40 protein-coding genes and 1 tRNA gene are annotated in these 55,364 nt (G+C 66.1%); 17 read left to right on the forward strand and 24 right to left on the reverse strand.

Annotated elements, in window-relative coordinates; genetic code table 11:
* Window positions 1–228: 228 nt before the first annotated feature.
* A complete protein-coding gene (locus A7V84_RS12310; RefSeq protein ID WP_025513384.1) occupies window positions 229–1,746 on the reverse strand; it encodes an acetyl-CoA hydrolase/transferase family protein in 1,518 nt (505 codons plus the stop codon).
* Between the two features lie 225 nt (window positions 1,747–1,971).
* Here A7V84_RS12310 and A7V84_RS12315 point away from each other — a divergent pair, with 225 nt between their 5' ends.
* Both A7V84_RS12315 and A7V84_RS12320 read left to right on the forward strand, forming a co-directional pair.
* Window positions 1,972–2,883: a LysR family transcriptional regulator gene (locus tag A7V84_RS12315; protein WP_025513386.1), complete on the forward strand. Its 912-nt coding sequence runs from the start codon at window positions 1,972–1,974 to the stop codon at window positions 2,881–2,883.
* A gap of 62 nt (window positions 2,884–2,945) precedes the next feature.
* The gene (locus A7V84_RS12320; protein WP_063491342.1) at window positions 2,946–5,297 is read left to right on the forward strand and encodes a DUF3772 domain-containing protein; all 2,352 of its coding nucleotides are present in this window, start codon (window positions 2,946–2,948) and stop codon (window positions 5,295–5,297) included.
* Here A7V84_RS12320 and A7V84_RS12325 read toward each other — a convergent pair.
* Together A7V84_RS12325 and A7V84_RS12330 are read right to left on the reverse strand one after the other, a co-directional pair.
* Window positions 5,294–6,064, reverse strand: coding sequence for a sulfite exporter TauE/SafE family protein (locus A7V84_RS12325; RefSeq protein WP_063491343.1), 771 nt, complete (start codon window positions 6,062–6,064; stop codon window positions 5,294–5,296). The genes A7V84_RS12320 and A7V84_RS12325 overlap by 4 nt on opposite strands.
* Window positions 6,065–6,282: 218 nt before the next feature.
* Window positions 6,283–6,873 carry a 3'-5' exonuclease gene (locus tag A7V84_RS12330; RefSeq protein WP_231940105.1) on the reverse strand — a complete coding sequence of 197 codons (591 nt, stop codon included), beginning with the start codon at window positions 6,871–6,873 and terminating at the stop codon, window positions 6,283–6,285.
* A 174-nt stretch (window positions 6,874–7,047) separates the two neighbouring features.
* Between A7V84_RS12330 and acnB the strand changes: the two genes are divergently transcribed.
* A complete protein-coding gene (acnB, locus tag A7V84_RS12335; protein WP_025513396.1) occupies window positions 7,048–9,639 on the forward strand; it encodes a bifunctional aconitate hydratase 2/2-methylisocitrate dehydratase in 2,592 nt (863 codons plus the stop codon).
* 143 nt (window positions 9,640–9,782) lie between these two features.
* On the opposite strand, the gene A7V84_RS12340 is transcribed toward acnB, so the two are convergent.
* Window positions 9,783–11,981, reverse strand: coding sequence for a TonB-dependent receptor (locus A7V84_RS12340; RefSeq protein ID WP_025513398.1), 2,199 nt, complete (start codon window positions 11,979–11,981; stop codon window positions 9,783–9,785).
* A 239-nt stretch (window positions 11,982–12,220) separates the two neighbouring features.
* Here A7V84_RS12340 and A7V84_RS12345 point away from each other — a divergent pair, with 239 nt between their 5' ends.
* Window positions 12,221–12,832 (forward strand): transglycosylase SLT domain-containing protein, encoded by a 612-nt coding sequence (locus tag A7V84_RS12345; RefSeq protein ID WP_038854572.1) that lies wholly within the window; start codon window positions 12,221–12,223, stop codon window positions 12,830–12,832.
* A gap of 219 nt (window positions 12,833–13,051) precedes the next feature.
* On the forward strand, window positions 13,052–15,757 hold the full coding sequence (gene acnA / locus A7V84_RS12350) for an aconitate hydratase AcnA (RefSeq protein ID WP_025513402.1): 2,706 nt from the start codon (window positions 13,052–13,054) through the stop codon (window positions 15,755–15,757).
* 93 nt (window positions 15,758–15,850) lie between these two features.
* On the opposite strand, the gene A7V84_RS12355 is transcribed toward acnA, so the two are convergent.
* Entirely contained in the window at window positions 15,851–16,630 is a 780-nt protein-coding gene (locus A7V84_RS12355; RefSeq protein WP_025513404.1) for a DODA-type extradiol aromatic ring-opening family dioxygenase, read from the reverse strand.
* Window positions 16,631–16,798: 168 nt separating this feature from the next.
* Here A7V84_RS12355 and A7V84_RS12360 point away from each other — a divergent pair, with 168 nt between their 5' ends.
* The 3 genes from A7V84_RS12360 to efp all read left to right on the forward strand — a co-directional run bounded on the left by A7V84_RS12360 (window position 16,799) and on the right by efp (window position 19,811).
* Complete coding sequence (locus A7V84_RS12360) at window positions 16,799–18,004, forward strand: DUF2863 family protein (protein ID WP_063491344.1); 1,206 nt, start codon at window positions 16,799–16,801, stop codon at window positions 18,002–18,004.
* Window positions 18,005–18,011: 7 nt separating this feature from the next.
* Window positions 18,012–19,100, forward strand: coding sequence for an elongation factor P maturation arginine rhamnosyltransferase EarP (gene earP, locus A7V84_RS12365; RefSeq protein ID WP_063491345.1), 1,089 nt, complete (start codon window positions 18,012–18,014; stop codon window positions 19,098–19,100).
* 153 nt (window positions 19,101–19,253) lie between these two features.
* On the forward strand, window positions 19,254–19,811 hold the full coding sequence (gene efp / locus A7V84_RS12370) for an elongation factor P (protein WP_025513409.1): 558 nt from the start codon (window positions 19,254–19,256) through the stop codon (window positions 19,809–19,811).
* 85 nt (window positions 19,812–19,896) lie between these two features.
* Here the strand turns inward: efp and A7V84_RS12375 are convergent, their stop codons facing one another.
* From A7V84_RS12375 to A7V84_RS12420, 10 genes are all read right to left on the reverse strand, one after another.
* The gene (locus tag A7V84_RS12375; RefSeq protein WP_025513412.1) at window positions 19,897–20,901 is read right to left on the reverse strand and encodes a porin; all 1,005 of its coding nucleotides are present in this window, start codon (window positions 20,899–20,901) and stop codon (window positions 19,897–19,899) included.
* Window positions 20,902–21,047: 146 nt separating this feature from the next.
* Window positions 21,048–21,524, reverse strand: a complete 477-nt coding sequence (locus A7V84_RS12380) for a DUF1178 family protein (protein ID WP_025513414.1) — start codon at window positions 21,522–21,524, stop codon at window positions 21,048–21,050.
* A 119-nt stretch (window positions 21,525–21,643) separates the two neighbouring features.
* Complete coding sequence (locus A7V84_RS12385) at window positions 21,644–22,873, reverse strand: P-loop NTPase family protein (RefSeq protein WP_051348195.1); 1,230 nt, start codon at window positions 22,871–22,873, stop codon at window positions 21,644–21,646.
* Window positions 22,874–23,269: 396 nt separating this feature from the next.
* A complete protein-coding gene (locus tag A7V84_RS12390; protein WP_025513418.1) occupies window positions 23,270–24,955 on the reverse strand; it encodes an ABC transporter ATP-binding protein in 1,686 nt (561 codons plus the stop codon).
* On the reverse strand, window positions 24,952–26,406 hold the full coding sequence (locus A7V84_RS12395; protein ID WP_170283349.1) for an ABC transporter permease: 1,455 nt from the start codon (window positions 26,404–26,406) through the stop codon (window positions 24,952–24,954). The genes A7V84_RS12390 and A7V84_RS12395 overlap by 4 nt, the downstream gene beginning before the upstream one ends.
* Window positions 26,407–26,411: 5 nt before the next feature.
* Window positions 26,412–27,389: an ABC transporter permease gene (locus A7V84_RS12400; RefSeq protein WP_025513423.1), complete on the reverse strand. Its 978-nt coding sequence runs from the start codon at window positions 27,387–27,389 to the stop codon at window positions 26,412–26,414.
* Window positions 27,386–29,617: an ABC transporter substrate-binding protein gene (locus tag A7V84_RS12405; RefSeq protein ID WP_063491346.1), complete on the reverse strand. Its 2,232-nt coding sequence runs from the start codon at window positions 29,615–29,617 to the stop codon at window positions 27,386–27,388. The genes A7V84_RS12400 and A7V84_RS12405 overlap by 4 nt, the downstream gene beginning before the upstream one ends.
* Before the next feature lie 89 nt (window positions 29,618–29,706).
* Window positions 29,707–30,345 (reverse strand): thermonuclease family protein, encoded by a 639-nt coding sequence (locus tag A7V84_RS12410; RefSeq protein ID WP_231940108.1) that lies wholly within the window; start codon window positions 30,343–30,345, stop codon window positions 29,707–29,709.
* A gap of 32 nt (window positions 30,346–30,377) precedes the next feature.
* Window positions 30,378–31,382, reverse strand: coding sequence for a magnesium and cobalt transport protein CorA (locus A7V84_RS12415; protein ID WP_025513429.1), 1,005 nt, complete (start codon window positions 31,380–31,382; stop codon window positions 30,378–30,380).
* Between the two features lie 58 nt (window positions 31,383–31,440).
* On the reverse strand, window positions 31,441–33,510 hold the full coding sequence (locus A7V84_RS12420) for an ATP-dependent helicase (RefSeq protein ID WP_101605007.1): 2,070 nt from the start codon (window positions 33,508–33,510) through the stop codon (window positions 31,441–31,443).
* Window positions 33,511–33,562: 52 nt separating this feature from the next.
* On the opposite strand from A7V84_RS12420, the gene A7V84_RS12425 reads away from it, so the two are divergent.
* A complete protein-coding gene (locus A7V84_RS12425; protein ID WP_063492515.1) occupies window positions 33,563–34,453 on the forward strand; it encodes a DUF72 domain-containing protein in 891 nt (296 codons plus the stop codon).
* A gap of 47 nt (window positions 34,454–34,500) precedes the next feature.
* On the opposite strand, the gene pdxR is transcribed toward A7V84_RS12425, so the two are convergent.
* On the reverse strand, window positions 34,501–35,997 hold the full coding sequence (gene pdxR / locus A7V84_RS12430) for a MocR-like pyridoxine biosynthesis transcription factor PdxR (RefSeq protein ID WP_412778653.1): 1,497 nt from the start codon (window positions 35,995–35,997) through the stop codon (window positions 34,501–34,503).
* A 145-nt stretch (window positions 35,998–36,142) separates the two neighbouring features.
* Here pdxR and A7V84_RS12435 point away from each other — a divergent pair, with 145 nt between their 5' ends.
* Window positions 36,143–37,408, forward strand: a complete 1,266-nt coding sequence (locus A7V84_RS12435; RefSeq protein WP_025513437.1) for a 4-aminobutyrate--2-oxoglutarate transaminase — start codon at window positions 36,143–36,145, stop codon at window positions 37,406–37,408.
* A gap of 74 nt (window positions 37,409–37,482) precedes the next feature.
* Window positions 37,483–38,946 (forward strand): NAD-dependent succinate-semialdehyde dehydrogenase, encoded by a 1,464-nt coding sequence (locus tag A7V84_RS12440; RefSeq protein ID WP_063491347.1) that lies wholly within the window; start codon window positions 37,483–37,485, stop codon window positions 38,944–38,946.
* A 65-nt stretch (window positions 38,947–39,011) separates the two neighbouring features.
* On the opposite strand, the gene A7V84_RS12445 is transcribed toward A7V84_RS12440, so the two are convergent.
* Together A7V84_RS12445 and A7V84_RS12450 are read right to left on the reverse strand one after the other, a co-directional pair.
* Complete coding sequence (locus A7V84_RS12445) at window positions 39,012–39,761, reverse strand: enoyl-CoA hydratase/isomerase family protein (RefSeq protein ID WP_025513441.1); 750 nt, start codon at window positions 39,759–39,761, stop codon at window positions 39,012–39,014.
* A complete protein-coding gene (locus tag A7V84_RS12450; RefSeq protein WP_063491348.1) occupies window positions 39,758–40,906 on the reverse strand; it encodes a CaiB/BaiF CoA transferase family protein in 1,149 nt (382 codons plus the stop codon). Before A7V84_RS12450 ends, A7V84_RS12445 begins: the two co-directional genes overlap by 4 nt.
* A gap of 494 nt (window positions 40,907–41,400) precedes the next feature.
* Between A7V84_RS12450 and A7V84_RS12455 the strand changes: the two genes are divergently transcribed.
* Window positions 41,401–42,261, forward strand: a complete 861-nt coding sequence (locus tag A7V84_RS12455; protein ID WP_033534582.1) for an inositol monophosphatase family protein — start codon at window positions 41,401–41,403, stop codon at window positions 42,259–42,261.
* Here A7V84_RS12455 and A7V84_RS12460 read toward each other — a convergent pair whose 3' ends face one another.
* From A7V84_RS12460 to epsC, 3 genes are read right to left on the reverse strand one after another with little or no spacing between them, the layout of a single operon-like run.
* A complete protein-coding gene (locus tag A7V84_RS12460) occupies window positions 42,262–43,095 on the reverse strand; it encodes an NAD-dependent protein deacetylase (RefSeq protein WP_063491349.1) in 834 nt (277 codons plus the stop codon).
* Window positions 43,096–43,105: 10 nt separating this feature from the next.
* Complete coding sequence (locus tag A7V84_RS12465) at window positions 43,106–44,329, reverse strand: MFS transporter (protein ID WP_025513448.1); 1,224 nt, start codon at window positions 44,327–44,329, stop codon at window positions 43,106–43,108.
* Between the two features lie 44 nt (window positions 44,330–44,373).
* Window positions 44,374–45,315, reverse strand: coding sequence for a serine O-acetyltransferase EpsC (epsC, locus tag A7V84_RS12470; RefSeq protein ID WP_025513450.1), 942 nt, complete (start codon window positions 45,313–45,315; stop codon window positions 44,374–44,376).
* Window positions 45,316–45,597: 282 nt separating this feature from the next.
* Between epsC and A7V84_RS12475 the strand changes: the two genes are divergently transcribed.
* The 5 genes from A7V84_RS12475 to A7V84_RS12495 all read left to right on the forward strand — a co-directional run bounded on the left by A7V84_RS12475 (window position 45,598) and on the right by A7V84_RS12495 (window position 53,085).
* On the forward strand, window positions 45,598–46,908 hold the full coding sequence (locus A7V84_RS12475) for an acetyl-CoA C-acetyltransferase (protein WP_025513452.1): 1,311 nt from the start codon (window positions 45,598–45,600) through the stop codon (window positions 46,906–46,908).
* The gene (locus A7V84_RS12480) at window positions 46,905–48,809 is read left to right on the forward strand and encodes a 3-hydroxyacyl-CoA dehydrogenase NAD-binding domain-containing protein (protein WP_063491350.1); all 1,905 of its coding nucleotides are present in this window, start codon (window positions 46,905–46,907) and stop codon (window positions 48,807–48,809) included. Before A7V84_RS12475 ends, A7V84_RS12480 begins: the two co-directional genes overlap by 4 nt.
* A 106-nt stretch (window positions 48,810–48,915) precedes the next feature.
* Entirely contained in the window at window positions 48,916–51,300 is a 2,385-nt protein-coding gene (locus A7V84_RS12485) for a 3-hydroxyacyl-CoA dehydrogenase/enoyl-CoA hydratase family protein (protein WP_063492517.1), read from the forward strand.
* A gap of 9 nt (window positions 51,301–51,309) precedes the next feature.
* Window positions 51,310–52,503 carry an acetyl-CoA C-acyltransferase gene (locus tag A7V84_RS12490; protein WP_033534580.1) on the forward strand — a complete coding sequence of 398 codons (1,194 nt, stop codon included), beginning with the start codon at window positions 51,310–51,312 and terminating at the stop codon, window positions 52,501–52,503.
* A 150-nt stretch (window positions 52,504–52,653) separates the two neighbouring features.
* Entirely contained in the window at window positions 52,654–53,085 is a 432-nt protein-coding gene (locus tag A7V84_RS12495; protein WP_025513461.1) for a carboxymuconolactone decarboxylase family protein, read from the forward strand.
* A 65-nt stretch (window positions 53,086–53,150) separates the two neighbouring features.
* Here the strand turns inward: A7V84_RS12495 and A7V84_RS12500 are convergent.
* The 3 genes from A7V84_RS12500 to A7V84_RS12510 form a co-directional block, all read right to left on the reverse strand.
* Window positions 53,151–53,227 (reverse strand) — tRNA-Arg (locus A7V84_RS12500).
* Between the two features lie 45 nt (window positions 53,228–53,272).
* Window positions 53,273–54,391, reverse strand: coding sequence for an alkene reductase (locus A7V84_RS12505; protein WP_033534579.1), 1,119 nt, complete (start codon window positions 54,389–54,391; stop codon window positions 53,273–53,275).
* 51 nt (window positions 54,392–54,442) lie between these two features.
* Window positions 54,443–55,063 (reverse strand): glutathione S-transferase family protein, encoded by a 621-nt coding sequence (locus A7V84_RS12510; RefSeq protein WP_025513464.1) that lies wholly within the window; start codon window positions 55,061–55,063, stop codon window positions 54,443–54,445.
* Between the last annotated feature and the right edge of the window lie 301 nt (window positions 55,064–55,364).

Raw genomic sequence — 55,364 nt, forward strand, 5'->3', positions numbered from 1 at the left:
GAAGGGGGCGAACTATAGCACGCTTTTCGGACTTGTCAAAACAATACCCGGAATTGCCCTGACAGGGTTTGCCCGGCATCGGCGCAACATCGCCCCACCTCTATATAGAGGCCATTGTGCGCGGGAAGTTCCCTCCCCTTTCCCCGCACCAACCGGGGCACAAGAAAAAAAAGGGCCGCGAGGCCCTGAAAGGGGCTGCCCCATGCAGCCCGAGAGACACCGGAATGATCAGGCGACGCGACGCGTGGACGCGCCGGGAGTGCGCATGGAGCCGCTGGCTTCATAACGCTGATGCCAGGCCAGGGCCTCCTCCAGCACATGCGGGGTTTGCCCGCCACGGCGGCAAGCGCGCTCGAAGTAATCGAGCAAGGCTTCTCTATAAGAGGGGTGCACGCAATTGGCGATGATGCGGCGGGCGCGTTCGCGCGGAGCCAACCCGCGCAAGTCGGCCAGCCCGCACTCCGTCACCAGGATATCGACATCGTGTTCGGTATGGTCCACGTGGGCCACCATCGGCACCACGCTGGAAATATCGCCTCCCTTGGCCATGGACTTGCTGACAAAGATGGAGAGATGGGCGTTGCGGGCGAAATCCCCCGAGCCTCCGATACCGTTCATCATCTGCGTGCCGCCCACGTGAGTGGAATTGACGTTGCCGTAGATATCGAATTCCAGCGCTGTATTGATGGCGATGATCCCCAGGCGACGCACGAGCTCAGGCGCGTTGCTGATTTCCTGCGGACGCAGCACCAGGCGATCCCGATAATGGGCCATGTTGTCGAGCAGGCGCTCATAGACAGGCTGAGACACCGTAATCGATGAGGCAGACGCGAACGCCAGCTTGCCGCTGTCGAGCAAAGCGATGGCGCTGTCCTGCAACACTTCGGAGTACATCACCAGGTTTTCGAAGTCGGCCTCGCCGAAGCCATGAAGCACGGCATTGGCGATGGTGCCGATGCCGGCCTGCAGGGGCAGCAGCGAGCGTGTCAGGCGGCCGGCCTGAACCTCGCCCTCCAGGAATCGCACGATATGCCCGGCAATCTGATCGGTTTCGGCATCCGGAGGCAAAGCGTTGGAAGGGCTGTCCGGCTCACGGGTATAAACGATGGCAGCAATCTTGGCAGGATCCACCGCAATGGTGGTCGAGCCTATGCGTTGATCTGCCTTGAGCAAGGGAATGGGCTGGCGCAGGCCGCGCACATCCGGCAGGTAGATATCGTGCAGGCCTTCGATGCTGGCCGGCACGCTTTCATTGATTTCGACGATGACCACGCTGGCCTGCTCGACGAAGGAGGCCGAGTTGCCCACCGACATGGTCGGCACCAGCGAGCCATCCTCGGCGATGGCGGCCGCCTCGATGATGGCCACATCGACGGGCTTGAGGTGGCCGCTGCGCAGTTGCTCGACGGTTTCCGACAGGTGCTGATCGATGAAACACACCTCGCCCTGATTGATCTTGCGACGCAGCGTGGTGTCCACCTGAAACGGCAGCCGGCGCGCCAGCACATCGGCCTGCGTCAACAGCTTGTCGGTATCGTGCCCCAGCGAGGCACCTGTGATCAGGGTGATCTTCAGGGGATCCTGGCGGGCTCGCTCGGCGAGCGCGGCCGGCACGGCCTTGCAATCCCCGGCTCGGGTAAAACCGCTCATGCCGACGGTCATGCCGTTCTTGATCAACTGGGCGGCAGTGCGCGCGCTGGTCACTCGCGAGCGCAGGCCCGCATGACGGATTCGTTCGAGGTCCATGGTGTCTCCAGACTTCCGAAGCCGGCGCGGCCGGGTCCACGGCATGGTGCAGATAACGTCTGTCTCCTGATGCCTGGACACCGTCTGCGCGGCGTTTTTGCAGTCGTCGCCAGCGGCTCGTGGCTCGCGGGTAACGGTATGCAGCGGAGTATAGGAAGCCGTGACGAAAACTCGTAATGACTTAAAATCATCGAAATCAGTCGTTTTTTTCATTATTTGAAGATCATGGATATCCGCGCCCTGCGTTACTTCGTGGAAACGGTACGCTGCGCCAGCTTCACGCAGGCGGCCAAGAATCTCTTCGTGACCCAATCGACCGTCAGCAAGATGATTCGCCAGCTCGAGGAGGAGGTCGGCACGCCCCTGCTGATCCGCGACGGGCACACGGCGCGCCCCACCGACACCGGCCGCATTGTCCATGAGCGTGGCGTGCAGATCCTGGGCGCCATGCGCCAGCTGAACGCCGAGCTGCGCGAGGCCACGGCGCTGACCAAGGGCGAGCTGGAAGTGGGCATTCCCCCCATGATCAACGTCTTGTTCATCCCGGTGGTGCAGTGCTTTCGCGAACGCCACCCGCAGATCCGCTTGAGCCTGCGCGAAGGCACCGGCCAGGAAGTCGAGCGGCTGGTCGGCGCCGGTGAACTGGAGATCGGCGCGACCGTGCTGCCAGTGGCCTCGCCCGGCCCCTTGCAGGCACAGCGCTTCGGCAGCCATCCGCTCTGGGTAGTGGGGCCGGCGGACGTGGCCTGGGCCGGCAAGAAGACTCTCTCGCTATCCGCCCTGCGCGATGTCCCTTTGCTGATCCCGACCGAGGACTTCGCACTGACGCGCCGGCTGCGCCAGGCCTGCGAAGGCGCCGGCTTCGAGCCCAACATCGCCGCCCAGAGCGCCCATTGGGACTTTCTGGCGGGCATGGCGGCAGCCGGCCTGGGCACAGCCATCCTGCCCGAGCCGCTGGTGCAGCGCCTGAAAACCCGCGGCCTGGCGCTCGCGCGACTGGCGCGCAGCGGTGTGCAATGGGAGCCCGGGCATATCTGGGTGCGCGACCGCTACCTCTCCTTCGCCGCGCGCGCCTGGCTGGCCGTCTGCGGCGAAGTGCTGCAGGGAGAAGCCGCCGCAGACAAACCCGCGGCCTGAGCCTCCCTACCCGCTTTGCACCCGCCCTTGGTATGCTGGTCTTACCTTTTAAGGCACAGATCATGACACCCCTTACCCAAGGCTGGCGTGTTTTCCTCCCGCTGCTGATGCTGTGGCTGGCCCTGCTGCCCGCGCCGGCCAGCGCGCAACCACCGGCCGACGAGGCCGAAGCGATTCTGAGTGAGGCACGCCGCCAGCTCGATGGCCTGCGCAAGAGCCTGCCCGAGCTGGAAAACGACGACATCCTGGTGAAACGTCGCAGCGAGGCGCTGGAAATCCAGGCCCAGGCCAATGCCGCCGCCACTACCCTCACGCCGGAACTAGCCGGCGTCAGTGCGCGGCTGGCCGAACTAGGCCAGGCGCCGGAAGGCCAGAGCGAGGCGGGCGACGTGGCCCGCCAACGCGCCCAGCTCGAGCGCGACAGCCGCAACCTGGACAGCCAGCTGAAGCTGGCCCGCCTGCTGGCCGTGGAGGCCCAGCAGACCGCCGAGCAGATCTCAGCCATGCGCCGGGAGCAGTTCCAGGCCAGCCTGGGCGAGCGTCGTGGTTCGGTACTGTCGGCCGCGTTCTGGCGAGAGCTGAAAACCGAGGCGCCGCAGGATCAGCAACGCCTGAACGACATGCTGGACAAGGTCGCCGAGCTGATCAACGTCACGCCGGGCCGCGTCTGGGCCATGCTGGTCGCCCTGGTCGCCCTGGTGCTGGCGCTGCGTTACTGGGTCAGCCGCAAGATCCTGCAGCTGACCGCGACACGGGTGCCTCCCGGACGCCTGCGGCGCTCGTTGCTGGCAGTGACCTTGGTCGCGTTGTCGAGTCTCACCCCTCCCCTGATCGCCGCCCTGTTTGCCAGCGGCCTGACCTGGGAGGGCGAAGCAGCGGCGGATACCCGCGCCTTGCTGACCGATTTGATCGAGATCGCCGCCGTTGGCGGCTTTGTCGCCGGCCTGGGCCATGCGCTGCTGTCGCAGCGCCGACCCTCCTGGCGCCTGCTGCCGTTGCCCGATGACTTCGTGGCGGGTCTGCGCTGGCTGCCCCTGACCCTGGGCGTGCTGGTGGTCGCGACCTGGGCAGCCGAACGCCTGCCCGGCCTGATCAATGCCAGCCTGATCGGCACCATTGCCCTGAGCAATCTGGTCGCTGCCCTGATGGCCATCGTGATGATGATCGCGCTGGGCCGCGCCGAACGCCTGCGTCGCCGCGCCAACGAAGCGCCGGCCCGCCCCCTGTGGCTGGTCGCCCTGGAGACTCTGGCCTGGCTCAGCCTGGTCGCCAGCCTGCTGGCGCTGCTGTCGGGCTATTCGGCGCTTGGCAGTTTCCTGGTGCGCCAGACGCTCTGGTCTGTGGTGGTGCTGGCCAGCGCCTATCTCGTGGCGGTGCTGGTCGATGACGGCTTCAGCACCCTGTTGCGCGTGGCGCCAGGCGCCGAAAGCCAGGCGCTGCACGCGCGGCTGCGCAGCCAGACCGCGGTACTGCTGTCGGGGCTGGGGCGCATGATGATCATCCTGATTGCCGTGGTGCTGCTGGCCGAGCCCTTCGGCGAAGCGCCCGTCGACCTGATGCAGCGCCTGAGCCGTCTGTATGAGGGATTGCAGATCGGCGAGATCAATATCCGCCCCGGCGCAGTGGCCCAGGCGCTGCTGGTGCTGGCCGTCGCCCTGCTGGTTGTACGGCTGGTCAAGCACTGGCTGGCGCAGCGTTATCTGCCGACCACCGAACTGGATCCGGGCATGCAGACATCGGCCGCCACCCTGTTCGGGTATGCCGGCGCGGTGCTGGCCGTTTCGCTGGCGTTGTCGGCGCTGGGCATCGGTCTGGAGCGGGTCGCCTGGATCGCCAGTGCGCTGTCAGTGGGGATCGGTTTCGGCTTGCAGGCCGTGGTGCAGAACTTCGTGTCCGGGCTCATCCTGCTGGCCGAGCGCCCTGTGAAGGTGGGAGACTGGGTCTCGCTGGGAGGGATCGAGGGCGACATTCAGCGCATCAATGTCCGCGCCACCGAAATCCAGATGAGCGACCGGTCTACCGTGATCGTGCCGAATTCCGAGTTCATCACCAAGACGGTGCGCAATGTCACCCATGCCAATCCTATGGGCGTGGTGCAGATCAAGCTTCCCATGCCACTGTCGAGCAACGCCGAGCAGGTGCGCCAGATCATGCTGCAGGCTTTTGTCGACCAGGCCGACATCCTGGACACTCCCGAGCCGCAGGTCTATCTGGACGGCATCGAGAACAGCCAGCTGGTCTTCAATGCCCGGGGTTATGTCAGCTCGCCGCGCAACGCCTACGGCGTGCGCAGCGCGCTGCTGTTCACCATCCTGAAGGCCCTATCCGATGCGGACGTCGCCATGGCGGCATCGAACACCCTGGTGCTGCGCAACCTGCCGGAACCGGCCTCGACGCCCGCCGCATCATCTTAAAAAATGGCGCGCCAAAGGGTAAGCGAGGCCGGCAAGAACATGCCCAGGCCGGCGATGATCAACAGCACGAATACCATGCGCTTGACGGTATCGACCGAGTCCGCCGTGGCATAGCGCCGTACCAGCCAGGTCAACCCTACCACCACCGGAAACGCTTCCAGGCTCATCCACAGGGTGTTGGCATGCAGGGTCCCCTGCGCCACGACCATGCTGGTGCGCAGCACGCCATTGGCCGCAAACAGCACCAGAAGCGAATTGCGGATCATCGCCAGCGGCAGGGGTTGCCGGTAGAAGTGATAGACCACGGGCGGCCCGGCGCTGGAAAACAAGCCGCCCAGCAAACCCGACACTACCCCGAAAAAGACAAAGGACAGCCGGGAAGAGAGTTGTTTCAGCGCACGCGCCTGTAGCACCAGCATGAAAGCGCAGGCCAGAATAGTCAGGCCCAGCAGCCATTGCAGCACGACCGCCATGCTTCCCTGGATATAGTCCAGGGCGATCACGCCCAGGCCCACTCCGATCAGGCTGCTGACCAGCGTCGGCCAGAGCAGCTTCCAGTTGACCTGCGGCCGGCTGCGGCCCAGCACCACCAGGGCATTGATGAGCGTCAGGATGCTGACGGTGTTGGCCATGTCCGGCAACGGCGCCAGGGCGAAGATCCCGCTCAGCCCGAGCAGCACCAGGCCGAAGGCAAAGCCCGTCATCGTCTGGGCATAGGTCGCCAGCGCCACGGCCAGCAGGAACAGCAGATGATCCAGCGCGCTCATGCCCGGAACGACCGGACAAAGCACGGCAGACAGGCAGCGAAGCTCGGTGACAGGGGGAGAAAGTCGGCGGGCAGGCGCACAAAGGCACTACTGACCGACGGCGCAATACAAGAGGGCATGGGCGGCGCGGCGGACGAGTCAAGGCAAAGAAAGGCAGTGTACAGAAGACCCTGCCCCCTCGCAGGCGACCTGTTCAGCTCGGCGTCAGGCGCCGGATTTCAGCGCCCTTTGCCGGTCAGCCGGGCGCGTGCGGCCAGGGCGACGGCCACGGTGGTATGCACATCGGCCAGCGCCCGGTGCGTCGGCGTCGACGCCCCCAGGTGGGCGGCCAGCACACCCAGTTTGTGCGAGGCCAGCTCGGGCCAGGCTCGCCTGGCCAGTTGCAGCGTGCAGTGGATATCCGGGTCGAACACCCGCGCATGGCGTTGCGCCGTGGCGCGCAGGAAACGCGAATCGAACGAGGCGTTGTGGAAAAACATCGGGGCGCCCCGGGCAAAATCCAGGAAGGCATCGAGCGTCTCGGCGATGGGCCGGCCGTCGCGCTCGACCTCATCCTGCGAGATGCCGGTCAGGCGAGCGATGAAGGAAGGCACCCGGCCCTCGATGCGTACCACCTGGCTGTACTCGCCCTCGATGCCCCCTTCCGGATGCACCCGGACGGCAGCAAATTCGAGGATTTCGCAGGAAGCCGGCGACAACCCCGTGGTTTCCAGGTCGGCCACCACGAAAGGGACATTGAGCGCGGCCAGCGCGCGTGCGGTGGTGTCGGCGGCAGGCGTCACGCGGCGCCGGGAAGGGAAGTAAGCCAAGCCAGGCTCCGTAGAAAGACTGAACGAATCCACAAGGCGGCATTGTAGGAGGTCGCCGCAAGCATGTAGCCACACCCCTCAAGTCTTATATAAGATATAAGACATTTGCTACGCACTGGTGGTTGGTTCTACAATGCGGCCACCTCCTACCAACCGACACTACGCAGGCTACTCATGCTGGAATCCTACCGCCAACAGGTGGCTGAGCGCGCCGCACTGGGGATCCCCCCGCTGCCGCTCTCTGCCCAACAAACCGCCGACCTGATCGAACTGCTGAAGAACCCGCCCGCCGGCGAAGAGCAGTTCCTGCTGGATCTGCTGACGCACCGTGTGCCGGCCGGCGTGGACGACGCCGCCAAGGTCAAGGCCTCCTACCTGGCCGCCGTGGCCCTGGGCAAAGAGTCGTGTGCCTTGATCAGCCGCGCCAAGGCGACCGAGTTGCTGGGCACCATGCTCGGCGGCTACAACATCAGCCCGCTGATCGAACTGCTTGATGACGCCGAGATTGGCACGGTCGCCGCCGACGCCCTCAAGAAGACCCTGCTGATGTTCGACGCCTTCCATGACGTCAAGGACAAGGCCGACAAGGGCAACGCCAATGCCAAGTCCGTGCTGCAAAGCTGGGCCGACGCCGAATGGTTCACCAGCCGCCCTGAAGTGCCCGAAAGCATGACCGTGACGGTCTTCAAGGTGCCTGGCGAAACCAACACCGATGACCTGTCGCCGGCGCCGGATGCCACCACGCGTCCGGACATCCCGATGCACGCCCTGGCGATGCTCAAGAACAAGCGCGAAGGCGCGGCGTTCGAACCCGAAGAAGACGGCAAGCGCGGCCCGGTGAAATTCATCGAGTCGCTCAAGGAAAAAGGCCATCTGGTCGCCTACGTGGGCGACGTGGTCGGCACCGGCTCCTCGCGCAAGTCGGCCACCAACTCGGTGCTGTGGTTCACCGGCGAAGACATTCCCTTCGTCCCGAACAAGCGCTTTGGCGGCGTCTGCCTGGGCGGCAAGATTGCGCCGATCTTCTACAACACCATGGAAGATGCGGGCGCCCTGCCGATCGAGCTGGACGTCTCCAAGATGGAAATGGGCGACGTGGTCGAACTGCGTCCCTACGAGGGCAAGGCCCTCAAGAACGGCGAAGTGATCGCCGAGTTCGAAGTCAAGTCGGAAGTGCTGTTTGACGAAGTGCGTGCCGGCGGCCGCATTCCGCTGATCATCGGCCGCGGCCTGACCGCCAAGGCGCGTGAAGCGCTGGGCCTGCCGCCCTCGACGCTGTTCCGCCTGCCGAAGAACCCGGCCGACAGCGGCCGTGGCTTCAGCCTGGCCCAGAAGATGGTCGGCCGCGCCTGCGGCCTGCCGGAAGGCCAGGGCATCCGTCCGGGCACCTACTGCGAACCGAAGATGACCTCGGTCGGCAGCCAGGACACCACCGGCCCGATGACCCGCGACGAACTCAAGGACCTGGCCTGCCTGGGCTTCTCGGCCGACCTGGTGATGCAGTCGTTCTGCCACACCGCCGCCTATCCGAAGCCCGTGGACGTCAAGACGCACCACACGCTGCCGCAATTCATCAGCACCCGTGGCGGCATCTCGCTGCGCCCGGGTGACGGCGTGATCCACTCCTGGCTCAACCGCATGCTGCTGCCCGATACCGTCGGCACCGGCGGCGACTCGCACACCCGCTTCCCGATCGGCATTTCCTTCCCGGCGGGCTCGGGCCTGGTGGCGTTTGCCGCAGCCACCGGCGTGATGCCGCTGGACATGCCGGAATCGGTGCTGGTGCGTTTCAAGGGCAAGATGCAGCCCGGCGTGACGCTGCGCGATCTGGTCAACGCCATTCCGCTGTACGCGATCAAGCAGGGTATGCTGACCGTCGCCAAGCAGGGCAAGAAGAACATTTTCTCGGGCCGCATCCTGGAAATCGAAGGTCTGCCGGACCTGAAGGTCGAACAGGCTTTCGAACTGTCGGACGCCTCGGCTGAACGTTCGGCGGCCGGTTGCACGGTGCACCTGAACAAAGAGCCGATCATCGAGTACATCAACAGCAACATCGTGATGCTCAAGTGGATGATCGCCAACGGCTACGAAGACGAGCGTTCGATCGCCCGCCGCATCAAGGCCATGGAAGCCTGGCTGGCCGACCCCCAGCTGCTGGAGCCGGATGCCGACGCCGAGTACGCCGCCGTCATCGAAATCGACCTGGCCGACATCCATGAACCCATCGTGGCCTGCCCGAACGACCCGGATGACGTCAAGACGCTGTCGGATGTCGCTGGCGCGAAGATCGACGAAGTGTTCATCGGCAGCTGCATGACCAACATCGGCCACTTCCGCGCAGCCTCCAAGCTGCTCGAAGGCAAGCGTGATATCCCGGTCAAGCTGTGGGTCGCGCCGCCGACCAAGATGGATGCCCAGCAACTGACCGAAGAAGGCCACTACGGCGTCTTCGGCACTGCCGGCGCCCGCACCGAAATGCCGGGCTGCTCGCTGTGCATGGGCAACCAGGCCCAGGTCCGCGAAGGCGCGACCGTCATGTCGACCAGCACCCGCAACTTCCCGAACCGTCTGGGCAAAAACACCAACGTGTATCTGGGTTCGGCCGAGCTGGCCGCCATCTGCTCGCGCCTGGGTCGCATCCCGACCAAGGATGAGTACATGGCCGACATGGGTGTCATCAACAAGAGCGGCGATCAGATCTACAAGTACCTGAACTTCGATCAGATCGCAGACTACAAGGACGTCGCCGACTCCGTGCCGGTGTAAACCCTTTGTCGAACCGGCGTGTTTACGCCGGTCCGCCCTTCCCCGCCCGCCGGTGCTCCCCGGCCGGCGGGGTTTTTCGTTTCAGGCACTGAGCAAGGCCTGCCGCCCGCCTGACCCGCCCGGCAGCGGCGGCGCGGCCCGCCTCAGAATGCCATGCTGGCCGTCAGGGTGAAGGTGCGCGGGGCGCCCTGCACCAGATAACCGCTGCCGGGGTAACCGCCCACCGACGCCCAATAGCGGCGATTGGCCAGATTCTCGACCCGTGCACGCCACACCACCTCGTGACCGGCGATCTCGCTGTCGTAGCGCACGCCTGCGTCCAGACGGGTCCAGCCCGGCACTTTCAGGGTATTGGCGGCATCGGCATACGAGGCGGCGGTGTAGACCAGACGGCCATCGACGGTCAGGCCATCGACGCCCGGCACATCCCACTCCACGCCCAGGTTGGCCTGGTAGCGCGGCACGCCGATCACGCGCTTGCCATCCGTGGCGGCCTGCCCGGTCGCGCGCTGGCGGGCGTCCAGCCAGGTCATGCCGCCCAACACTCGCAGCCCTGGCTTGACCTGCCCGTACCAGCTCAACTCCACGCCCCGATGACGATCCTTTCCCGCCTCGGAGAAGACCTGCTGCGCGTTGACGAAGGCGCGCGGCTTGTCGGTCGTGAAGAAGGCCAGCCCCGCCCCCAGACCGTCGCGCTCAAGCTTGACGCCTACCTCCTTCTGCTTGGACACGTAAGGTCGCAACATCGCCCCGGCATTGACCACCGGCAGGCCGTTGGCATTGGCAGGAGCGGTGCCGCCGGCAGTCAGGGCCTCTATGTAGTTGCCATACAGCGAAAGCGTCGGTGTGACACGCCACACCAGACCTGCGGCGGGGGAGTTGCGGCTTTCATCGTAGGCCTTGCCCGCGATGCCGGTGTTGTAGGCAAAGTCGCGGCTGTAAAGCCGCTGGTGCCGCAGGCCCAGCGTCAGCAACACCTGATCATCGAGCAGGGACAGCGTGTCGCCCAGCGCCACGCTGCTCATGCGTATCCGGCCGTTGAGGGCGGGATCGCCCAGATCATTGCCAAACAGGGTATCGGCGTTGAACGCCGGCTGGGGGACGCGCACCGGATCATAGATACTGGTGGCGACAGGGTGCTTCCAGTCCATGGCGTAGGCGTTCTTCTTTTCCAGCTGGAAGTAAGTCGCGGCCACAACCATCTGGTGCCGCACCGGGCCGGTGTCAAAGTCGGCCCGCAACCCCATTTCGGCCGTGTCGACCTTGTCCTTACGCACATTGTCGAAACGGTAGAACTGGCCGTTGCCCGCCGCATCGACATTATTGATGTTGGCCAGCGAGTTCTTTTCTGTGCTGTTCCGGTGGCCATAGGCCATATAGCCGGTCAGGGCATCGTTGAAGTCATATTCGCCGCGCAGCGTTCCGAACACGTCGCGCTCGTTGGAATAGCTCCAGTCCTGGGCGTAGTTGAGGCTGGCCTTGGGGGCCTTGGGAATCGAGCCAGCGTTGCCGGCTAGCGTCACATTGGGCCGGCCGCGCTTGATGCGGTTGTTCTGGTAGCCGATGTCGGCCGACAGACGGGCGCGATCATTGCGCCAATCCAGGCCGATCAGCATGGCCGTGGTACGGCCGAACTCGCCATCGACGCCGCTCTCGCCGCCACGCTGTCCCAGATTGATGCGAATACCCGTGTTCTCGTCCGGACCGAAACGGCGCGCGATATCTGCCGAGAACTGTGCTGCGCCCCCTGAGGATATACCTGTGGTGAATTGCGTAAGCGGCTCGTTGGGCGCGCGCTTGGGCACCAGGTTGATGGCGCCGCCAACGCCGCCGCCGGTGGGCGGCGTGCCGGTCAGAAAATTGGAGGCGCCGCGCAGCACTTCGACACGCTCGAAAAATTCCGAGGCGATGTACTGCCGCGGCATCAGGCCATACAGACCGTTGTAGGCCACATCTTCGGAGCCCAGGATAAAGCCGCGAATGAAATATGACTCCTGAAAATTCCCGAAACCCCGCGCCACCCGTACAGCCGGGTCGTTCTGAAGGACATCGGCAACGCTGCGTGCCTGCCTATCCTGAATCAGCCCGCTGGTATAGCTGGTGGTATAGAACGGCGTGGCCAGATTCTCGCGCGTACCCAGGATCCCGGCGCGCGCCCCGCTGGCGACCTGCCCGCCGTCAAAGGCTGGAGCGAGCCCTTCGGCAGAGGCGTCAGCGCTGGCCTCCACGCGTATGGCGCCGAGTGTGACGGCGTTGTTATCGGAAGCAGGCGCCGCCTGCGCCTGCACCATACCCAAGGGCAGCACGGCCATCAGGCAGGCGCTGCGGGAAAGTATCTTCATCATTCGTCCGTGTGAAAGTCTGTTTGCCGACGGATCAAGCCGTCGCTCAAGCGATGGGCGCGCGCTCCAGCGCTGACCGGTGCGATGCCGGTCAGCGGAAAGCATAACAAATATCAATAACGCTTCTTATTGGCATTCTTATTAATAGCTGAATGCACGATCCCAACCGGCACGAAGCGTGCTTGCGGCGCATTAGCACTTAGAATCCCGATGACGACCACGGAAACAAGACTTTCAGAATGCAGAGACTGCTCGGACGCCTGGCCCTGCCCTTGCTCCTGGCGGCCCTGACGGGCTGCGCCAGCACCCGCCCGCCCGCCAACCCCGAGAACATCTGCGCCATCTTCCGGGAAAAACCGGACTGGCATGACGCCGCTCTGAAGACACGCGACAAATGGGGCGTTCCGGTTCAGGTGCCGCTGGCGATGATGTATCAGGAATCAAGTTTCAAGCACGACGCCCTGCCCCCGCGCTATTACTTTCTGGGCTTCATCCCGTGGGGCCGTGTCAGTTCCGCCTACGGCTACGCACAGGCCAAGGACGAAACCTGGGCCGACTACAAGCGTGAGGCCGGCGGCTGGTTTTCGAGCCGCGACAACTTTGCCGACGCCATGGATTTCATGGGCTGGTACATGGACAAGAGCCAGCGAAGCAACGGCGTATCGAAATGGGACGCCTACGCCCAGTACCTGAATTATCACGAAGGCTGGACCGGCTATCGCCGGGGCAGCCATCAGCGCAAGGCCTGGCTGCTGCGTGTGGCTCGCCAGGTACAGGCCCGCGCCGAACGTTTCGGCGCCCAATACCGCCAGTGCGAAAGCGACCTTGGCCGCGGCGGCTGGCTGTTCTGATCGCCCGTAGCTTGCGAGGCCGCAAGGCCGGCGTCATCCAGTTTGGCGATAATGGGAAAACGACGGACCGGCAAGGTGATGGAATTTTGACCGCTGCCGCATGTCATATATAAGATTCAGGACATTGCGTTAATCTGTGGTGGTCACCATGCCGCCGGCAACAACGCAGCACCGCTACAAAATGGCAGTTTTACGCGGTCACACAACCCGGAGCCCATCATGCCGCACAACACATTCAAAACCCTCAAGACGTTCAAGATCGGGAACAAGACCTGTCAGTACTATTCTTTGCCCGCGCTGGGCAAGTCGTTGGGCATCGACGTCTCGCGACTGCCGGTGTCGATCCGGGTGGTTCTGGAGTCCGTGCTGCGCAACTGCGACGGCCAGAAAGTGACCGAGGAACACATCCGCCAACTCGCGGGCTGGCAGCCGAACGCCAAGCGCGAAGAGGAGATCCCCTTCGTCGTCGCGCGCGTGGTGCTGCAGGACTTCACCGGGGTGCCGCTGCTGGCCGATATTGCGGCCATGCGTTCGGTGGCCGCCAAGATGGGCAAGGCGCCGACCCGCATCGAGCCGCTGGTGCCCGTGGATCTGGTCGTCGACCACTCGGTCATGATCGACTACTTCGGCACCAAGCGCGCGCTCGACCTGAACATGAAACTGGAGTTCCAGCGCAACCGCGAGCGTTACCAGTTCATGAAGTGGGGCATGCAGGCGTTCGACACCTTTGGCGTGGTGCCGCCGGGATTCGGTATCGTGCACCAGGTCAACCTGGAGTACCTGGCTCGCGGCGTGCACTTTGACCGCAAGAACAAGGTCTATTACCCCGATTCGCTGGTTGGCACCGACAGCCACACCACCATGATCAACGGCATCGGCGTGGTCGGCTGGGGCGTGGGCGGCATCGAAGCCGAAGCCGGCATGCTGGGCCAGCCGGTGTACTTCCTGACCCCCGACGTGGTCGGCGTGGAGCTCAAGGGCCAGCTGCGTGGCGGCGTGACCGCCACCGACCTGGTGCTGACCATCACCGAAATGCTGCGCCGTGAAAAAGTGGTCGGCAAGTTCGTGGAGTTCTGCGGCGAAGGCACCGCCAGCCTGTCGGTCACCGACCGGGCCACCATCGGCAACATGGCGCCGGAATACGGCGCGACCATGGGCTTTTTCCCGGTCGATGAGCGCACCATCGACTATTTCAAGGGCACCGGCCGCACGCCGAGCGAAATCGCCGCGTTCGAAGCCTATTTCAAGGCCCAGAAAATGTTCGGCGTGCCCAAGGCAAGCCAGATCAACTACAGCAAGCTGCTGACGCTGGATCTGTCGACCGTGGCGCCTTCGCTTGCCGGCCCCAAGCGACCGCAAGACCGCATCGAGATCGGCAACGTGAAGAACACCTTCATCGACCTGTTCTCCAAGCCGGTGGCCGAAAACGGTTTCAACCAGCCGGCCGAGAAGCTCGACCAGCAGTACACCACCAGCGCAGGCACCAAGCTGAAGAATGGCGACATCCTGATCGCCGCCATCACGTCGTGCACCAACACCTCCAACCCCAGCGTGCTGCTGGCTGCCGGCCTGCTGGCCAAGAAGGCCGTGGAGGCCGGGCTCAAGGTGCCCAAGCATATCAAGACGTCGCTGGCCCCCGGATCGCGCGTGGTCACCGAGTATCTGACCAAGACCGGCCTGATGCCCTACCTGGACAAACTCGGGTTCGACGTGGCGGCCTACGGTTGCACCACCTGCATCGGCAACGCCGGCGACCTCACCCCGGATCTGAACGAAGCCATCATCGGCAACGACCTGATCTGCGCGGCCGTGCTGTCGGGCAACCGTAACTTCGAAGCCCGCATTCACCCCAACATCAAGGCCAACTTCCTGGCCTCGCCGCCGCTGGTCGTGGCCTATGCCCTGGCTGGCACGATGACGCGCGACCTGATGACCGAGCCGGTCGGCAAGGGCAAGCACGGCGACGTGTGGCTGGGCGACATCTGGCCGTCGACCGAAGAAGTCGACGCGCTGCTCAAGTACGCCATGAATCCCAAGGCCTTCAAGGCCAACTACAGCCAGGTCAAGACCAACCCGGGCAAACTGTGGGAGAACATCAAGGGCGTGACCGGCGAAACCTACAACTGGCCGGATTCGACCTATATTGCCGAGCCCCCCTTCTTCGAAGGTTTCGAAATGCAGCCCGGCGCCATGCCGGTGATCAAGGGTGCACGCGCACTGGGCGTGTTCGGCGACTCGGTCACCACCGATCACATCTCGCCGGCCGGCGCCATCAAGGAAACCTCGCCGGCAGGCAAGTGGCTGATGGCCCACGGCGTGCAGAAGGCCGACTTCAACAGCTATGGCTCGCGCCGTGGCAACCACGAAATCATGATGCGTGGCACCTTCGCCAACGTGCGCATCAAGAACCTCATGATCCCGGCCCTGCCCGATGGCAGCCGCTTCGAGGGCGGAGACACGCTGTACCAGCCCAGCGGCGAGCAGATGTCGATCTACGACGCGGCCATGAAGTATGTGGCGGCCGGCACGCCGACGGTGGTCTTCGGCGGCGAAGAATACGGCACCGGCTCCTCGCGCGACTGGGCTGCCAAGGGTACCCAGCTGCTGGGCGTGAAGGCCGTCATCACGCGCAGCTTCGAGCGTATCCACCGCAGCAACCTGGTGGGCATGGGCGTGCTGCCGCTGCAGTTCAAGGGCGACGACAGCGTGCAGTCGCTGGGTATCCGCGGCGACGAGACCTTCGATATCTCGGGTCTGGAAAACGGCATCAAGCCGATGCAGGACGTCACCCTGACCATCCATCGCGCAGATGGCAGCAAGCAGGATGTCTCGCTGCTGCTGCGTATCGACACCCCGATCGAGGTGGATTACTACCAGCACGGCGGGATCCTGCCCTACGTGCTGCGTCAGTTGCTGGAAGACTGACCTTCGAAAGGCGCAGCCCCGGCGGGGCTGCGCCTGCGGCACCGGCCCAGACGCGACAGCCCCCACCCGGGGGCTGTCGCGTTTGCGGCGTCCTTATCGGTCGCCGAACTGGTAGGCGTCCATCGCCAGGGCGCCATAGCTGATTTCGTCGGTAAGGCGATGGGCAGGCAGGCCGCCTGCGCCCAGCGCGACGTAGAACGGCATGAGGTGGTCGTCGTGCGGATGCGCCAGGCGCGCGCCGGGTGCCTGGCGTTCCCAATCCAGCAGCGCCGCCACGTCGCCGGCCTGCAGCTGCTGCGCAAACCAGGCCTGGAAGCCCGGCACATAGGAACAGGGCGGCGCATCCTGTGGCATGCGCACGTCGCGCAGGTTATGCGTCAACGAACCCGAGCCGATGATCAGCACATCTTCGTCGCGCAAGGGCGCCAGAGACTGGCCCAAGGCGTACTGCCCTTCGGCAGCCAGTCCGGCATCCAGCGAGAGCTGGACCACCGGCACATCCGCTTGCGGATACAGGTAGCGCAAAGGCACCCAGGCGCCGTGATCCAGCGGCTGAGCCGCGTCTTCCTGCACCGTGTAGCCGGCCTGCCCCAGCAGACCGCGCACCCGCCCGGCCAGCGCCGGATCCCCCGGGGCGTCATAGCGCAACTGATACAGCTCGGCGGGGAAGCCGCCAAAGTCGTGCCAGGCCTGCTGCTGGCTGCGGGTCGTGACCGCCAGTCCGTGGCCGCGCCAATGCGGCGAAACCACCAGAATGGCTTTGGGCCGCGCCGCCAGCGCTGCACTCCATTGCGCCAGCGCCACGCCGGCGCGGCCAGGTTCAACCGCCATCATGGGCGATCCATGCGAAACGAAAAGAACGGGCCAGGTCATGGCAAGCGCCTCCAATCAGTAATGCAGGCATTGTGCCTGCCCGCTAGCCGGCAATAAACCCTACATTCGGCCATACAGTATTGCTTAATCAGCAACAGTAAACCGCCCTGATCACGCGGGAGCGGTAAACTACACTGTTAGGCATTCTCCAAGTTTCTATATAAAAAAATGGCTCGTACCCGCAGCACTACCGCCCCTCGCCTGAACCGCGATGCAACGCGCCTGGTCAGTCTGGCCCAGGCACTGAACCGCTCCGGCAGCCGGGTCGAGGATCTGTTCTGGGAGCAACAGCTGGCCGAGGCCATCGGCAAGCTGCTTCGCCCCGGCAGCGACGGTCCGCTGGAAGCGGCGCTGGACCATCTGGCGCAGCTTGACGTCGGCGCCTATGAAGTGCTGATCGAACAGGCTGAAACGCTTTCCGAGTCCATGAAAGTCGAGAAAAACGGCGTCATTCATGATGTGCTGCTGCTGGTCGCGCCGGTGGTGGCGTGGACCCGCTACGCGATCCCGACCGGGCCGATTCCCGCCGCTGCGCAACAGGCTCTGCTGGCACAGCTGCATGGCCATGTTCTGGCTGCCGATGCCCGCGTGGCGCTGCTGCCGCATCTGGTGAGCATCGACCAGATGCCGCGCACCTTCGCCGAGACCGCGCAGCTCATGCAGCGTCTGGCCGGCCAGGCGCTGGGCAGCACACCGGCGCGCGCGCTGGTCGACCCGGACATCGAAACCGCCAACATGCTGGCCGACACACGCTACCTGGTGGCCGCCGTGGCGGTGCCGGAGCATGGCCCGGTGTTCCGCTGGCAGGAGCAACCCGACGTCCCCGAAGCCAGCCGGGACGCCTGCCTCGCTCGCTGGGCCGAGCAGGTTCAGCCCACCCTGGCCACACTGCTGCCGGGCTGCGGCCTGGAATGCCTGTTGCCCGACGCCTATTACGTCAGCAACCGCGAGGCCGACCGCCGCGTACGTCCGCTGTCGCTGCTGGCAGCCGTGACCTGGCTGGAGGGCGCCACCAACCTGCCGGCCGGCCAGCTGCGCGCGGTAATCGCCGCCTGCGGCGAACAGCAGATCGAGGAATACCGTATCGGTTTCACGCCGCGCAACAGCAACGATGTCTACTATGGCTGCGTCTGGCCGGTCTATGGGCGCGAAGAAGAGGCGCCGCTCGAAGACGGCGCCAGCATCGATGTGGTCGATCAGATCGCTGCCCTGCTCAAGGAGTACGGCGTGACCGAGATCCGGCGCATCCCCGGCTGCCTGCAGCCGGAGTTCTGCGACGATTGCAGCGCCCCGTATTTCCCGGATCCGCTGGGTGTGCTGGTGCATGCCGAACTGCCGGAAGACGCGGAAACCGTGCCAGCAAAATTTCACTGAGCCCTGCATGCGCGCCGATATTTTCTGTCGCGTGGTCGACAACTACGGCGACATCGGCGTGTGCTGGCGCCTGGCCCGCCGTCTGCGGGAAGGCCACGGCTGGCAATTGCGTTTGTGGGTCGACGATCTGGAGGCGTTCGCGCGCCTGCAGCCGCAGGTCGATCCCGCCCTCGCGGCGCAGCAGCTCGGCGGCATCGAGATCCGCCGCTGGGATGACGCCGCAAGCGACGCCCCCGGCGAGATCGTGATCGAGGCCTTCGCCTGCGACCCCCCCGCCCGTTTCATGGCCGCCATGCGCGCACAGCCACAGCCGCCGGTCTGGATCAACCTGGAATACCTGAGCGCCGAAGACTGGGTCCAGGACTGCCACGGTCTGCCCTCGATGCGCCCCGATGGCCTGCGCAAGTATTTCTTCTTTCCAGGATTTACCGCCCGCACCGGCGGGCTGATCCGCGAGGCGGGGCTGACGCAGGCGCGCGATGGCTGGCAAGCGGATGCTGCCGCCCGGGCGGCCTTCCTGCGCGAGCTGGGCGTGGTGCGCGCACACCCGGACAGCCGGTTGGTGACGCTGTTCTGCTATCCCCATGCCCCCTACCTGGAGATGGCCCGGGCGCTGGCCAGCCGCCCCACCCTGCTGCTGGCGCCGCAGGGCGTGGCGCCCGGGCTCGAGGCCGCTGCGGGCGGCCTGCTGCAGATCGCCCGGATCCCCTTCGTGACCCAACCCGACTTTGATCGCCTGCTCTGGAGCGCAGATCTGAACTTCGTGCGCGGCGAAGACTCGTTCATCCGCGCCGCCTGGGCCGCCCGGCCTCTAGTCTGGCAGATCTACCCGCAAGACGACGACGTGCACCTGGACAAACTGCATGCCTGGCTGCAACACTACCCGGCGCCGCCTGCGGCACGCGAGCTGCAGCTGCGCTGGAATACCCCCCAGACACCGGCTGACTGGGCCGGCACGCTGTCTGCCGCCCTGGATGGCAGCCACTGGGCACAATGGCAGAACCAGGCCCGCCAATGGGACGCCGAACAGGCGGCACGCCCCGATTTAGGGGACAGCCTTGTGAAATTTTGCGCTGATATCATCAACTCGCGCTAGAATAGAAAGTTACCTCAGCGAGCCTGCCGAGCCGCCCGCGGCAAATCTCGCAACACCGCTTGATTCTTTTCTGCCTCCCGGGGCGCGCGGCATGGGCAGATACCGCAGCGCGCAGCAACGGCGAGCGCGCATTTACCCCCGGAGTTTTAATCGATGAAAACCGCTCAGGAACTGCGAGTCGGCAACGTAGTGATGGTCGGCAAGGATCCGCAAGTGGTCCAGAAGACCGAATACAACAAGTCCGGCCGCAACGCCGCCGTCGTCAAGCTGAAGTTCAAGAACCTGCTGACGGGTTCGGCCAGCGAATCGGTCTACAAGGCTGACGAAAAGTTCGACATCATCATGCTCGACCGCAAGGAGTGCACCTACTCCTATTTCGCCGACCCGATGTATGTCTTCATGGACGGCGAGTACAACCAGTACGAAATCGAGGCCGAGAGCATGGGCGACGCCCTGAACTACCTCGAAGAAGGCATGGAAGTCGAAGCCGTCTTCTATGAAGGCCGCGCCATTTCCGTCGAACTGCCGACCATCCTGGTCCGCGAGATCACCTACACCGAGCCCGCCGTGCGCGGCGACACCTCGGGCAAGGTGCTCAAGCCTGCCAAGATCAACACCGGCTTCGAGCTGCCCGTGCCGCTGTTCTGCGAAATCGGCGACAAGATCGAAATCGACACGCGTACCAACGAGTACCGCAGCCGCGTCAACTGAGCACCCACACGGGCCCCGTGCCCGTGACTGGCGCCTGACAAGGCCGACACGCCCGCCCCGAAAGGCGGGCGTGTCGTTTCCGGCGCTAGAAACGATGCCGCATGCCGACGGTCAGGAGCTCCCGGGCAAAGGGGCCGCCAAAGCGCCGGATGACATAGGCATAGAGGCTGGTACGTTTGGACAGGTCATACTGATAACCGGTGGCCACGCTGTAGAAATGCAGTACCGGCCCATACTGCAGCGCCATGCGCAGTTTGCCCGCGCCACCGACATCGATGCGCCCGCCCAGGGTGTAGGCGTGCCAGTAGCCCTTTTTGGCCGCCACGCCGCGGCTGATGCCATACAAGCGCCCCACCCCGATGCTCACGGCGTAGCCGTCGGGCTCGTAGGCAACCGTGGCCTGATAGTTGCGCGTCGGATGACGCGTCTCTTTGTCGCGGGGCAGCAAGCCATCGAGCGTCAAGGCTGCCGACCAGGGGCCGTTGGCGTACTGAACGCCGGCGGTAAAGAGATGATCCCGCCGCCGTTTCTTTTCGTCATCGTTGTCGCGCACGCCGAAGCTGTAGCCGCCAGCCAGGGAGAACGAGCCGAGCTTGGGCGAGAAGTAGAAAACGCTGTTGTCCACCAGGGCCGCATAGCCGGTGTCGCCATAGCCGGCCGGCATGACCAGATCGCCGGCGCCACCCCAGCCGCCGTCGAAACCGGCATCCAGGCTGCCCCACTGCCCGCCCATCACGGCCTGGCGGCCCAGACGCAGCTCGCCGTAAGGCCCCTCTAGGCCGACGGAGGCCTCGCCATTGAAGCGCTGCCCATCCAGCAGGAGCTTGCCATTGCCCATGTTGAACAGCGTTTGCAGGGTGAATGAGGTTCGCCAGCCGCCGCCAAGTTCTTCTACGCCGCTCAGGGCAATATAGGAAGAAGAGCGCCCGCCACTCACGGTTCGCAGACGCCGGGAATCATCCGAGGTCGTGACCCGCAGCCCCATGTCGAGCGAACCTGACAGTTTCAGGCTGGAGGTGGCTGACCATACCGGGGTGCTGGCGCAGGCAATGAGCGTCGCCGCCCAGGCTGCGACATGGGAATTCCGCATGCTTGTCTCCTGATCGAAAGCAGGTCTCTTGAGGACCTGAGGAGATCAGTCTGCGTAGCCAGGACGCGGCGCTGCGGCGGAGAAAGAACTATCGGAAAAACGCCCGGGGCGGCTGCAATCGTCGATTGCAGCAAGGGCGAAAGAAACTACTGCAGTTGCTCGTCGTCGAGAAAGGCGGGCAGCGCCATGACCGCAATGCCATCCTCAGCCAGTTCGGCCCGCTCTTCGGGCGTCGCGACGCCGCGGATGGGTCGTTCGGCGGCCTCGCCATCATGGATGCGGCGTGCCTCGGCGGCAAAGGAAGCCCCCACGTTTTCCGTCTTGCGGACCAGCTCGCGCACCTTGCGCAGCACTTCGGCCTGCAATGCCATCGCCGGCGCCGACGCGGCGGGCGGCCCGCCCGCCGATGCGCGCGCCACCGTCTCAGGCGCCGGCGCGGGCTGACGCAGATGCGAGACATTCAGGCGCGGCGCGGACAAACGCTTGGTGATCTGCGCCGAGGCGCAGATCGGACAGCTCAGCAGGCCACGCGCCTGCTGAGCGTCGTAGTCGTCGTGCGACGAGAACCAGCCCTCGAAGACGTGGCCGTGCTCGCACTCCAGATCGAAAACTTTCAAAGCCATGGCAATTGGAGAAAAAACCGGGCGAAAACCGAATTCCGCCTGCGTCTGCTACGCCGACGCAGGCGGGCAGCCAGAGCATACCTCTACTGGCGGACGGGCGCGACCCGCCATCCCTGGCGTCAGGCCATCAGGCGCGTATGCACGCCCGGCAACCAGGCGGCCAGCCAGTCTTCGCGTGACGGCGCAGGCGGGTCGCGCAGCAGCCCTTCGATGCATTCATTCAAGGCCGCCATATCGTCCTGTGCGGGTGGAGCGCCGGCCGCGTGGGCGGACAGCGTACAGGCCAGCACAATCCCTTGCTGGGCGGCGATCTCCTGCGCATCAGGCCCGCAAGCCGGATCATAGCGATTGACCACCAGTCTGAGGGTGTGACGTGGCATCTGACCATCGAGCGCCTGCAACAACCCGACCAAGGCGCTTTGGGCTGCCGCGCTCTGGTCGGTGACCACCCAGGTTTCCTGGGCGCCGAATGCCAGGGGAGGAATACAGGGATGCGGTCCGATACCGCCGGCATCGATCACCAGCAAGCCGTAATGACGCCGCAGGCATTCGCTTACCCAGCGCGCCTCGTGCGGCGGCAAGGCCGGCCGCTGTGCGCCGGCAGGCAACCCCAGTGCGGCGATGCCGCCCGGCGTATGGTCCATGGCATTGGCCAGCAAAGCGCCGTCCATCTGCGGCAGGTCGTGCAACAACCGGGCACAGTCGTAGCCCGGACTCAGATCGAGATAACGCAGGCTGTCGTCCCGGGGCCAGCCAAGGTCCAACAGGCAGGCCCGCTCAGCCATGGGGCGCTGTACCGCCAGCCGGGTTTGCCCGGCGGTCCCGGCATGACCGTCCGCGCCTTCGCGGGGATAGCCCAACTGCTGCTGCGCCAAGCGCGCAGCCTGTACCGCCACCGTACTGGCTCCCGCGCCGGCCGTCGCGCCCAGCACCAGCAGGCTGCGCTGCAAGGCGCCCCCGCCCGGCCCGACGCCACGCTCATTGAGCAGGCGCCGCACCACGCCGCGGATTTCGGCCGGATCCCGCCTGGGATCGATGAAATCACGGACACCGGCACGCAGCGCCGCGACCGCGCCGTCGGGTTGGGACAGATCCCCTACCGCCACCCTCGGCAAGGAGGGCGAAAGGCCATGCAGCGCTTGCGCCAATGCCACGGCCTGGCCGAGCTGTTGCGCCTGCTGCCGGCCCATCGAAAAGTCCAGGAAGACCACGGCCGGCTCAAGCGCGGCCAGAAGCGACGCCAATGTGCGCTCGTCGGGAGGCTCGCGCCTGAGCCGCTCCTGCGCGCCCAGCCCCTGCGCGAGCAGGCGCTCCAGTTCGGGATCTACCGAGAGAAAAAGAAAATCCACCGCGCTGCTCTGCCCCCCTGCCCACTCTCTTGCGTGTGTTTCCATAGCGCTCACTGTGAGATAACCGGCATCTGCTGTGCCGTCATTCGGGCCCGGCGGCAACGCCACAGACGGCACGTTCCCCATCGCCTGCGCGCTGCACGACAGGCGCGTGTGCAGCGGCAGTACACAGCCCTTTTCCACAGCAGGCCATGTCCGGCCTGCGGCACTGCCACAATGTTGAACGATCGAGATTACCTGAATCTTTGCGATTCGCGGCTTCACGCCCCCCGGGTAATCCCGACGATTGGCACATGATGGCGTGAAATACTGCCGGAGATACCGGATTCACGGGATGCCCTGCCAGCCCCCTTCGGACTCTGCGAGCCGGCGCGAACCGGCTCTTGTGAGGCGGGCTCAGGTGCCGACGCTCAACCTCGGCACGGCATCCAGCAGTCTTTGCGTCAGAGGATGCTGAGGATGATGCAGAACGTCGGCGGCCGAGCCAAGCTCGACGATACGCCCCTCACCCATGACGGCGATGCGGTCGGCCAGATACTCCACCACGCCGAAATTGTGCGTGATGAAGAGATAGGCGATACCGAGCTCGACCTGCAGCTCACGCAGCAGGTCCAGGATCTGCGCCTGAACGGATACGTCGAGCGCTGAAGTCGGCTCATCGCAGATCAGCACCTTGGGCTCGACGGCCAGCGCCCGGGCAATGGCGATACGCTGACGCTGGCCGCCGGAGAACTCGTGCGGATAGCGCCGCACGGTGTCTTGCGGCAGACCGACGCGGCGCAACAGTTCTTCGGCGCGCGCACGGCGCTGTTCGGCGGACTGCGCAGGATGGAGCGAGGCGACGCCTTCGTCGAGGATGTCGCCGATCCGCATGCGCGGGTTCAGTGAAGCATAGGGATCCTGGAACACGATCTGGATCTGACGCCGCAGAGATTGCAGGCGCTGGCGGTTGGCCGTCAGCAGGTCGTCGCCGTCCAGGATGGCCCGCCCGGTGATGCGAGCGCCGTCCAGCAGGCGCAGCAGCGCCTTGCCGGTGGTGGTCTTGCCGCAACCGGACTCTCCAAGCAACGCAAGCGTTTCACCGGTGTGCAGCGTAAAGTCGACGCCATTGACTGCCGTGACCCACTCCTTGCCACGCCGCAACAGGCCCCGGCGCAGGGGGTAGCCCACGCAAAGCCCGCTGACTTCGAGCACGGGCGCCCCAGCCGCCGGCGGCTCTCCATCGGGCAGAATGGCCTGCCTGGAACCGGCGCCGGCCTCATTGGCCTGGCCAATGGCCGACAGCGGGCGCCCCCGCTTGTCGAAGGTCGGGATGGCTGCGAACAACTCCCGTGCATAGGGATGGCGCGGCGCGGCAAAGAAGGCCTCGGCGCTGTCGGCCTCGACGATTTCTCCATGGCGCATCAGGGCCACGTGATGCGCGGTCTGGCGCACGATGGCAAGGTCATGGGTGATGAGCAGCACCGCCATGCCCATCTCGCGCTGGATGTCGGCCAGCAGCGCCAGCACCTGGGCCTGCACGGTAACGTCGAGCGCGGTGGTGGGCTCGTCGGCGATCAGCAGGCGCGGCTCGGCCGCCAGGGCGATGGCGATCATGACGCGCTGCTTCTGCCCGCCCGAAAACTGGAAGGGATAATCATCGATGCGCCGCTCTGGCTCCGGAATGCCCACGCGCCGCAGCCATTCGATGGCCCGCTGACGCGCCGCCGCTCCCCGCAAGGCAGTGTGGGTGACGAGCGTCTCGCAGATCTGGTCGCCCACCCGCATGACGGGATTCAGACTGGTCGAGGGCTCCTGGAAGATGATCCCGATGCGCCCGCCGCGAACATCCCGCATCTGGCGCTCGGTGAGGGTGTTCAGGTCCTCGCCGGCCAGATCGACCTGGCCGCCCACAATGCGCCCGGCGTCAGGCAGCAGACGCAGCAAAGCCAGGGCCGTCATGCTCTTGCCGCTGCCCGACTCGCCCACCAGGGCGAAGGTCTGTCCTTGCTCGATGGCCAGGCTCAGGCGCCTGACCACCGGCGTGAGCCTGTCGTCGGCCTGCACCACCACGTCCAGATCGTGAACCTTGAGCATGCTCATCGGGCGCCTCCGGCAAGGGGTTTGAGCGAGGGCTTCAGGCGACGGCTGCGCGGATCGAAGGCATCGCGCACGCCGTCGGCAAACAGGTTGGCGGCCAGCACCAGGGTCACCAGGAAGATGAAGGCGCTCAACAGGTTCCACCAGATCATCGGGTCGCGCGACATTTCAAAGCGCGCGCTGTCGATCATGGAGCCGAAGGAATTCATGCTGGGATCCACGCCGATGCCAAGATAGGACAGCACCGCCTCGTAGAGCACCAGCCCGGAGAACTCCAGCACTGCCGTGATCAGGACGATGTGCATGACGTTGGGCAACAGGTGGCGCATCATGATGCGCCAGTGCGATACGCCAAATGCCCGCGCAGCCTGGACGTACTCTTGCTCGCGCAGCTTGAGGGTCTCGGCACGCAACAGACGGCACAGCCCGGACCAGCCGGTCAGGCCGAGAATCATGCACAGCAGAAACAGGCGTATATCGGCACGCGCGGCCGACGTATCAAAGTAGGCCGCATGCTTGTCGATGTAGACCTGCATCATGAGGATGCAGGCCGCCACCAGCAGCACCCCGGGGATGGACGTCAGGGTGGTGTAGATGTATTGGATGGCGTCGTCCACGCGCCCTTTGAAGTAGCCGGCCGCGATGCCGAAGCCGATGGCCGGCGGCAGCATGGCCAGCGTGGTGAGCGTGCCGATCACCAGCGCCGTGCGCACGCTCTTGAGTGCCTGCCAGAGCACGTCGTTGCCGGTGCGGTCGGTGCCCAGCACGTGGTAGCCGGTAGACAGCATGCCCAGCCCGCCCACGGCCAGGCAGAGCACCAGCAGGGTCAGCCACATGGCTCGCCAGGGGACATCGCTCCGGCCCCGCCACAGCTGCGCGGGCGCCACCCTGCCCGGGCCGCGACGACGCGCCAGCCAGAGGGTCAGGAGTGCTGCCGCCAGCAGGGCCACGACCAGCCCGCCGAGCAGACCCAGGATCAGCCGCTCAAGCACATCAGGCACGGTCTGGGTAGCGGGATCGGTGAGGTGAGCCCCGCCATGGACCAGGCGCGGGAACTCCCGCGTCACCACGCCCTGGGCGTCGACCACGCTTTCTTTGGTGAATTGGTAGGAAGCCAGCGGCGCGGAATAGGTTTTTTCGGGTTTGGCCAGCAACGAGGGCGCCAGCAGGGTATCCAGCAACGAACGCACCGCCGGCGCATAGATGGGCGGCGCGCCGGCCGGCGCGTTGGCCGCCGGCGGCAGGCGCGGCTGGTAGTGCACCGAATCCAGCAGGCCGATGCTGACGAAGCCCATCAGCAGCACCGCCGAACACATGGCGGCGCGGTCGCCGGCCACCCGACTCCAGGTGGCGCGCAGGGCCGGGCTGCGACGCACCCGCCAGATGTAGGCGAACACCGCCAGCACCATCAGGAAAAGGGCGACGTCTGTCCAGAGGAAGATGAATCTCGGCATGGCGGTCACTCGAAACGTACGCGGGGATCAGCCAGCGTGTAGGAGATATCGGCCAGGATCAGGCCCACGATGTACATCACCGATCCCAGGAACACCATGGCCCGCACGATGGAGAAATCCTGGGCGTTGATGGCGTCGATGGTGTAGCTGCCCAACCCCGGAATGCCGAAGAAGGACTCGGCGATCAGGCTGCCCATGAAAAGCAGCGGGATGGTGGCCACGGTACTGGTGAGGATGGGCAGCATGGCATTGCGCAGCACATGGCGAAACAGCACCAGCGATTCGCTCAGGCCCTTGGCCCGCGCCGTGCGCACATAGTCCTTGCCGATTTCTTCGAGGAAGACACTGCGGAAGAAGCGCGCCTCGGGGCCCAGCCGCGAGATCACCGCCACCAGCACCGGCAAGGCGAGAAAGGACACCATGTCCAGCCCTCCGGTAAAGCCCGAATAGGGCACCAGCCGCAGTATCTTGGCGAACAGCCACTGCCCCGCGATGATGTAGAACAGGCTGGAGATGGACAGCAGGATGACGCACAGCACCACCCCCCAGAAGTCCAGCCGGGTGGCCCGGAAGAACACCAGGGTCAACGAAAACGTGACACTGGCAAACAAGCCCAGAACAAACGCTGGCAGCGCCAGCGCCAGGCTGGGCCACATGCGGGTCTGGATTTCGCGACCGATGTCGCGCCCGCCATCCGAAGCGCCGAAATCCAACCGCAGCAAGGGCACCGAGCGCTGGTAGAACACCGTATCGGTATAGCGCTTGAGGCCATGCGCCTCATCGTTGTAGAAGAGCGGCTTGTCGTAGCCGCGCTCGGCCTTCCATTTGTCGATCGCGTCCTGGCTGGCGCGCTGGCCGCCAATGGCCAGCCGGGCCATGTCGTCGGGCGTGTTTACCGCGAAAAACAGCACGAAGGTCAGCAGGTTGACGCCGATGAGGATCAGCACGCCGTACATCAGGCGGCGCAGCACATAACGGATCATGATTTTCGCTCCTCGGTGCCAAAGGCCGTCTGGCGCTCACGGCGGCGCAACACGCGATAGGAAGGGATGATCACCAGCAGGATCAGCAGCGCCAACACGCCCAGCGGCCACCAGCGGGGCGTGTTCCAGGCATCGGTCTTGCGCACCCGCAGGCCGGGATCGACTTTCATGTATTGAAGCGAGTCTCGCACCATCTGGCTGGGTTTGGCGTTGCCCACCCATTGCTGATAGGCGCCGCCAGACATCGGAAAATAGCCGAACATCCAGACCGCATCGCGACGCACGACATCGGTCATGCGGGCAATGAGCTCGGCCTTCTGCGGGCCATCATCCAGGAAGCGCATCTGCTCGAAGAGCGCGTTGAATTCCGGGCTGTTGTAGTTGGCGGCGTTCTCGCCACCGTTCTTGGCCTTGGCATTGGGCCCATACAGCAGGAAAAGGAAGTTCTCGGCATCGGGGTAGTCGGCGTTCCAGCCCCAGAGAAAGAGCTGCGCCGATCCATTGCGCATCTTGTCCTGGAAGCGGTTGTAGTCGGTGGAGCGGACATCCATCTGGACATTGATCTTGGCCAGCTGGCGTCGCATCCAGTCAAACATGGGGCTGGCCCCTGCGCCCGACATGGCGTCGTAGTACAGCACCAGCGGCGCCCCGGTCTTGGCGTTGCGGCCGTTGGGATAGCCGGCTTCGGCCAGCAGCTTGCGGGCTGTTTCCACGGACTTGCGCCGGGGCTTGCCGTCCACGAGGTCATAGACCACGGGGTTGTAGCCGGCCGGCAAGGCTTCGTAGCCCAACACCCCCGGCGGCACCGGGCCATGCGCGACCTGCGCCTGGCCGTCCTGGAAGATATTCACGTACTCTTCCCAGTCGAAGGCGATACTGATGGCCTGCCGCAGCTTGCGGTTGCGCTCGGCCTGCTCGGGGGTGTCGCCCTGGCCGACGACCGGATCCAGCCAGTTGAAGCCCATGTAGTAGTTGGTGGTTTCCACGGTGGTGGGCAGATAGAAGCCACGCTCGCGGAAAAGCGCCGCCTTGTCGGGCGAGTCGGATGCGGCCACCAGCATGGCCACGCCATAATCACCGCGCTCGACCTGCGGCGCATCGTAGTAACCCTGCAGGAACTTTCCGTTCAGGGGCAGCGCCTCTTTTTCGATGCTGAAGACGATGCGATCGATGAAAGGAGTGGGCTTGCCGCAATCTGCCAGCAGCCCCAGCCGGGCATCGCCGACTTCGCCGGTGCAGGGATAGGGCCGTGGAAGGTAATTGGGGTTGCGCCCCAGCACATGGCGCCAGTTGGTGCGCGACTCGACCATCATGTAGGGGCCGGTGCCGACGGGCCAGGTATTGAGGGAAAGGTCGTGCTCGGCCATGCCGGGCTGGTTGTAGAAGCGGTCGACCTCCCAGGCGACGGGCGCCACGAAGGTCATCGCCAGCCAATACTTGAACTGGGGGTACTTGCCGATCACGCGGAAACGCAGACGATTCGGCCCAAGGGCCTGCACGCCGGTGAAACCATCGGCTTCGCGCAGATCGAGCCAGGGCAGGTCGCGCTGGTTTGGCGGCAGGCCGGCGCGCAGGGCCCGATCGCGTTCGCGCAGACGGTCGCCATACTCGCGCATGCCGACGACGTGTTCGGCCATCACGGAATAGATGGGTGAGACGATGCGCGGGCTGGCCAGCCGACGGATCGCGTAGACGTAGTCATCGGCCGTCAGGGCGCGGCTGCCGGTCAGGGGAAAGTCGGGGATGTTGTACTTGCCGTCGAGCTCGCCGGGCGTGATGGGATAGTAGGCGTAGCTGCCGTCGGGTTTGCGGGCAAAGGCCGGATGGGGCTGGAAACGGATGCCGTCGCGCAGATCGATGTCGTAGATGCTTTCGGCGACCTGTTCGCCCGGCGCGTCTGCCGGCAACACCTCGCCCTTGGCATCCAGGTAGACAGGCTCAACCACTTTCGTGGCCGTGCGTGGAATGAGCTGGTAGGGCCGCTTGAGGTAGTGATAGGCGTAGAGCGGTTCGTAGATGTTATAGGTATAGGGCGTTTCGTCGGCGGAATAGGAGCTGGCCGGATCCAGGAAGCGCGGAGAGCGCTTGGTGAACGCCGTGAAGAAAGCGTTCTCTGAAAGTTCGCCATCGGGGTAGGGACTGTTGATGGGAGACTCGCGCGAGCAGGCCGACAGGCCCGCCACCAGCAGTAAGACGCAAAGACAGCACAGTGCCCAGCGCCTCGACATGAGATCTGTTTTCATCAAGGCATTTCCCCGTATGGATCGCGGCAAAGAATAGCAAAGGCACCACCAATGTAATACTGCCGTTTGCCTGCTTAATGGCACTGCTGCTGCTTCCAGCAGTCATAGCGCCATTGCCAGGGAGCCCTGGCCCCGGACTGCGCCCACAGGCCGAGACCGGCCCGTTCGGCACGCGCCTGCAGGCCCCGCATCGCGCCGTCATTGAGATAGGCGCCCCGGCGGGCGGTGTAAGCCCAGGCGTGGCCGCTGGCGACCAGCTCGCGGTTGGCGGAACTGCCGCCCGGCAGCATCAGCGCGCAGACATCGCGTCCGTACTGGTCTTTCTCGTAACACTGCGCCTGCAGGGTCTTGCCGGCCACCAGCGCACTCAGCTGGCGGCGGGCAGCCTGCGCGAAGGGCTGGCCGGGCTGCTGCGGCCCATGGCCGCTTTCCGGGGCATCGATGCTGTCCAGACGGATCCGATGCCGCGCGCCGGCCGCCTGCAAGGTGACGGTATCGCCATCGGCAACGTCAACGATCTTGCCCTGCAGCACGTAACGCCCGGCAGGCACCGGCCCATCGGCCGTGCCGGGGCTGGTGACGATGCCGCCATCGGGCGCGCGCCCCGTGCCAAGCCAGCTGACCAGCCCCACCAGCATCAGCAGCGCCAGCAAAGCGGCTACGCGGGCACGGCCGCTGCGTGCCGGACGAAAAACGGAAAGAAGATTGCGCAAGAACACCTCGACGAAAACCGTGGGGCGCGGCCCTAAAGCCAACCCACCTTACGGAAGCGCCAATACAGGATGCAGCAGGCGGTCACGATGACGCCCAGCGTAATGGGATAACCCCAGAAGGTCTTAAGTTCCGGCATGTACTCGAAGTTCATGCCATAAATGCCTGCAATGGCCGTCGGCACGGCCAGAATGGCCGCCCAGGATGCCAGCTTGCGCGTGGTGTCGTTCTGCTGGCCCTGGCCGATCATGAGGCTGGCCTCGAAGGCGAAGGCCAGCGCCTCGCGCAAGGCATTGACCAGTTCATCGACGCGCAGCACGCGGTCGGCCACCTCCCCGAAGTAGGGCCTGGCAGCGGCATCGACCGTGGACAGTTCGACACGCGAGAGCCTGCGGCAGATCTCGGCCATCGGAGCGATGGCCGTATGGATGCGCAGCAGGTCGCGCCGCTGGCGGTAAAGCTTGCGGATATCGGCATCCTTGGCGCCGCGGATCAGGAGCTTCTGCTCGGCATGCTCGACCACGTCTTCGAAAGCGCCGACCGCCACCACGTAACGGTCCACCAGCCAGTCCAGCAATTCAGCCACGACATAGTCGCTGCCGCGCTTGAGCAGATCGGGGGCGGCTTCCAGCCGCTCGCGCAGGGCGGTATGGGGCGAGCGCGCGCCCCGGCGGACCGTGACGAGAAAACCGTTGCCGATGAGGTACTGGGTTTCGCCAAATGCCGGCTTTCCCCCCTCGACCTCCACCGTAATGGCCACCACCAGGACCGCACGGCCGTAATCGATGATCTTGGGACGGCGATGGACCTCGAGCATTTCCTCGCGGTTCTTTTCGTCGATATCCAGGGCCTGCAGCACCTCGGTCAGGCACTGCGAGTCCGGATTGTGCAGGCCGATCCACAGCATGCCCTGGGCGCCGCCGACATATTCGCCGGCCTGCGCAATCGGTACTTCACGGGCGCGCCGGCCATCGACATAGGCGACCGAGGCCACGACCTGATTGACTGGCGGCTCGGCGGCCGCTGAATGTTGCGCCATGCCCCTCCCCTTGCGGATCATCGTCGCCGGACATGCTCCGGCCTGCGGGGATGATAGCTCAGGAGAACAGCCGCCGTAGCCTCCCGCCGACGTCGATCGGCGCAGGCGGCACGCCCCCCTCGGCCGGAGCGGCCCGGCCATGGGGCAGCGGCGGCGGTTTGGGCAGATGCTCGAACAGGGGCATCAACCCGTCGGGCAGAAAGCGGCTGCGCGCCGCGTAGACATGGCGGTCACCCATGCCGGCCTGGGTGCTGACGTAAAAGCGTTGCGGCACGATGATCTGCAAGCGTTCCCGGGCGCGCGTCATGGCGACGTAGAGCAGACGGCGCTCTTCTTCGATGTCGTCGCTGCGGCCCGTCGCCATGTCCGAAGGCAGGCAACCATCCACCGCATTGAGCAGGTAGACGGCGCGCCATTCCTGGCCTTTGGCCGAATGAATGGTGGACAGGATCATATAGTCTTCGTCGAGCAGGGGCTTGCCCGACTCGGCACTGGTGGCCGAGGGTGGATCCAGCGTCAACTCGGTCAGGAAACGTTCGCGGCTCGGATAGCCGCCGGCCAGCCGGGCCAGCTGCTGGAGATCGGCCTGGCGGGCGCGCGCGTCGTCGTAGCGCTCTTCCAGCCACGGCGCATACCACTGCAGCGCCAGCTCCAGGTCAGCGGGCCAGCGCGCCTGGCCGCTGCGCAAGGCGCCGAACAGCTGCGCCAGCGCCTGCCAGGGCGGGCTTTTCCTGAACCCGGCCAGACAGGCCTGGGGATCCGGCGCCTCGGCCATGGCGTCCATCAGCCGGGCGGCCGTGGCCGGGCCCACACCCGGCAGCAATTGCGCCACCCGGAAGCCCGCCAGGCGCGAGCGCGGATTGTCGGCCCAGCGCAGAACAGACAGCACGTCCTTGATGTGCGCGGCCTCGAGAAAGCGCAGGCCGCCAAACTTGACGAAGGGAATCTGGCGCCGTGCCAGCTCCAGTTCGAGCGCCGCACTGTGGCTGCCGGTACGAAACAGCGCCGCCTGCGCGGTCAGGCGCATGCCCTCCTCGCGGCGCGCCAGGACCTGATCGGCCACCCAGCGCGCCTGGCCCGCCTCGTCGCTGACATTGACCATCTCGGGCTTGTGGCGGCCGGCGCGATCGGTCCACAGGGCCTTGACGTAGCGCTCCTGGGCCAGGGCAATGACAGCGTTGGACGCCTCCAGAATCGGCTGGGTGCTGCGATAGTTGCGCTCCAGCGTGATCACATGGGCACCGAAACGGGACGGAAAATCCAGGATGTTGCGCACGGTGGCAGCGCGAAAACCGTAGATCGATTGTGCATCGTCGCCCACCACGGTCAGGCCGCGGCCATCGGGCTTGAGCCCCTGCAGGATGCGGGCCTGCAGCAGATTGGTGTCCTGGTATTCGTCGACCAGCACATGATCAAAGCGCGCCGACAACTCGCGGGCGAGCGTCGGCTCGGCCATCATCTCGGCCCAATACAGCAACAGGTCGTCGTAATCCAGGATGTGCTGGGCCTGTTTGGCCTGCATATAGGCCTGGAACAGGCGCTTGAGCTCGGCCTCCCATTGCGCGCACCATGGAAAGGCCTGCGCCAGTATGTCGGCCAGCGGCGCTTCGCTGTTGACCACGCGCGAGTAGATCGCCAGACAGGTACCCTTGAGCGGAAACCGGCTTTGCGTGGCGCTCAGGCCGAGCTCGTGGCGCAACAGCCCCATCAGGTCTTCGGCATCGCTGCGATCGTGCACCGTGAAAGACTCGGCCAGCCCGATGCGCGTGGCGCAATCGCGCAACAGGCGTGCGCCAATGCTGTGGAAGGTGCCTGCCCACGGCAGCGACGGGGCTTGCGTGCTCAGGCCCATGACCCGTTTGAGCACCGCGCCCGCCCGGCGATCCATTTCGAGGGCGGCGCGGCGCGAGAAGGTCAGCAGCAGCAGGCGCTGCGGATCCGCGCCATGGCGGATGAGCTGCGCCACGCGGTGAGCCAGCGTGCTGGTCTTGCCCGAGCCTGCACCAGCGATCACCAGCAGTGCGCCGGCGGGTTGGCCGCCGGGGGCGATGCCATGGGTGGCGGCGTCGCGCTGCTGGGGGTTCAGTTCGTCAAGCGGATCGGTCGTGTCGGGGCCTGGGGAATTCATGGCGCAATCACTGTATATTCATCCAGACTATACCGCGTTCCTGACTACCTTCATGTCGCTGCTCATCGGCACCGCCTCCTGGACCGACCCCACCCTGCTGGCCTGCGGGCGGTTTTATCCGCCAGAGCTGCGGGATGCGCGTGCACGCCTGGCGTTCTATGCCAGTCACTTCCCGCTGGTCGAGGCCGACTCGCCCTACTATGGCTTGCCGCAAGCCACCCTCACCCACGCCTGGGCCGAACGCACGCCGCCAGACTTTGTCTTCAATCTGAAGCTGTTCCGCCTTTTCTCGGGCCACCCCACGCCGCCCTCGGCACTGCCGGCCGACCTGCGCCATGACCTGGGCTGGGCCCCCGGGGACAGCCGGGCGCGCTTTGCCAATCAGCTGCCCACGGCATGGCGGCGCGAACTCTGGCGCCGCTATCTGCAGGCGCTGGAGCCGCTGCGCGCAGCCGGCAAGCTCGGGCTGGTGCATTGTCAGTTCGCCCCCTGGATCGAGCGGGATGCGCGCGGACTGCGCCTGCTCGATGAGTGCGCGGCCCAGCTCGACGAATTGGATGCCTCGATCGAATGGCGCCATCCCAGCTGGTGGCGTAATCCGGCCACCCGCGCCGCCACCCTGGACGCCCTGCGCGAACGCCGCCTGGTCCACACCGTCGTCGATGCGCCGCAAGGCATGGCTGGCAGCGTGCCTGCGGTCTGGGCGGTGACACGCGACGACATCGCGCTGCTGCGGCTGCATGGCCGCAATGCCGCCGCCTGGCACAGCCGCGCCACGGCCTCTTCCTCGCGCTTCCAGTATGAGTACAGCGACGCCGAACTGGCTGGGTTGGCCGCAAGCATCCGCGCCCTGCCCGCCACCCATACCCATGTCGTGCTCAACACCAACTACCAGGACCAGGGCATGCAAAACGCCGCCCGTCTGCGTCAGGCCCTGGGCTGAGGCACGGCCATCGCCGCGCGCGGCCCCGACGGCCGCGTCATGCGCCTTCAGGCCTTGCGCCGCGCCACCTCGGCCATGCTGTCGAGCAACACCTCGAATTTGCGCGCGATATCGTTCTCGGGCACGCAGGCGTAACCCAGCAACAGCCCGCCGCGGGCCGCTTCGGAACTGGCGTAATAGCGCGAAAGCGGGCGGGTGAGCACGCCACGCGCATGAGCCAGTTCGACCACAGCCTTGTCGTCGATGTCATCCGGCAGGTTGAGCACCAGGTGCAGGCCGGCGTCGCTGGCGTCCTGGTGAAGCCACTCCTCGCCCAGCCGACGCTGGATCAGGGTGGTCAGGATGGCGCGCCGACGGCCATAAAGCATGCGCATGCGGCGGATATGGGCGGCGTAGTGGCCCTCCCCGATGAAAGCCGCCAGCGCGGCGTGGGTCAGCAGATGACCTTCACGATAAAGCTCGGCATGGCCGGCCTGGAAGGCCTCGGCCAGCGCCGCGGGCAACACCAGATAGCCCACGCGCAGACCGGGGTAGAGCGTTTTGCTGAAGGTGCCCAGGTAGATCACCGGCGCCTGCGGCTCCAGCCCTTGCAAGGAAGAAATGGGGCGGCCCGAGAAACGGAATTCGCTGTCGTAGTCGTCCTCGATGATCCAGCTTCCCCAGCGCCGGGCCAGCGCCAGCAGCTGGCGGCGGCGCGCCAGCGACATCACCGACCCCAACGGATACTGATGCGAAGGCGTCACGAAGATCAGGCGCGGGGGCGCTTCCACCGATTCGGCCGTCGCGGGCAGTTGCATCCCTTCCGCATCGACCGGCTGGGGCGCAATGTCGATGCCATTGGCACGCAGTACCGTGCGCGCCCCCCAATACCCCGGGTTCTCGATCCAGGCGACATCGCCCGGCACGGCCAGCAGCCGCGAAGTCAGGTCGATGGCCTGGTGCAGGCCTTCGGTAATGATGATCTGGCTCGGATCGCAATCGACCGAACGGGTCAGCGCCAGATGCTCGGCCAGCGCTTCGCGCAGGGCCGGCAACCCTCCCCCATAGGCATAGGTCAGCAATTCCGGCGGAGGGTTGCGCCACAGACTGCTGAAGATGCGCCCGAACTTGCGATGCGGAAACTCGGTGACATCGGGCACCCCTGGCATGAAGGCTCCCCACTGATAAGGCGAGGCCGAGGCGCGGCCGACGATATCGGCGCCACGCGGCGACAGCAGCGGGCCGCTGGGGCCGCCGGCGGCATGCCGCCGGCTGCGACCGGTGGCCAGATAGGCGTCGGGCAGGCTGGCCGTCACGAAGGTACCGTTGCCCTGGCGGCTGTGCGTATAGCCCTCTGCCTGCAGCTGAGCGTAGACGTGCACCACGGTATTGCGGGCGATGCCCAGCTCGGCGGCCAGGTCGCGGCTGGCAGGCAGGCGGCTGTCTCCGGCCAGGGTGCCGTCCAGGATGGCCTCGCGCACCGCCCGGTAAAGGCGCTGGTTCATGGGGCCATCGGCCGCATCACCCAGGCGCAGCTGCAGCATGTCGCCGACGATGGACCTCAATTGGTTCTATCCTGTTTTCTAAAGTGGCTCTTACAGATGGGGCCATCTTAGCATTAAAGTAAGTGTCTGATTCTCCCGGGCCGGCCCCTTGTCAGGCCCGTGTTTTCGCTGCGGTGCGGCGTCTTTTTTTGCCTGTGAGGCTCTCATGAAAAACCGTGATCTGAACACCCGTCGCGCTCTGGCCACTCCGCGTGGCGTGGGCGTCATGTGCGATTTCTACGCTGTGCGCGCCGAGAACGCCACGCTGTGGGATGCCGAAGGCAAGGAATATATCGACTTCGCCGGCGGCATTGCGGTGCTGAACACCGGCCACCGCCATCCGAAGGTCAAGGCGGCCATCGCCGCGCAACTCGAAAACTTCACCCACACCGCCTACCAGATCGTGCCCTATGAGGGCTACGTGGCCCTGGCCGAACGCATCAACGCCCTGGCGCCCATCAGCGGCCTGAAGAAGACCGCCTTCTTCACCACCGGCGTCGAGGCCGTCGAGAACGCCCTCAAGATCGCCCGGGCCGCCACTGGCCGCAGCGGCGTGATCGCCTTCTCCGGCGCCTTCCACGGCCGCACCCACATGGGCATGGCCCTGACCGGCAAGGTCGCGCCCTACAAGGTGGATTTCGGCGCCATGCCGGCTGACGTCTACCACGTGCCGTTCCCCAACGCCACCCAGGACATCTCGATCGCCGATTCGCTCAAGGCGCTGGACCTGCTGTTCAAGGTCGACATCGATCCCAAGCGCGTGGCGGCCATCATTCTCGAACCCGTGCAGGGCGAGGGAGGCTTCAACATCACCCCGCCGGAGCTCATGACGGCGCTGCGCAAGGTCTGCGACGAGCATGGCATCCTGCTGATCGCCGACGAAGTCCAGACCGGCTTTGCCCGCACCGGCAAGCTGTTTGCCATGGAGCACCACTCGGTGCAGGCCGATCTCATCACCATGGCCAAAAGCCTGGGCGGCGGCATGCCGATCTCGGGTGTCGTGGGCCGCGCCGACGTGATGGACGCCCCCGGCCCGGGCGGCCTGGGCGGCACCTACGCCGGCAACCCGCTGGCCGTCGCGTCGGCGCTGGCGGTGCTCGACGTGATCGCCGAGGAAAAACTGTGCGAGCGCTCCGTGACGCTGGGCAAGCGCCTGACCGATCGCCTGAACAGCCTGCGCGCCAAGGTGCCGGGCATCGCCGATGTGCGTGCCCTGGGCTCGATGGTGGCCCTGGAGCTCAATGACCCGGCCACCGGCAAGCCGGACGCCGAGGCCGTCAAGCGCGTGCAGCAGAAAGCCATCGAGAAAGGCCTGCTGCTGCTGAGCTGCGGCGTGTATGGCAACGTGCTGCGCTTCCTGTATCCTTTGACCATTCCCGATGCGCAGTTCGATCGCGCACTGGATATCCTGGCCGAAGCCCTGAGCGCCTGATTCCAGCCATCTGATTCAAACTTGCGCGGGATGGAGATTTCCATCCCGCGCGCGTCTTCTGCGGAGCCAAACACATGTCCCTGAACCACACCTTGCAGCGCCCCGACCTGCTGCGCGACGCCTGCTACCTGGATGGCAAGTGGGTCGCCGCCTCCGGCGCCACCATCCCGGTGGACAATCCCTCGACCGGCAAGGCCATCGTGGCCGTGCCCAAGCTGGGGCGCAAGGAAGCCGAGGCCGCCATCGCCCATGCCGAGCGTGCGCTGCCCGCCTGGGCCGCAAAAACCGGCAAGGAACGTGCCGCCGTGCTGCTGAAGTGGGCCAATCTGATGCTCCAGCACCAGCAGGACCTGGCCACCATCATGACCTCCGAACAGGGCAAGCCCCTGCCCGAGGCTGCTGGCGAGATTGCCTATGCCGCCTCCTTCCTGGAGTGGTTCGCCGAGGAAGCCAAGCGCGTCGATGGCGACATTCTGCAAAGCCCCAAGGCAGGCCAGCGCATCATGGTGCTCAAGCAGCCCATCGGCGTGACCGCCGCGATCACGCCCTGGAATTTCCCCGCCGCCATGATCACCCGCAAGGTCGGCCCGGCGCTGGCCGCCGGCTGCACCATGGTGGTCAAGCCCGCCCAGCAGACCCCGCTGACGGCCCTGGCCCTGGCCGTGCTGGCCGAAGAGGCGGGCGTGCCGGCCGGCGTGTTCCAGGTCATCACCGGCAGCTCGCGCGAGATCGGCGCGGCGCTGTGCGAAAGCGACGTGGTGCGCAAGCTGAGCTTCACCGGCTCGACCGAAGTCGGCCGCACGCTGATGGAGCAATGCGCGCCCACCATCAAGAAGCTGTCGCTCGAACTGGGCGGCAACGCGCCCTTCATCGTGTTTGACGACGCCGACCTGGACCGCGCGGTCGAGGGCATCCTGGCCTCCAAGTATCGCAATGCCGGCCAGACCTGCGTGTGCGCCAACCGCATCTACGTGCAGGCCGGCGTTTACGAAGAGGTGCTCAAGCGCCTGACCGCCAAGGTTCAGGCAATGAAGGTCGGCGACGGTTTCGAGCAGGGCGTCACGCAAGGCCCCCTGATCGACGACGCCGCAGTAGCCAAGGTCCGTGAGCACATCGCCGACGCCGTGGACAAGGGTGCCAAGATCGTGACCGGCGGCAAACCCCATGCCCTGGGCGGCAACTTCTTCGAGCCCACCATCGTGCGCGACGTGACGCAATCCATGCTGTTCGCAAGCGAAGAAACCTTCGGTCCGGTGGCCCCGATCTTCAAGTTCGACAATGAAGACGAAGTCATCAAGCACGCCAACGACACCATCTTCGGTCTGGCCGCCTACTTCTTCACGCGCGACTACGCACGCGTGTGGCGCGTCTCCGAAGCCCTGGAATACGGCATCGTGGGCATCAATACCGGCCTGATTTCGAGCGAAGTCGGCCCGTTCGGCGGCGTCAAGCAATCCGGCCTGGGCCGTGAAGGCTCCAAGTACGGCATCGAAGACTACCTCGAGCTGAAGTACCTCTGCGTGGATCTGGGCGCCTGATTCCGGCCCGCGCAAAGCAAAGCCCCCTGGCCCGACGGCCAGGGGGCTTTTTTACGCACTGGCCGTCAGGCGGGCTTGCGCGCGCTCTCGGCGCGAAACGCCTGAATGCGCGCCTTCAGGCCCGGCTCGGCCGCCGAGCGCACCAAGGCCGCCATGTCGCCATCCGGATTGCCGCTGCGCGTGAGCGTCTGCAACCACTGGCGGCTGGCCGCCGGCAACGCCAGCACGTCCGCCCGCGTTTGCTCGATGCGTGCCGGCCACTCATCGACGCCCGCCTGGCCCTGCAGAAAGCCGATGCGCTGCGCCTCATCGGCATCGAAGGTGCGCGTGCTTTCCAGCAGGCCATAGGCCTGACTTTCCCCCACCAGCTCCGCCAGCCGGCGCGTGCCCAGCGCCAGCCCGAACTTCAGGCCCGGCATGCGAAAGCGCGATTGCGGCGCGGCCCAGCGCAAGCGGCAGGCGGCAATCAGATCGACGCCTGCGCCGAAGTTATTGCCGTGCGCCAGCGCCAGCGTCGCGTAAGGCCCATAAGCCAGCGCCTGCAACAGGGTTTCGATACGCACGAAACGCAACACCAGGTCGCCCTCGCTGAGCTCCTCGTAAGCGGTGAAATCGAAGCCAGCCGAGAAATTGCTGCCCTCTCCCTGCAACACCAGCAAGGGCACGCTCTGCGCCCGCGCCAGGTCGAGCGTATGCAGCAGCTGTTCGACCAGCTCGGCCGACAGGGCATTACGCTTCTCGGGACGATTGAGCGTCAGGACCCAGTGGCTGTCGTGGGCCTGGACGCGCAATACTGCTTCAGCCGCTGCCGTCATGCGTCACTCCCTTCCTGCAGCAGGGCGTTGTGCTCCCCGAGCGCGGGCGGGTTCAGGCGGATGGGCAGGCCCTGACCGTTGATCTTGATGGGCGAGGCGAAGGTACGCGTCACGTTGTTGCCCGGCAGGGTGATCTCCTGCACCCACTCCATGTGTTCGACCTGCGGGTCGGCCAGCACCTGCGAGTAGGTATTGATGGGAGCGCTGGGAACGCCGACGCCCTGGAAGCGGGCCAGCCAGTGGGCAGCATCTTCCTTCATGAATACCGCCTCCAGCAGGTCGCGCAGGGCAACCTGATTGCGGGCGCGCAGCATCGTGCTCTGGAAACGCTCATCGGCCAGCAGCTCGGGCATGGCCACCACGTCGCACACCGACCGCCAGAGCGCTTCGGTGCCGGCCGCCATGGCGAAGTAGCCATCGCGGCAGCGGAAAGCCTGATAGGGCGCGTTGCGCGGGTGGGCCGAACCGAGTTTGCCGGGATCCTTGCCGCTGCCGAAATACTCCGAGGTCTGCAAGGCGCCGATCGCCAGCGTGGTGCCCAGCATGGGGACATCGATGTGAGCGCCCTGCCCGGTCTGCTGCGCCTGGCGCAAGGCGGCGGCCACCGCGAAAGCGGCATACAGGCCGGCGGCGAAATCGGCCAGCGGCACCCCGCACTTGACCGGCGCGCCATCGGCCTCGCCGGTCACGCTCATCACACCGCTCATAGCCTGAATGGTGAGGTCGAAACCACCCTCACCGCTGCGCGGGCCGGTTTGCCCGTAGGCCGAGATCGAACAATACAGCAGGCGCGGGTTGAGGGCCTTGAGGGTCTCGTAGTCCAGCCCCAGCCGCTTCATGACGCCGGGACGGTTGTTCTCCAGCAGCACATCGGCCTGAGCGACCAGCTCGCGTGCGCGCGCCTGGCCTTCGGGAGATTTCAGATCCAGCGTCACGGAGCGCTTGTTGCGATTGAGCGAGGCGAAGTTCTCGCTGAAACCGTCGGTGATGGGGGGCCAGTTGCGCAGCGTATCGCCGCCGCCGGGGTGCTCGACCTTGATCAGGTCAGCCCCCATGTCGGCCAGCAGCATGCCGCAGAACGGGCCGGCAGCCACGTTGCAAAACTCGATGACCCGCACACCTTGCAAGGGCAGAGAAGTATCCACCGTATCTCTCCTGTGGACGCCCGCCACGACAAGCGGGCGCCGGTTGATGTCAATGAACCGCGCGTGCCTGCCGGGAACCGGCAGCGACAGACGCAGCAGACTTATTTCAAACCCGGTTGTTCCAAATATAGGAACGATGTTCTTTTATTTTACCTGGCGACGCACAAACGCATTGTATGCCTGAATCTGATCCGGTCAAGGCGGCCGCGTCAATCGAGCCAGGCATGGATTTCTCGCTACAGCCGCGCCAAAGCGGATTGAAAGCGAATATTCACAAGCTTTCCGGTAGCATTGGCATGCGCTTGAATTGCCTGGGAGCGGCGCTGGCCGGGGCCTGTCAACGAGGGGGGAAAAACAGGAATCGACCCATTAATTAGAACTCTATTCTAATATTTGGAACAATAAAATCAAACAAAGCCTTTCTAGAATATGCACATCGCCTCAGGCCGAAGGCCGTGTTAGATTGGCGGCCTCTGAAGCCACTACCCGCCACCATGAGCCGCTCCCTGACCCACGAGGACCTGCGCCGCATCACGGCGATACTGGCCGAAGCCGCCCAGGTAGAAATCCTGCCGCGCTTTCGCCACCTTCCCGCCCAGGCCGTCAGGGGCAAGAGTTCCCCGCGCGACCTGGTCACCGATGCCGACGAAGGCGCCGAGCGCCTCATTGCCACGCGCATGGCCAAGCTGTTTCCCGGCGCCGTCCTGATCGGAGAAGAAGCCTCCACACGCAACCCCGCCCTGCTGAACATGCTGGTCGACGCCGATCTGGCCGTCCTGATCGACCCCCTGGACGGCACTCGCAACTATGTCGCGGGCCTGCCCCTGTTCGGCATGATGGTGGCGGTATGCCATAAGGGCGATGTGCTGGCCGGCGTGATCTATGACCCCATCACCCGCGATGCGGCCATGGCCCTGCGAGGCGAAGGCGCCTGGTTCGAGCATGAGGACGGCACCCAGGAGGTGCTCAAAGTGGCGCAACCGGCGCCGGCCGAAGACATGGATGGCATCATCGCCACCGGCTCCCTGCCCGAACCGCTGCGCCAGACCGTCAATGGCAATCTCGACAAGCTTGCCAGCATGTCCTACCTGCGCTGCGCCGCCCACGAATACCGCCTGGCTGCCTCGGGCCATGTGCATCTGCTGTTCTACAACAAGCTCATGCCCTGGGACCACGCCGCCGGCTGGCTGCTGCATCGCGAGGCCGGCGGCTATTCGGCGCATTTCGACGGCAGCCCCTACAAGCCCACGCACCGCAGCGGCGGCCTGCTCTACGCGCCGGACGCCGGCAGCTGGCATGCGGCCCACCGGCTGCTGTTTGGCGAAGACAACGGCGTGCTGCAGCGCGCAGAGTGATCAGGGCAGCGTTGGCACCACCGCGGCCAGCGCCTGATCGCAAGGCAGATCGACCTTGAAAGCCAGCAGGGCATCCGCCCGGGTATGGCCCAGGTTGACGGCAGCCAGCGGCAACCCGGCCTGTGCGGCCGCGCGTGCATAGCGAAAGCCGGAATGCAGCATCAGTGACGAGCCCACCACCAGCATGGCGTCGCTGCGCGCCAGGGCGGCATAGGCCCGCGCGCTGCGCTCGGGCGGCACCATCTCGCCAAAAAACACCACATCGGGTTTGACCACGCCGCCACAGCGAGGGCAAGCCGGCACCACATAGGCACTGAAGTCCAATCCTTCAAGATCGGCATCGCCATCGGGCGCGTCGCCTGCCTGCAACGCGATCCAGCCAGGGTTGAGGCCTTCCAGGCGGTCCTGCCAGGCCTGGCGCGGCTCATGCCAGTCGCAGGCGGTACAGCGCACCCGGTCCAGGCGACCGTGCAGGTCTTCGACAGCGTGACTGCCGGCAGCCTGGTGAAGCCGGTCGACATTCTGGGTGACCAGCAACTCGATCCGGCCAGCCGCCTCCAGGCGCGCCAGCGCCGCATGGGCCTCATTGGGTCTGGCCTGACGAAAATGCCGCCAGCCGACCATGCCGCGCGCCCAGTAACGCGACCGCGCCAGCGGCCCGCCCATGAAGGTCTGGATATCGATGGGCGGCTTGCGTTTCCATTGCCCTTGCGCGTCGCGGTAGTCGGCGATCCCGGAAGCGGTGCTGCAACCTGCCCCGGTCAGCACGAACAAACGGCGATACCGGGCCAGATAGTCGCGCAGCGGCGCCAGGGCCTGATGCAGGGAATCCATGAGTCTCCCCTCAGGCGTGCGCCGGCTGCGCCTGACGGCGTGGCTCGCGCACCGGCAGGTGGGCGCTGGCCGACAGCAGGCCGATCGCGATGGACAACAGCCACACCACGTCATACGAGCCGGTCATCTCGAACAGCACGCCGCCCAGCCAGACACCCAGGAAGCTGCCAACCTGGTGGCCGAAGAACACCACGCCGAACAGGGTGGACAATGCCTTGATGCCGAAGAGCTGCGCCACCAGCCCGGTCGTGACCGGTGCCGTGGCCAGCCACAGAAAACCCATGAAGCTGGCGAACACCAGCGTCGACAGCACGCTCACAGGCAGCAGGAAATACACCGTGATGACGGCAGTGCGCAGGAGATACAGCCCGCACAACACGTACTTTTTGCTGTGCCGCTCGGCCAGCCAGCCGAAGAAGAAAGTGCCGGCGATGTTGAACAACCCCACCAGCCCGAGCGCCAGCGCGGCCGTGTTGCCACCAATGCCATGGTCGGCCAGGTAGGCCGGCAGATGCGTGGCGATGAAGGCCAGATGGAAGCCACAGGCCATGAAGCCCAGCCACAACAGCCAGAGGTCCCGGTTGCGCAGATTGGTCCCCAGGCTGACCGTCGCCTGCGGCGGCGTCGCCGTCAGGGGCCCCGACGCCGGACGCGCCGGCTCGCGCAGCAACAGGGCCAGGGGCGCCATCAGCGCCAGCAGCGCGGCGCAACAGAAGAGCGCCCCCTGCCAGCCGAAAGCCCCGATCAGATACATACCCAGGGGCAGCATGACGAACTGGCCCAGGGCGCCCAGCGCGGACACCGCGCCCAGCGCCATCGAGCGATGCTCGCTGGGCACCTTGCGCCCCACCACCCCGTTGACGGTCCAGGCCGTGCCGGCCAGGCCCAGGCCGATCAGCACGCCGGCCGACAGCGTCAGGCTCAGCCGGCCATCCGAAAGCGTAGTCAGGGCAACGCCGGCCACGTACAGCAGCGCGCCGCAGAAGATCACGCGCGCAGTCCCGAAACGGTCGGCCAGATAGCCGGAGAAAGGCTGGGCCATTCCCCAGACGATGTTCTGCACCGCGATGGCGAAGGAGAACGTCTCGCGGGTCAGCCCGAACGACTGGATCACCGGCAGCTGGTAAAGCCCCGAACTGTGCCGCTGCCCCAGCGACAGGCCGAGCACGATCCCGGCCGCCAGCACGACCGGCCAGATGGACGCCGCGCCGCTGCGCGAACGGGTTGCCTGCATCAGATTCTCCCGCGCGGCCGGACCTCATCCGGCCACCTAAGGACTCAGCCGCCCAGGCCGCAGTTCGGCATATCGTTGACCACGCCCGCCTGGGTCACGTTGCTGTTGGCCGGCACGCTGCGCGTGAGCCAGACGTTGCCGCCGATGACCGAGCCCTTGCCGATGGTGATGCGCCCGAGAATGGTCGCGCCGGCATAGACCACCACATCGTCTTCCAGGATGGGGTGACGCGGCAGGCCTTTCTTCAGCTCGCCGTTCTCGCCCGGCGGGAAGCGCTTGGCTCCCAGCGTCACGTTCTGGTAGACCCGCACGCGCTCGCCGATGATGGCGGTTTCGCCGATCACCACACCGGTGCCGTGATCGATGAAAAAGCTGCGCCCGATGGTCGCGCCCGGATGGATATCGATGCCGGTGTCGGCGTGCGCAATCTCGGCGATGATGCGGCCCAGCATCGGCGCGCCCAGGCGATAGAGCACATTGGCCAGGCGGTGGTGCACCATCGCCATCACACCCGGATAGCACAGCAGCACTTCGTCCACGCTGCGGGCAGCGGGGTCTCCCTGGTAGGCAGCCATCACGTCCTGATCGAGCGCCTCGCGCACCTGCGGCAAGGCCGCGCCGAACTCGCGCACGATCTCGATGGCGCGCGTTCGCACCTCTTCGCTCGGACAGGGACGGCCGAGATGCTCAAGCTCCAGGCAGACCTGATGCAGCAGCGCGTCCAGCGCCGCGCCTATCGTGTGCCCGACGTAGAAGTCCTCGACCTCTTCGCGCAGCTCCAGCGGCCCGAGGCGCATCGGGAACAGCGCGCCGCACAACTGCTTGACGATGCCGCGCAGGCTTTCCTGGGACGGGAACTCGCGACCGCCGGAGTCAGGCCGCAGACGGCCCCGTGGTTCGCGCCAGGCCAGGCGCGCCGCGCGCAGGCCGCTGACGATGCCATCCAGGTTCCAGTGCGCTTGGGGAAGATGCGAACGGCCGCTCATGTCCGCGCACCCCGGGACGAAGGAATTCGAGAAAACAACATGACTCAACCTCGTAAGCGGGCGGACCGGCGGCCGCCCAGAATGACAGGGCTTCACTGTAACCCCTCGCCGCATTGCCGTCCGGCGCGGCCGATATGGCGGCGGGGTTATGCCGGCGTCGCCCTGTTTCCCGCACGCAACAGACCGGCCGTCTCGCGGCCGCGTCACGAAAGCCGTATAGTGATTCAAACCCCTTGCGGCCCGCCGGCACGCCCGGCGCCCCCAACCAGGAGTGCAGCCGACTTGCCCCATGCCCACGAAGTCCAGGCTGAGCCGGTCTATATCGTCGACGGCGCGCGCTCGCCCTTTCTCAAGGCGCGCCAGGGCCCTGGCCCCTTCTCCGCCGCCGATCTGGCCGTGCAGGCCGCAGCAGGCCTGTTGCTGCGCCAGCCCTTTGCGGCTTCCGATCTCGACCAGGTGATTCTCGGTTGCGCCGCACCGGCGGCCGACGAGCCCAACATCGGACGCATCGTCGCCTTGCGCCTGGGCTGCGGGGACCCGGTGACAGGCTGGACGGTCCAGCGCAACTGTGCCTCGGGCATGCAGGCGCTGGACAGCGCCATCGCAGACATCCAGCGCGGTCGCAGCCAATTGGTCCTGGCTGGCGGCACCGAAGCGCTTTCGCGCACCCCTTTGCTGTTTTCCCGCGAGGCCGCCGGCTGGTTCGGCCGCTGGGCCGGTGCGCGCGGCCCCCGGGCCCGCCTGGCCTTGCTGGCGCGCCTGCGACCGCGTTTTTTTGCGCCAGTCATCGGCCTGCTCAAGGGCCTGACCGACCCCATCGTCGGGCTGTCCATGGGACAGACGGCCGAAGAACTCGCCACCCGCTTCGGCATCGACCGCCAGGCCATGGACGCCTATGCCGCCGAGAGCCATGCGCGCGCCCTGCAAGCCCGACGCAGGGGCGCATTCGACGAAATCCTGCCGCTGATCGACACCCACGGCGGCCATTACGCCGACGATGACGGCGTACGCGCCGACGCCACGCCCGAGCGCCTGGCACGCCTTCGCCCGGCCTTCGACCCGCCCTTCGGCAACATCACGGCCGGCAACAGTTCGCAGATCACCGACGGGGCCGCCCTCTTGCTGCTGGCCTCGCGCCAGGCCGTCCGGCGCTGGGGCCTGCAACCCCTGGGCCGCATCCTCGATACCCAATGGGCCGGCCTGGATCCGGCCCGCATGGGGCTGGGACCGGTGCACGCCGCCACACCCCTGCTGCAGCGCCACGGCCTGAGCCTGGCCGACATCGACCTCTGGGAAATCAACGAAGCCTTCGCCGCTCAGGTGCTGGCCTGCCTGTCGGCCTGGCAGGACGAAGACTATTGCCGTCAACATCTGGGTAGCCCAGCCTGGGGCAGCCTCGACAGGCAGCGCCTGAACGTCGACGGCGGCGCCATCGCGCTGGGTCATCCTGTCGGGGCCTCCGGCGCGCGTATCGTGCTGCACCTGCTGCGGGCGCTGCAGGCGCGCGGCCTGCGACGCGGCATGGCCGCGCTGTGCATCGGCGGCGGCCAGGGTGGCGCCATGCTGGTCGAAACCCTGAAGGACACGCCATGAACACGCCTGTGTTGCGCCACTGCCATCTGCAACGCGACGCCGACGGCCTGGCCTGGCTGGCGCTCGATCACGCCGACGCGCGCGTCAATGTATTGTCCGAAGCCTTGCTCGACGACATCGGCCTGGCCCTGGACGCCCTGCGTGCCGAACCGCCCACCGGCCTGGTCATCCGGTCGGCCAAGGCCGCCGGCTTCATGGCCGGCGCCGACCTCAAACTGCTGACCACGCTCAGCGAGATCGATGCCGCGCGCGCCTTCGCCGAGCGCGGCTGGGCGCTGCTGGCGCGTCTGGCCGCCGCGCCCTACCCCACCCTGGCCCTCATCCACGGCGACTGCCTGGGCGGAGGCCTTGAGCTGGCGCTGGCCTGCCGTTACCGTCTGGTGGCCGATGCGCCTGACACGGCGCTAGCCCTGCCTGAAGTGCTGCTGGGGATTTTCCCGGCCTGGGGCGGCCTCAAGCGCCTGCCCGCTTGCATCGGCGCGCCGGCGGCGCTGGACATGATGCTTACCGGACGCCGCATCGACGCGCACCGGGCCGTCACGCTCGGGCTGGCCGAGACGCGCGTGCCACCCCGGCTGCTGTTGCAGGCCGCGCGCCAGACAGTGCTGAGCCGCCGTCGGCCGCGACGCCACTGGCTGGCCCGGCTGGATGGCCTGGCTCCCTGGCGCGCCTGGGTGGCGCGTCAGGCCCGCCGCGGCGTCGCGGCCAAAGACCCCGAGGCGCATTACCTGGCGCCGGCCGCCATCATTGATCTCTGGCAACATCACCAAGGCCGCGCTCAGGCGGCGCCGCACTGGCTGGCGCGCATCGTGCAATCGCCCGTGACGCGCAACCTGATGCGGGTCTATCAGCTGCAGGAGCGCCTGAAAGGCCTGGGCCGGGGCGCAGCGGACGTGCAGCAGGTGCACGTCATCGGCGCCGGCGTCATGGGAGGAGACATCGCAGCCTGGTGCGCTCTCAGGGGCTTGCGGGTGACACTGCAGGACAGCGATCCGACGCGCATCGCCGCTGCCGTGCAGCGCGCCGGCGCGCTCTACCAGCGGCGCCTGAAGACGCCCCACGCCATCCAGGCCGCCCTGGACCGCCTGATTCCCGACCCGCAAGGCGCAGGGCTGCGCCATGCGGACCTGACGATAGAAGCCATCACCGAGGACCGGAACGCCAAGCAGGCGCTCTATCGCCGCATCGAGTCGCAACTCAAGCCGCAAGCGTTGCTGGCCACCAATACCTCCAGCCTGCCGCTGGCGGACCTGCGCCAGGCCCTGGCGCGCCCCGAGCGCCTGATCGGCCTGCATTTCTTCAACCCGGTGGCACGCATGCCGCTGGTGGAGGTCATCGCCGAGGGCGACCCTGCGCTGCAGGCACGCGCCTGCGCGATTGCAGCGCGCCTGGGCAAACTGCCGCTGCCGGTGCGCGATACACCGGGCTTTCTGGTCAACGCCCTGTTGGCCCCCTATCTGCTGGCGGCCATGCGCAGCGTGGATGCCGGCCTGGCCCCCGCCACCATCGACGCGGCCCTCAAGGCCTATGGCATGCCAATGGGCCCCCTGGAGCTCGCCGATACCGTCGGCCTGGACGTCGCGCTGGCAGCGGGCCGGCAGCTCAGCCAGCAAGGCGAGCCCCCCGCCTGCCTGATGCGGCATATCCAGCGCGGCGAGCTGGGCCGCAAAAGCGGACGCGGCTTCTATCGCTGGGTGGGAGGCCGCAGCGTGGCGCAGCGGGCAGCGCCAGCGCCTGCCGGCCTGGCGCAACAACTCATCGCCCCCCTGCAGGCCCAGGCCCGCGCCCTGGTGCAGTCCGGCGTGGTGGCCGATGCCGACCTGGCCGATGCCGGGGCCATTTTCGGCGCAGGCTATGCGCCCTACACCGGAGGCCCGCTGCATGCGGATCCGGCCGGCTGAACCCGCATGCGCTTGGGTTGGCCCGGCGCATCAGCGACAATGATTGCAGCGCCCCCCCGGCTTCGGCGCGGGCGGGCGGCCCCCGATGCAACGAGAGGAGGTTTTCGTGAGTACGTTCACTGTCAAGCATGCCGCCGTGCTGGGCGCCGGCGTCATGGGTGCGCAGATCGCCGCGCATCTGGCCAACGCCGGCATCCCCGTCACGCTATTCGATCTCACCGCCAAGGAGGGCGCACGCAACGCGATTACCGAGCGTGCCCTGGCCGCGCTGCGCAAGCTGGAGCCCGCCCCGCTGGCCCGTCCCGAACAACTGGCCCTGATCGAAGCGGCCAACTATGACGACGACCTCGAACGGCTGGCGCAGTGCGACCTGGTCATCGAAGCGATCGCCGAACGCCTGGACTGGAAAACCGATCTCTATCACCGTATCGCGCCACACGTCGCAGCCCACGCCATCCTGGCCTCCAATACCTCGGGCCTGTCGATCGGCACTCTGGCCGATGCCTTGCCAACCGCGCTGAGGCCGCGCTTCTGCGGGGTGCATTTTTTCAATCCGCCGCGCTACATGCGTCTGGTCGAACTGATCGGCACGCCCCATACGCAGGCCCGGGTGCTGGATCAGCTCGAAACCTGGCTCACCTCGCGCCTGGGCAAAGGCGTGGTGCGTGCGCTGGACACGCCCAATTTCGTGGCCAACCGCATCGGCGTCTTCGCCATTCTGGCTGCTCTGCACCATACCGCGCGCCTGGGCCTGTCCTTCGCCGAGGTCGATGCCCTGACCGGACCGCGCATCGGCCGCCCCAAGAGCGCCACCTACCGCACGGCCGATGTGGTCGGCCTGGACACCCTGGCGCATGTGGTGCGCACCATGCACGAACAATTGCCGCAAGATCCGTGGCATCGCTATTTTCAATTGCCCGACTGGATGCAGGCCCTGATAGAACAGGGCGCACTGGGCCAGAAAACCGGCGCAGGCGTCTACAAGAAGGTCGGCAAGGAAATCCAGGTGCTCGATCCGGCCAGCGGCCAGTATCTGCCGGCTGCCGGCACGATCGCGCCCGAGGTCGACGCCATTCTGAAAGAGCGCGATCCGGCCAGGCGCTTCGCCGCCCTGCGCGCCAGCGAACACCCTCAGGCCCAGTTTCTCTGGAGCCTGTGGCGCGACACCTTCCACTACAGCGCCATGCATCTGGCCGACGTGGCCGATAATGCGCGCGACATCGACCAGGCCATGCGTTGGGGTTTTGGCTGGGCCCAGGGGCCTTTCGAGACCTGGCAGGCCAGTGGCTGGCAGGCGCTGGCCCAGGCGATCGCCGATGACATCGCCGCCGGCCGCAGCATGAGCGATGCCCCCTTGCCCGCCTGGGTGGCGCCACGCCAGGGCGTGCACAGCGATGCGGGTTCGTACTCGGCCCGCACCGACACCCTGCGGCCTCGCTCCACCCTACCTGTGTACGCGCGCCAGCTGCTGCCGCAACGGCTGGCGGGCGAGTCCCCCAACCCGCGTGGCGACACGCTCTGGGAGGCTGCGGGCGTGCGGTTATGGCAGTTGCCCGGCCAGGACGCACGCCTGGGCTTTCTGTCGCTGACCTCCAAGATGCATACCCTGGGCAGCGAAGTGCTGGCCGGCATCCGCGACGCGGTCGCCCGCGCCGAACGCGAGCTCGACGCCCTGGTGTTCTGGCACGAGGCCCCCTTTGCCGTGGGCGCCAACCTGGAGCAGGTCTACCAGGCCTGCCAGGCGGGCGAGTACGAGCAGCTCGACGCCATGGTGGAGACCTTCCAGCAGACCTCGTTGTGCCTGCAGCAGGCCCAGATCCCCATCGTGGCGGCTGTGCAGGGCATGGCGCTGGGCGGCGGTTGCGAATTCCTCATGCGCGCCAGCCATCGTGTCCTGGCGCTCGAAAGCTACATCGGGCTGGTCGAGGCCGGCGTGGGCCTGATCCCGGCAGGCGGCGGCAGCGCCTGGCTGGCTGCCCGCGCCCATGACCTGGCGCAGCAGACCGCCACGCCGAACGAAGTCTTCCCCTATCTGCAGCCGGTTTTCCAGAATGTGGCCACCGCCCAGGTAAGCAAGAGCGCACTGCAGGCCATCGACATGGGCTATGCCCAGGCCCACGACATCGTGGCCTTCAATGCCGACGAACTGCCCTGGATCGCGCTGCGCGTGGCGCGCGCGGCCGCCGATGCCGGCCATACGCCGCGGGCGCCGCGCCGCGCCATTGCCGTGGCGGGGCGCGCGGGCATTGCCAACTTCGAGATGTCGCTGGTCAACATGCGCGAGGGAGGATTGATCAGCGCCCATGACTACCGCGTAGCGCGCGCGGCCGCCGTCGCCCTGTGCGGCGGCGAGGTTGACCCTGGCAGCCGGGTCGACGAGGCCTGGCTGTTGGCGGTAGAGCGGCGCGAATTCATGGCGCTGCTGCGCACGCCTGAAACCCAGGCCCGCATCCGCCACACCCTGGACACCGGCAAGCCGCTGCGCAACTGAGGACACATCATGAGCCATACCGACGCCTATATCGTCGCCGCCACACGCCTGCCCGTGGGCAAGCGGCTGGGCATGTACGCCACCACCCGCCCCGATGACATGCTGGCTGCCGTGTTGCAGGCCGCGCTCGCCCAGGCGCCGGCCCTGTCGCCGGAACGCATCGAGGATGTCATCACCGGCTGCGCCATGCCGGAAGCCGAACAGGGCATGAACGTCTCCCGCATGGGGCTGCTGCTGGCCGGACTGCCCGACTCGGTGGCGGGCCTGACCATCAACCGCTTCTGCGCCTCGGGGCTGCAGGCCGTCGCCGACGCGGCAGCCCGCATCCGCCTGGGCGAGGCCGACGTCATGATCGGCGCAGGCACCGAATCGATGAGCCTGATGCCGCAGATACTGGGCAATAAAATCGCCATCAACCCCGCCATCTTCAGCGACCCCGCACACCTGGGCATGGCCTATGGCATGGGCCTGACCGGCGAGCAGGTCGCGCAGCGCTGGAAAATCTCGCGCGAGGACCAGGATGCCTTTGCACTGGCCTCGCACCAGAAGGCCTGCGCCGCGATTGCCGCCGGCCATTTCCGTGCCGAGACCACGCCCTACCGCATCGTCCGCCACCTTCCGGATGGCGCCAGCGGCACGGCGCTGGTGGTCGAACACCTGGCGCAGGTCGACGAGGGCCCGCGCCCCGATACCTCGCTGCAGGCCCTGGCACGGCTGCGCCCGGTGTTCGCCGCCGGCGGCAGCGTGACCGCCGGCAACAGCTCCCAGATGTCCGATGGCGCGGGCGCCGTGATCCTGGTTTCCGAACGGGTGCTCAAGGAACTCAAGCTGCAGCCGCTGGCGCGTTTCGTCAGCTATGCCGTGGCGGGCGTGCCGCCCGAGATCATGGGCATCGGGCCGGTGGCCGCGGTCCCCAAGGCCCTGGCGCGCGCCGGCATCGCGCAGCACGATCTGGCCTGGATAGAACTCAACGAAGCCTTCGCGTCGCAGTCGCTGGCGGTCATGCGGGACCTGGAGCTGAACCCCGAGCGCGTCAATCCGCTGGGCGGCGCAATTGCTCTGGGCCATCCGCTGGGCGCAACCGGCGCCATCCGCCTGGCCACCCTGCTGCATGGCCTGCGCCGCACAGGCGGGCGCTATGGCATGGTGACCATGTGCATCGGCACAGGGATGGGGGCTGCGGGCATCTTCGAAGCCCTGTAGCGGCGCCGGCACGGCGTCCATGCCCCAGGCCGTTTGTCCATTCTTGGCTCTATCGGCCCGGGGCTGCCGTCCCTAGACTGGAGAGCATCCGGGCGGCGCCGCGCCGGCCTGTCGCCAGTAACGCTGCCGCCCCAGAACCTGGAGCCCGTCATGTCGGCACAACGCCTGCCCTATTCCACCCTGTCCCCGGCAGCCTACCAAGGCCTGCTCAGCGCCAAACAGGCGCTGGATCACAGCCCGCTGGGCAAGACCCTGATCGAACTGATCTATCTGCGCCTGTCGCAGATCAATGGCTGCGCCTTCTGCCTGGAGATGCACAGCGCGTCTTTGCGCAAAGAAGGAGTGCCGGCCGCCAAGCTCGACAGCCTGGCGGGCTGGCGCGTGAGCCACCGCTTCGACGAGCGCGAGCGCGCCGCGCTCGCCTGGGCCGAGTCCCTGGCCGATGTGGCCGCCAGCCATGCGCCGGACACCGATTACCAGCCGCTTGAGGCCTGCTTCAGCGAGGTCGAGATCAGCGACCTCACCATTGCCATCGCCCTCATGAGCGCCTTCAACCGCCTGGCCATCGGGATGCGGCTGTAACGCAAACGGCGCCGGCTGCGCGCAAAGAAAAAGGCCTGCAAGCAATGCTTGCAGGCCTTCCAATATGGCGCGCCCGGCAGGATTCGAACCCACGACCCCTTGGTTCGTAGCCAAGTACTCTATCCAACTGAGCTACGGGCGCTAAAGAGGCGAGATTATAGCTTGTTTTTCGATCTTGTCCAGCAGCCTAGTTTTCCAGCGACGGATAGTCGGTATAACCGTGCTCGCCGCCCCCATAGAAGGTGCTGCGGTCGGGCGTATTGAGCGGGGCCTGGCGCCGCAGGCGTTCGACCAGATCCGGATTGGCGATGAACAGCCGGCCAAAGGCCACCAGATCGGCCGCTCCGCTTTGCACCGCCGACTCGGCCATCGGCCCGTCATAGCCATTGTTGACCATCCAGGCGCCGTTGCCTCCGGCCTGACGATAGACCGACTTCAAGGCGGCATAATCAAACGGCTTGGGGCCCTGCACATGATCCCGTGCCCCGCCCGTGGCGCCCTCAATGATATGCACATAGGCCAGGCCATAGGAAGCCAGGCGCCGCACCACATACTCGAACAGCGCCTGCGGCGCATCGTCGCTGACGTCGTTGGCCGGCGTGACCGGCGACAGCCGGATGCCCACCCGGCCCGCACCGATCTCGGCGACGATGGCGTCCAGCACCTCGAACAGGAAACGTGCCCGGTTCTCGATGATGCCACCGTAGGCATCCTGCCGATGATTGCTGCTCGAGCGCAGGAACTGATCGATCAGATAGCCGTTGGCCGCATGCACTTCCACCCCATCGAAACCGGCCTCCTCGACCGCTGCCCGCGCCGCACGGCCGAAATCTGCCACGATGCCCGGCAACTCGGCGATCTCCAGGGCCCGCGGCATGGACGTCGGCGCAAAGCCGCCCTGCCCCTGCGCATCGATCAGATAGGTTTTGGTGTTGGCCTGCAAGGCCGAAGGCGCCACCGGCGGCTGGCCATCCGGCTGCAGGCTGTCGTGCGAAACGCGCCCGACGTGCCACAACTGGACCACGATCTTGCCACCCTTGGCGTGCACCGCTTCGGTAACGCGACGCCAGCCGGCAAGCTGTTCCGGCGCATACAGGCCCGGCACATCCGCATAACCCTGTCCCTGGTGGGAGACCGGGGTCGCTTCGGTAATGAGAAGTCCAGCGCTGGCGCGCTGCGCATAGTAGGTCGCGGTGGCCGGCTGCGGCACCGCGTTGGGCGAACGATTGCGCGTCAGCGGCGCCATCACGATGCGGTTGGCCAAGCGCAGATCGCCCGCCTTCACGGGATCGAACAAAGTAGACATGGTTGCCTCGAAATCAAAGGGATACCGGCGCGGCCGGGCCGCGCCCGGCCATCAGGCCGCTTCGGCGATCGCGCGCTGCGCGCTCGGGCGCGCCGCCACACGCGCCAGCAAGCCGCTGAGCTTGGGGAAGCGGGTCAGATCCACGCCGTCGCCCTGCATCCAGACGCCCACCGTGTAGATATAACCATCGACCACGGAAAATTGTTCGCCCATTGCCCAGGTGCCGGCAATCTGCGACTCGAGGAAAGCGGCGCAGGCCGTCATGGTCTGCGGCACCTTGGCACGCATGGCCTCTTCGGCGGCAGGATCGTCGACCCAGCGCGCGCCGCGCCGCTTATGGGCGTGCGCCACATGCACGGTGGAAGACAGATAGCTGGTCAACTCCTGCAGCCGGGCAAAGGCAAAGGCATCGTCCAGCGGCGCCAAGCGGGCCTGGGGAAAGGATTGCGCCACGAAAGCCAGCAGTGCAGGCGTTTCGGTCAGCACGCCGCGTTCGGTCTGCAACGCAGGCACCCGCCCCTTGGGATTGACGCGCAGGAACTCCGGGCTCTGCTGCTGATTGGCGCCGAAATCCAGTTTCACCAGATCGAACTCGACGCCGGCTTCATGCAATGCAATATGGGTGGCAAGGGCACAGGTACCCGGCGCAGAATAAAAAACCCAACGGGACATGATGGCTTCCTTTCTTGCTTGGATGGAAAAGCCATTATCACCACGATCCGGCCCGGCGCACGCCTATCGCCCCTCGCCCAGTAGGCCCATCGCGTCCCCGGCCGCCCCGGGGCGGGGCCAGGCCGGCGCACATACGCCGGTCGGGTTCTTTTCCCGCAGTGTCTCGCCCATGGGCTTTTCCCCATGGAGTTTGGCCGGCCGGGGCCTTTGTGCAGGGCCACCCCGCCTTTTCAGGCCGGAAAAAGAAAAAGGCCTGCAAGCAATGCTTGCAGGCCTTCCAATATGGCGCGCCCGGCAGGAT

This window comes from Bordetella trematum, assembly GCF_900078335.1.
Lineage (GTDB): Bacteria > Pseudomonadota > Gammaproteobacteria > Burkholderiales > Burkholderiaceae_B > Bordetella > Bordetella trematum.

Excerpts from the sequence above, each read along its gene's own strand:
- A7V84_RS12310 (WP_025513384.1), bottom strand. The coding sequence starts at position 1,746 with ATGGACCTCGAACGAATCCGTCATGCGGGCCTGCGCTCGCGAGTGACC.
- A7V84_RS12315 (WP_025513386.1), top strand. The coding sequence starts at position 1,972 with ATGGATATCCGCGCCCTGCGTTACTTCGTGGAAACGGTACGCTGCGCC.
- A7V84_RS12320 (WP_063491342.1), top strand. The coding sequence starts at position 2,946 with ATGACACCCCTTACCCAAGGCTGGCGTGTTTTCCTCCCGCTGCTGATG.
- A7V84_RS12325 (WP_063491343.1), bottom strand. The coding sequence starts at position 6,064 with ATGAGCGCGCTGGATCATCTGCTGTTCCTGCTGGCCGTGGCGCTGGCG.
- acnB (WP_025513396.1), top strand. The coding sequence starts at position 7,048 with ATGCTGGAATCCTACCGCCAACAGGTGGCTGAGCGCGCCGCACTGGGG.
- A7V84_RS12340 (WP_025513398.1), bottom strand. The coding sequence starts at position 11,981 with ATGAAGATACTTTCCCGCAGCGCCTGCCTGATGGCCGTGCTGCCCTTG.
- A7V84_RS12345 (WP_038854572.1), top strand. The coding sequence starts at position 12,221 with ATGCAGAGACTGCTCGGACGCCTGGCCCTGCCCTTGCTCCTGGCGGCC.
- acnA (WP_025513402.1), top strand. The coding sequence starts at position 13,052 with ATGCCGCACAACACATTCAAAACCCTCAAGACGTTCAAGATCGGGAAC.
- A7V84_RS12355 (WP_025513404.1), bottom strand. The coding sequence starts at position 16,630 with ATGACCTGGCCCGTTCTTTTCGTTTCGCATGGATCGCCCATGATGGCG.
- A7V84_RS12360 (WP_063491344.1), top strand. The coding sequence starts at position 16,799 with ATGGCTCGTACCCGCAGCACTACCGCCCCTCGCCTGAACCGCGATGCA.
- earP (WP_063491345.1), top strand. The coding sequence starts at position 18,012 with ATGCGCGCCGATATTTTCTGTCGCGTGGTCGACAACTACGGCGACATC.
- efp (WP_025513409.1), top strand. The coding sequence starts at position 19,254 with ATGAAAACCGCTCAGGAACTGCGAGTCGGCAACGTAGTGATGGTCGGC.
- A7V84_RS12375 (WP_025513412.1), bottom strand. The coding sequence starts at position 20,901 with ATGCGGAATTCCCATGTCGCAGCCTGGGCGGCGACGCTCATTGCCTGC.
- A7V84_RS12380 (WP_025513414.1), bottom strand. The coding sequence starts at position 21,524 with ATGGCTTTGAAAGTTTTCGATCTGGAGTGCGAGCACGGCCACGTCTTC.
- A7V84_RS12390 (WP_025513418.1), bottom strand. The coding sequence starts at position 24,955 with ATGAGCATGCTCAAGGTTCACGATCTGGACGTGGTGGTGCAGGCCGAC.
- A7V84_RS12395 (WP_170283349.1), bottom strand. The coding sequence starts at position 26,406 with ATGCCGAGATTCATCTTCCTCTGGACAGACGTCGCCCTTTTCCTGATG.
- A7V84_RS12400 (WP_025513423.1), bottom strand. The coding sequence starts at position 27,389 with ATGATCCGTTATGTGCTGCGCCGCCTGATGTACGGCGTGCTGATCCTC.
- A7V84_RS12405 (WP_063491346.1), bottom strand. The coding sequence starts at position 29,617 with ATGTCGAGGCGCTGGGCACTGTGCTGTCTTTGCGTCTTACTGCTGGTG.
- A7V84_RS12415 (WP_025513429.1), bottom strand. The coding sequence starts at position 31,382 with ATGGCGCAACATTCAGCGGCCGCCGAGCCGCCAGTCAATCAGGTCGTG.
- A7V84_RS12420 (WP_101605007.1), bottom strand. The coding sequence starts at position 33,510 with ATGAATTCCCCAGGCCCCGACACGACCGATCCGCTTGACGAACTGAAC.
- A7V84_RS12425 (WP_063492515.1), top strand. The coding sequence starts at position 33,563 with ATGTCGCTGCTCATCGGCACCGCCTCCTGGACCGACCCCACCCTGCTG.
- A7V84_RS12435 (WP_025513437.1), top strand. The coding sequence starts at position 36,143 with ATGAAAAACCGTGATCTGAACACCCGTCGCGCTCTGGCCACTCCGCGT.
- A7V84_RS12440 (WP_063491347.1), top strand. The coding sequence starts at position 37,483 with ATGTCCCTGAACCACACCTTGCAGCGCCCCGACCTGCTGCGCGACGCC.
- A7V84_RS12445 (WP_025513441.1), bottom strand. The coding sequence starts at position 39,761 with ATGACGGCAGCGGCTGAAGCAGTATTGCGCGTCCAGGCCCACGACAGC.
- A7V84_RS12455 (WP_033534582.1), top strand. The coding sequence starts at position 41,401 with ATGAGCCGCTCCCTGACCCACGAGGACCTGCGCCGCATCACGGCGATA.
- A7V84_RS12460 (WP_063491349.1), bottom strand. The coding sequence starts at position 43,095 with ATGGATTCCCTGCATCAGGCCCTGGCGCCGCTGCGCGACTATCTGGCC.
- A7V84_RS12465 (WP_025513448.1), bottom strand. The coding sequence starts at position 44,329 with ATGCAGGCAACCCGTTCGCGCAGCGGCGCGGCGTCCATCTGGCCGGTC.
- epsC (WP_025513450.1), bottom strand. The coding sequence starts at position 45,315 with ATGAGCGGCCGTTCGCATCTTCCCCAAGCGCACTGGAACCTGGATGGC.
- A7V84_RS12480 (WP_063491350.1), top strand. The coding sequence starts at position 46,905 with ATGAACACGCCTGTGTTGCGCCACTGCCATCTGCAACGCGACGCCGAC.
- A7V84_RS12490 (WP_033534580.1), top strand. The coding sequence starts at position 51,310 with ATGAGCCATACCGACGCCTATATCGTCGCCGCCACACGCCTGCCCGTG.
- A7V84_RS12495 (WP_025513461.1), top strand. The coding sequence starts at position 52,654 with ATGTCGGCACAACGCCTGCCCTATTCCACCCTGTCCCCGGCAGCCTAC.
- A7V84_RS12505 (WP_033534579.1), bottom strand. The coding sequence starts at position 54,391 with ATGTCTACTTTGTTCGATCCCGTGAAGGCGGGCGATCTGCGCTTGGCC.
- A7V84_RS12510 (WP_025513464.1), bottom strand. The coding sequence starts at position 55,063 with ATGTCCCGTTGGGTTTTTTATTCTGCGCCGGGTACCTGTGCCCTTGCC.